The 57671-nt window shown below is 40.7% G+C and carries 52 protein-coding genes, 2 pseudogenes and 1 riboswitch (2 of these 55 cut by a window edge); of the genes and pseudogenes, 37 read left to right on the top strand and 17 right to left on the bottom strand.

Translation table 11 applies throughout. From position 1 onward, the window contains the following. From sat to BN6556_RS06630, 5 genes are all read right to left on the bottom strand, one after another. On the bottom strand, window positions 1-548 hold the start of the coding sequence (sat, locus tag BN6556_RS06650; RefSeq protein ID WP_392388585.1) for a sulfate adenylyltransferase. It extends 637 nt beyond the left edge of the window; the window shows 548 of its 1185 coding nt (coding positions 1-548); it begins with the start codon at window positions 546-548; its stop codon lies beyond the left edge, outside the window. Window positions 549-562: 14 nt separating this feature from the next. Then, window positions 563-2254, bottom strand: coding sequence for an assimilatory sulfite reductase (NADPH) hemoprotein subunit (cysI, locus tag BN6556_RS06645; protein ID WP_066188678.1), 1692 nt, complete (start codon window positions 2252-2254; stop codon window positions 563-565). 14 nt (window positions 2255-2268) lie between these two features. Next, window positions 2269-4074: an assimilatory sulfite reductase (NADPH) flavoprotein subunit gene (locus BN6556_RS06640; protein ID WP_066188670.1), complete on the bottom strand. Its 1806-nt coding sequence runs from the start codon at window positions 4072-4074 to the stop codon at window positions 2269-2271. A gap of 56 nt (window positions 4075-4130) precedes the next feature. After that, on the bottom strand, window positions 4131-4853 hold the full coding sequence (locus tag BN6556_RS06635) for a phosphoadenylyl-sulfate reductase (protein ID WP_066188668.1): 723 nt from the start codon (window positions 4851-4853) through the stop codon (window positions 4131-4133). 76 nt (window positions 4854-4929) lie between these two features. Then, window positions 4930-5051, bottom strand: a riboswitch (SAM riboswitch). Between the two features lie 265 nt (window positions 5052-5316). Next, the gene (locus BN6556_RS06630; protein ID WP_066188663.1) at window positions 5317-6270 is read right to left on the bottom strand and encodes an aldo/keto reductase family protein; all 954 of its coding nucleotides are present in this window, start codon (window positions 6268-6270) and stop codon (window positions 5317-5319) included. Between the two features lie 154 nt (window positions 6271-6424). Here BN6556_RS06630 and BN6556_RS06625 point away from each other — a divergent pair, with 154 nt between their 5' ends. From BN6556_RS06625 to BN6556_RS06605, 5 genes are all read left to right on the top strand, one after another. Further along, complete coding sequence (locus tag BN6556_RS06625; protein WP_066188659.1) at window positions 6425-7531, top strand: sensor histidine kinase; 1107 nt, start codon at window positions 6425-6427, stop codon at window positions 7529-7531. Then, window positions 7528-8166: a response regulator transcription factor gene (locus BN6556_RS06620; protein ID WP_066188653.1), complete on the top strand. Its 639-nt coding sequence runs from the start codon at window positions 7528-7530 to the stop codon at window positions 8164-8166. The genes BN6556_RS06625 and BN6556_RS06620 overlap by 4 nt, the downstream gene beginning before the upstream one ends. Before the next feature lie 158 nt (window positions 8167-8324). Next, the gene (locus BN6556_RS06615) at window positions 8325-9257 is read left to right on the top strand and encodes an ABC transporter ATP-binding protein (RefSeq protein WP_066188651.1); all 933 of its coding nucleotides are present in this window, start codon (window positions 8325-8327) and stop codon (window positions 9255-9257) included. Window positions 9258-9268: 11 nt separating this feature from the next. Then, window positions 9269-10516, top strand: a complete 1248-nt coding sequence (locus tag BN6556_RS06610) for an ABC transporter permease (protein ID WP_066188648.1) — start codon at window positions 9269-9271, stop codon at window positions 10514-10516. After that, window positions 10513-11598: an ABC transporter permease gene (locus BN6556_RS06605; RefSeq protein ID WP_066188645.1), complete on the top strand. Its 1086-nt coding sequence runs from the start codon at window positions 10513-10515 to the stop codon at window positions 11596-11598. The genes BN6556_RS06610 and BN6556_RS06605 overlap by 4 nt, the downstream gene beginning before the upstream one ends. 224 nt (window positions 11599-11822) lie before the next feature. Here the strand turns inward: BN6556_RS06605 and gdhA are convergent, their stop codons facing one another. Together gdhA and BN6556_RS06595 are read right to left on the bottom strand one after the other, a co-directional pair. Further along, a complete protein-coding gene (gdhA, locus tag BN6556_RS06600) occupies window positions 11823-13178 on the bottom strand; it encodes an NADP-specific glutamate dehydrogenase (protein ID WP_066188642.1) in 1356 nt (451 codons plus the stop codon). Window positions 13179-13339: 161 nt separating this feature from the next. Beyond that, entirely contained in the window at window positions 13340-14602 is a 1263-nt protein-coding gene (locus BN6556_RS06595; protein ID WP_066188639.1) for an MFS transporter, read from the bottom strand. Window positions 14603-14725: 123 nt separating this feature from the next. Here BN6556_RS06595 and BN6556_RS06590 point away from each other — a divergent pair, with 123 nt between their 5' ends. Then, on the top strand, window positions 14726-15094 hold the full coding sequence (locus BN6556_RS06590; RefSeq protein ID WP_130859412.1) for a hypothetical protein: 369 nt from the start codon (window positions 14726-14728) through the stop codon (window positions 15092-15094). Window positions 15095-15173: 79 nt separating this feature from the next. On the opposite strand, the gene BN6556_RS06585 is transcribed toward BN6556_RS06590, so the two are convergent. Further along, on the bottom strand, window positions 15174-15437 hold the full coding sequence (locus BN6556_RS06585) for a hypothetical protein (protein ID WP_066188631.1): 264 nt from the start codon (window positions 15435-15437) through the stop codon (window positions 15174-15176). A 111-nt stretch (window positions 15438-15548) separates the two neighbouring features. Beyond that, complete coding sequence (locus BN6556_RS06580) at window positions 15549-16364, bottom strand: DUF2268 domain-containing protein (RefSeq protein ID WP_066188629.1); 816 nt, start codon at window positions 16362-16364, stop codon at window positions 15549-15551. 142 nt (window positions 16365-16506) lie between these two features. Here BN6556_RS06580 and BN6556_RS06575 point away from each other — a divergent pair, with 142 nt between their 5' ends. Continuing rightward, the gene (locus tag BN6556_RS06575) at window positions 16507-17004 is read left to right on the top strand and encodes an Lrp/AsnC family transcriptional regulator (protein ID WP_187374473.1); all 498 of its coding nucleotides are present in this window, start codon (window positions 16507-16509) and stop codon (window positions 17002-17004) included. After that, window positions 17001-18167: an aminotransferase gene (locus BN6556_RS06570; RefSeq protein WP_066188624.1), complete on the top strand. Its 1167-nt coding sequence runs from the start codon at window positions 17001-17003 to the stop codon at window positions 18165-18167. The genes BN6556_RS06575 and BN6556_RS06570 overlap by 4 nt, the downstream gene beginning before the upstream one ends. Window positions 18168-18485: 318 nt before the next feature. On the opposite strand, the gene BN6556_RS06565 is transcribed toward BN6556_RS06570, so the two are convergent. Next, window positions 18486-18773, bottom strand: a complete 288-nt coding sequence (locus BN6556_RS06565) for a HesB/YadR/YfhF family protein (RefSeq protein WP_066188621.1) — start codon at window positions 18771-18773, stop codon at window positions 18486-18488. A 166-nt stretch (window positions 18774-18939) separates the two neighbouring features. On the opposite strand from BN6556_RS06565, the gene BN6556_RS06560 reads away from it, so the two are divergent. Beyond that, window positions 18940-19257: a MerR family transcriptional regulator gene (locus BN6556_RS06560; protein ID WP_066188619.1), complete on the top strand. Its 318-nt coding sequence runs from the start codon at window positions 18940-18942 to the stop codon at window positions 19255-19257. Window positions 19258-19892: 635 nt separating this feature from the next. Here BN6556_RS06560 and fbpA read toward each other — a convergent pair. Further along, entirely contained in the window at window positions 19893-20117 is a 225-nt protein-coding gene (gene fbpA / locus BN6556_RS06555; protein ID WP_066188610.1) for a Fur-regulated basic protein FbpA, read from the bottom strand. A gap of 497 nt (window positions 20118-20614) precedes the next feature. On the opposite strand from fbpA, the gene BN6556_RS06550 reads away from it, so the two are divergent. From BN6556_RS06550 to BN6556_RS06540, 3 genes are all read left to right on the top strand, one after another. Further along, the gene (locus BN6556_RS06550) at window positions 20615-21949 is read left to right on the top strand and encodes an MATE family efflux transporter (protein ID WP_078059954.1); all 1335 of its coding nucleotides are present in this window, start codon (window positions 20615-20617) and stop codon (window positions 21947-21949) included. An 88-nt stretch (window positions 21950-22037) separates the two neighbouring features. Then, complete coding sequence (locus BN6556_RS06545) at window positions 22038-23021, top strand: Gfo/Idh/MocA family protein (protein WP_066188607.1); 984 nt, start codon at window positions 22038-22040, stop codon at window positions 23019-23021. Between the two features lie 55 nt (window positions 23022-23076). Continuing rightward, window positions 23077-23685 carry a CAP domain-containing protein gene (locus BN6556_RS06540; RefSeq protein WP_066188601.1) on the top strand — a complete coding sequence of 203 codons (609 nt, stop codon included), beginning with the start codon at window positions 23077-23079 and terminating at the stop codon, window positions 23683-23685. Window positions 23686-24128: 443 nt separating this feature from the next. On the opposite strand, the gene BN6556_RS06535 is transcribed toward BN6556_RS06540, so the two are convergent. Continuing rightward, entirely contained in the window at window positions 24129-24317 is a 189-nt protein-coding gene (locus BN6556_RS06535) for a hypothetical protein (RefSeq protein WP_066188598.1), read from the bottom strand. A 479-nt stretch (window positions 24318-24796) separates the two neighbouring features. Between BN6556_RS06535 and BN6556_RS06530 the strand changes: the two genes are divergently transcribed. After that, window positions 24797-26479 carry a glycoside hydrolase family 2 protein gene (locus BN6556_RS06530; protein WP_066188595.1) on the top strand — a complete coding sequence of 561 codons (1683 nt, stop codon included), beginning with the start codon at window positions 24797-24799 and terminating at the stop codon, window positions 26477-26479. An 88-nt stretch (window positions 26480-26567) separates the two neighbouring features. On the opposite strand, the gene BN6556_RS06525 is transcribed toward BN6556_RS06530, so the two are convergent. Next, entirely contained in the window at window positions 26568-27413 is an 846-nt protein-coding gene (locus tag BN6556_RS06525; RefSeq protein WP_235817462.1) for an AraC family transcriptional regulator, read from the bottom strand. A gap of 198 nt (window positions 27414-27611) precedes the next feature. On the opposite strand from BN6556_RS06525, the gene BN6556_RS06520 reads away from it, so the two are divergent. From BN6556_RS06520 to BN6556_RS06510, 3 genes are all read left to right on the top strand, one after another. Next, the gene (locus tag BN6556_RS06520; protein ID WP_066188589.1) at window positions 27612-28763 is read left to right on the top strand and encodes an MFS transporter; all 1152 of its coding nucleotides are present in this window, start codon (window positions 27612-27614) and stop codon (window positions 28761-28763) included. A gap of 93 nt (window positions 28764-28856) precedes the next feature. After that, entirely contained in the window at window positions 28857-29777 is a 921-nt protein-coding gene (locus tag BN6556_RS06515) for a fumarylacetoacetate hydrolase family protein (RefSeq protein WP_066188586.1), read from the top strand. Window positions 29778-29992: 215 nt separating this feature from the next. Next, on the top strand, window positions 29993-31681 hold the full coding sequence (locus tag BN6556_RS06510) for a methyl-accepting chemotaxis protein (protein WP_078059952.1): 1689 nt from the start codon (window positions 29993-29995) through the stop codon (window positions 31679-31681). A 37-nt stretch (window positions 31682-31718) separates the two neighbouring features. On the opposite strand, the gene BN6556_RS06505 is transcribed toward BN6556_RS06510, so the two are convergent. Next, entirely contained in the window at window positions 31719-32720 is a 1002-nt protein-coding gene (locus BN6556_RS06505; RefSeq protein WP_066188580.1) for a FecCD family ABC transporter permease, read from the bottom strand. Then, on the bottom strand, window positions 32717-33736 hold the full coding sequence (locus BN6556_RS06500; protein ID WP_066188577.1) for a FecCD family ABC transporter permease: 1020 nt from the start codon (window positions 33734-33736) through the stop codon (window positions 32717-32719). The genes BN6556_RS06505 and BN6556_RS06500 overlap by 4 nt, the downstream gene beginning before the upstream one ends. Window positions 33737-33907: 171 nt before the next feature. Here BN6556_RS06500 and BN6556_RS06495 point away from each other — a divergent pair, with 171 nt between their 5' ends. From BN6556_RS06495 to BN6556_RS06465, 7 genes and pseudogenes are all read left to right on the top strand, one after another. Further along, the gene (locus tag BN6556_RS06495; RefSeq protein ID WP_066188574.1) at window positions 33908-34864 is read left to right on the top strand and encodes an ABC transporter substrate-binding protein; all 957 of its coding nucleotides are present in this window, start codon (window positions 33908-33910) and stop codon (window positions 34862-34864) included. Window positions 34865-35274: 410 nt separating this feature from the next. After that, a complete protein-coding gene (argC, locus tag BN6556_RS06490; RefSeq protein ID WP_066188571.1) occupies window positions 35275-36312 on the top strand; it encodes an N-acetyl-gamma-glutamyl-phosphate reductase in 1038 nt (345 codons plus the stop codon). Window positions 36313-36328: 16 nt separating this feature from the next. Then, on the top strand, window positions 36329-37552 hold the full coding sequence (argJ, locus tag BN6556_RS06485) for a bifunctional ornithine acetyltransferase/N-acetylglutamate synthase (protein ID WP_066188567.1): 1224 nt from the start codon (window positions 36329-36331) through the stop codon (window positions 37550-37552). A 12-nt stretch (window positions 37553-37564) separates the two neighbouring features. Continuing rightward, on the top strand, window positions 37565-38380 hold the full coding sequence (argB, locus tag BN6556_RS06480) for an acetylglutamate kinase (RefSeq protein WP_066188564.1): 816 nt from the start codon (window positions 37565-37567) through the stop codon (window positions 38378-38380). After that, the gene (locus BN6556_RS06475; protein ID WP_066188558.1) at window positions 38361-39530 is read left to right on the top strand and encodes an acetylornithine transaminase; all 1170 of its coding nucleotides are present in this window, start codon (window positions 38361-38363) and stop codon (window positions 39528-39530) included. Before argB ends, BN6556_RS06475 begins: the two co-directional genes overlap by 20 nt. A gap of 70 nt (window positions 39531-39600) precedes the next feature. After that, complete coding sequence (gene purU / locus BN6556_RS06470) at window positions 39601-40500, top strand: formyltetrahydrofolate deformylase (protein ID WP_066188555.1); 900 nt, start codon at window positions 39601-39603, stop codon at window positions 40498-40500. 117 nt (window positions 40501-40617) lie between these two features. Beyond that, window positions 40618-40848, top strand: a pseudogene (locus BN6556_RS06465) (IS91 family transposase); the annotation flags it as partial. A 542-nt stretch (window positions 40849-41390) separates the two neighbouring features. On the opposite strand, the gene BN6556_RS06460 reads toward BN6556_RS06465, so the two are convergent. Next, a complete protein-coding gene (locus BN6556_RS06460; RefSeq protein WP_148436680.1) occupies window positions 41391-41780 on the bottom strand; it encodes a hypothetical protein in 390 nt (129 codons plus the stop codon). 385 nt (window positions 41781-42165) lie between these two features. On the opposite strand from BN6556_RS06460, the gene BN6556_RS06455 reads away from it, so the two are divergent. The 6 genes and pseudogenes from BN6556_RS06455 to BN6556_RS06430 all read left to right on the top strand — a co-directional run. Beyond that, a complete protein-coding gene (locus BN6556_RS06455; RefSeq protein ID WP_066188547.1) occupies window positions 42166-42495 on the top strand; it encodes a metallophosphoesterase in 330 nt (109 codons plus the stop codon). Window positions 42496-43144: 649 nt separating this feature from the next. Next, complete coding sequence (gene tnpA, locus BN6556_RS06450; protein ID WP_066188382.1) at window positions 43145-43615, top strand: IS200/IS605 family transposase; 471 nt, start codon at window positions 43145-43147, stop codon at window positions 43613-43615. Between the two features lie 166 nt (window positions 43616-43781). Continuing rightward, window positions 43782-43997: a hypothetical protein gene (locus BN6556_RS06445; protein ID WP_066188543.1), complete on the top strand. Its 216-nt coding sequence runs from the start codon at window positions 43782-43784 to the stop codon at window positions 43995-43997. Then, window positions 43987-44271: a hypothetical protein gene (locus tag BN6556_RS06440; protein ID WP_066188541.1), complete on the top strand. Its 285-nt coding sequence runs from the start codon at window positions 43987-43989 to the stop codon at window positions 44269-44271. The genes BN6556_RS06445 and BN6556_RS06440 overlap by 11 nt, the downstream gene beginning before the upstream one ends. Before the next feature lie 62 nt (window positions 44272-44333). Continuing rightward, on the top strand, window positions 44334-44579 hold the full coding sequence (locus BN6556_RS06435) for a reverse transcriptase domain-containing protein (RefSeq protein WP_286171794.1): 246 nt from the start codon (window positions 44334-44336) through the stop codon (window positions 44577-44579). A gap of 50 nt (window positions 44580-44629) precedes the next feature. After that, a pseudogene (locus BN6556_RS06430) lies at window positions 44630-44941 on the top strand (retropepsin-like aspartic protease); the annotation flags it as partial. Window positions 44942-45003: 62 nt separating this feature from the next. Here BN6556_RS06430 and BN6556_RS06425 read toward each other — a convergent pair. Next, a complete protein-coding gene (locus BN6556_RS06425) occupies window positions 45004-45600 on the bottom strand; it encodes a TetR/AcrR family transcriptional regulator (RefSeq protein ID WP_066188532.1) in 597 nt (198 codons plus the stop codon). Window positions 45601-45866: 266 nt separating this feature from the next. Here BN6556_RS06425 and BN6556_RS06420 point away from each other — a divergent pair, with 266 nt between their 5' ends. The 8 genes from BN6556_RS06420 to BN6556_RS06385 form a co-directional block, all read left to right on the top strand. Beyond that, the gene (locus BN6556_RS06420; protein WP_066188529.1) at window positions 45867-46748 is read left to right on the top strand and encodes an ABC transporter ATP-binding protein; all 882 of its coding nucleotides are present in this window, start codon (window positions 45867-45869) and stop codon (window positions 46746-46748) included. A 24-nt stretch (window positions 46749-46772) separates the two neighbouring features. Continuing rightward, a complete protein-coding gene (locus tag BN6556_RS06415; protein ID WP_066188526.1) occupies window positions 46773-48386 on the top strand; it encodes an ABC transporter permease in 1614 nt (537 codons plus the stop codon). 260 nt (window positions 48387-48646) lie between these two features. Next, window positions 48647-49339: an L-ribulose-5-phosphate 4-epimerase gene (gene araD, locus BN6556_RS06410; RefSeq protein WP_066188524.1), complete on the top strand. Its 693-nt coding sequence runs from the start codon at window positions 48647-48649 to the stop codon at window positions 49337-49339. A 15-nt stretch (window positions 49340-49354) separates the two neighbouring features. After that, entirely contained in the window at window positions 49355-50845 is a 1491-nt protein-coding gene (gene araA, locus BN6556_RS06405; protein WP_066188521.1) for an L-arabinose isomerase, read from the top strand. Between the two features lie 155 nt (window positions 50846-51000). Continuing rightward, on the top strand, window positions 51001-52113 hold the full coding sequence (locus BN6556_RS06400) for a GntR family transcriptional regulator (protein WP_066188513.1): 1113 nt from the start codon (window positions 51001-51003) through the stop codon (window positions 52111-52113). 63 nt (window positions 52114-52176) lie between these two features. Next, window positions 52177-53253: an alcohol dehydrogenase catalytic domain-containing protein gene (locus tag BN6556_RS06395; protein WP_066188511.1), complete on the top strand. Its 1077-nt coding sequence runs from the start codon at window positions 52177-52179 to the stop codon at window positions 53251-53253. Window positions 53254-54322: 1069 nt separating this feature from the next. Continuing rightward, window positions 54323-55681 carry an MFS transporter gene (locus BN6556_RS06390; RefSeq protein ID WP_066188509.1) on the top strand — a complete coding sequence of 453 codons (1359 nt, stop codon included), beginning with the start codon at window positions 54323-54325 and terminating at the stop codon, window positions 55679-55681. Window positions 55682-56060: 379 nt separating this feature from the next. Next, window positions 56061-57671 carry the 5' portion of a LamG-like jellyroll fold domain-containing protein gene (locus tag BN6556_RS06385; RefSeq protein ID WP_066188504.1) on the top strand. It continues 1254 nt past the right edge of the window, so the window shows 1611 of its 2865 coding nt (coding positions 1-1611); its start codon is at window positions 56061-56063; its stop codon lies beyond the right edge, outside the window.

The raw sequence follows: 57671 nt of genomic DNA, 5'->3' as shown, positions 1-57671 counted from the left end.
TCTAAATAGAATTCCTCAAACTGACTGTGATCTGGTCTATTTAATAGGGTGATCGGTCCTGCTAAATAGACATTACCCTTTTCATATAACTTCTTTACACCTGGGTGGTCGTCCTCGGTCGTACCGTAGACCGCTTGTGCTTCTTTTAATTTATCATAATAATATTTCTCTTCTAGCTGTAAGGTGCCATATAAGACATTGTCCTTGCCGTATAGTGCCACTTGATCACCAATGGTTAGGTTATTGGCCTCTGCTTCTGTCACGGCTAAGTTAATCGGAATACTCCAAATCGTTCCATCTACCAAATGTAAATCATTGACGACGGCGTGGTAATCTTCCTCGCCTAAAAAGCCAGTTAAGGGACTAAAACCACCAATCCCAATCAATTCTAAATCGGATACGCTCCAATCATCAATCGTTAGTTTAGGAAAAAAGGCTGCCTTTTCCAATTGGGTGGTACGCTCTTCTCCTGTGAGTTCCTGATTAATGAGTACACCGCCATGTGCGGCGATCGACTCTCGTCTTTTCTCTTGAATAGTGGTCATCATCTATCCCCTTCCTCTTATTTATGGAATTTCCTTCCGTCGTATACTTCATCGATATAACCTTTTCGAACGACAAAATCGCCAAATTTTTCTGTTTCTTCACGATGACTGGCATAGTCATGCAGAATTTCTTTTAAATGGGCAAGGATATCTGCTTCACCAATGTTCTCGCGGTATAGTTGGTTGAGACGATCCCCTGTAAAGCTGCCACCTAAATAGAAGTTGTATTTACCGGGTGCTTTCCCGATAAAGGCAATCTCTGCTAAGGCTGGTCGGGCACAGCCGTTGGGGCAGCCGGTCATACGGATAACGATTTCTTCTTCACTTAATCCTTCTGCCTCTAACAGTTCTTCGATTTTATCAATTAATGATGGAAGGTAGCGTTCGGATTCTGCCATGGCCAAGCCACAAGTTGGAAAGGCAACGCATGCCATCGAGTTGCGGCGTAAACCAGAGTAATGCTTCCCGTCTGTTAAACCATACGACGTAATGATTTCGTCGATTTTTTTCTTCTTTTGGGCGGTAACATTAGCGATGACTAGGTTCTGATTAGGCGTCAAACGGAAATCACCGGTATGGATCTGGGCAACCTCACGCAAGGCCGTCATTAGTTGATAGTCCTCCGTATCTCGTACACGGCCATTTTGAACAAATAGGGTAAAGTGCCATCTTCGGTTTCCTTTTGTCCAGCCGTAGCGATCGCCATTATGATCAAAGTGATAAGGCTTTACCTCATCTAAAGAGTATCCAAGTCGGCTGGCGAGCTCTTCTTTGAACCAGTCTAAGCCGTGGCGATCAATGGTATATTTAAAGCGTGCATTTTTCCGATTCGACCGATTTCCATAATCACGCTGAATCGTGACGATTTTTTCCACGGTGTCAACAATATGTTCTTTTGACATATATCCTGCTATTCTACCTAACTGCGGATAGGTGTTAGTATCGCCATGTGTCGATCCCATTCCGCCACCGACTACGACATTAAAGCCTTGTAATTCCTCGTCTTCTACGATTGCAATCAATCCGATATCCTGGGAAAAGATATCGACATCATTCGATGGTGGAACAGCGATACCGATCTTGAATTTTCGTGGTAAATAGGTTTTACCGTAAATCGGTTCGGTGTCTTCTTTGGAATCAATCACCTTCTCACCATCTAACCAAAGCTCATGGTAGGCGCTTGTTTTTGGGGAAAGGTGATCACTGATTTGCTGTGCCCAATCCTGTACTTCCTGATGAATATCGGATTGGTAAGGGTTAGGATTGCACATCACATTACGGTTCACATCACCACAGGCTGCGATCGTGGTCATGGCTTCTTCATTAATCGTTTGGATCGTGTCTTTCAAGTTCCATTTTAGTACACCATGAAGCTGGTAAGCCTGACGAGTGGTTAGCTTGATCGTGTTGTCGCCGTATTTTCGAGACAACTCATCGACTGCGAGCCATTGTTTGGCGGTAGAAACACCACCAGGGATGGCGATACGGAGCATAAATTGATAGGCAGGCTCCAATTTCTGTTTGCGTCGCTCATCTCGAATATCGCGATCATCTTGCTGGTAGCTGCCATGAAATTTTAATAGTTTTGTATCATCCTCGGAGATAGAGGCGGTGATTGGGTCGGATAACCCTTCTTTAATCGTCCCGCGTAAATAATTGCTGTTTTCTTTCAGTTTCTCCGTTGGATCGAGTTTGGGCTGATCTGCCATGATATATTTCCCCCTTAGTAAACATCGCGCTGATATCTTTTCTCTTTTTTTAGCTGGTTAACATAAGCCTTTGCTTCTTCTTCTGTTTTATTTCCCTCTTGAGCGACAATCGTTTCTAGTGTTTGATGGACATCTTTAGCCATGTATTTTTCATCACCACAGACGAAAATATGGGCACCTTCTTCCAGCCATGTATACAATTCTTTGGCCTTTTCCTGCATGCGCTGTTGGACATATATCTTCTCTGCTTGATCACGAGAAAAGGCAACATCCATATTGGTTAGATAGCCTTGTTTCAACCATTTTTGCCAATCCACCTGGTAAAGGAAATCGGAGCGGAAGTGCTGATCACCGAAGAACAGCCAGGTCTTTCCTTTGAGTTCCAGTTCTTCTCGTTCCTCAATATAGCCTCTAAATGGAGCAACTCCTGTTCCAGGTCCGATCATAATTACGGGTGTTTGTTCATCAAATGGGAACTTGAAGTTCGGGTTTTTATGAACATAAATACTTAATTGATCACCGGGCTCAATACGGTCTGCGATTTCCCCGGAGCAAACCCCGTTACGTTCGCGCCCCCATGTCTGGTATCTTACGGTAGTAATGGTTAAATGAACTTCGTCAGGATTCGCCTTATAGCTGCTGGCAATCGAGTATTGCCGGGCAGGTATTTTGCGCAATATATGCATAATATTGGCTGGATCCAGTGCGTTCGGCGGATAATCGATGATGAGATCGAGTAAGTCACGTCCGTCGAGATAGGCTTTCACTTTTTCTTTGTCAGTAATAAGCTGCTGTAATGCTTCGTTGTCAAAATGGTTTGCTGCTTTTTCTAACAGTCCTTTTGTCAGTCTAGAAATCTCAAAGATCGATGATAATGCCTCTTGGATCGAGCGGATTTCTCCTTGCTTATTGATCGGAATTGTTTGTTCCGGATTCCATTCTAAAGTCTCGATCACTTGCTTGACTAGCAGTGGTTCGTTTTTCGGAAAAATGGCCAAGCAGTCTCCTGGTTCAAATTGAAGATTGGATCCCTCTAAGGAAACTTCGATATGACGAGTCTCCTTCTTGGATGTGTTGCCACTTAACACGATGTTATCAAGCACCTCTGCGCTGTAAGGGTTGCTTTTAGAAAAAATCGGCTGCTCTGCAGGGGTAGGGACGGCTGCATTCGTTTTTACACTTTTCTCCGTTTGTTCCTCTAATACACCTAATAGACCAGTGATCCATTCCTCTGCCAATTCCTCAAAATCGACATCGCAATCCACTCGAGGATGAATGCGTTCCGCGCCTAATTCTTCTAAGCGCTTATCGAAATCTAGCCCTGTCTGACAAAAATGTTCATATGATTCATCGCCCAATGACAGGACAGAGAACTTAGCGCCTTGTAATTTCGGTGCTTTGCGACTGTGAAGAAATTCATGGAATTCAATCGCATTATCGGGTGGATCTCCCTCTCCATGTGTGGCGGTGATAATAAATAAATCTTCTACTTCTTTGAGTTTCTTAGCCTTAAAGTCATCCATACTTGAAACATGTACCTCACGCTGCATCCCTTTCAATTTGTCGGATAGCTGTTCAGCTAGTGTCTGGCTATTGCCAGTTTCAGAACCGTAAAGAATAGTAGCGGTTCGTGTGGCAATGACTTCTTCCTGTGTCGCCTCCGGTGTGGAAGCGGCAGCCGGTGCAGGTTCGCTGCCTTGAGAAGCTGCTAGGTAACCAGAAAGCCAAGTTTTTTGAGATTCAGTTAAGCTTGGTAAGAGCTGGTTTAAGATTTCTGTTTGCTTTTGATCAAATGGGGAATTTGCCACTTGTAAAGTCAATGTCGTCACCTCATTTTTATTAATACGATCGATTTACTGGGGTATGCCGAAAAAAATTAAGACGATGGAGCGATGTGTAAGCCGCATTCCGTCTTTTGAGAATTACTCCATCTTCCTGAACGTTCATCGCCTTCGCCAGTTACTGGTGAGGTACAAGGGATACAACCGATACTCGGATAATTTTGATCATGCAAGGCATTATAGGGTAGCTGATGTTCTTCAATATATCCCCAAACATCATCCCAAGTCCAATGAATCAAAGGACATACTTTTACGGATTGAAACCGTTCATCCTTGTTGATGTAATTCGTGTTCGCCCTTGTAGGCGATTGCTCTCTTCTTAGACCGGATATCCAAGCAGTGGCACCACTTAGTACTTCTTCTAATGGCTTCACTTTGCGGATATAACAGCATTGATCAGGGTTTCGGGACCATAAGGCCGCTCCGTGCTTCTCTCGTTGCTCATCCACCGTTAACTCTGGCTTTTTAAAGGTGATCTGAAGCGATGGGTAACGCTGTTTGACTTCCTCAATCAAATCATAGGTTTCTTGAAAATGCAGTCCTGTATCTAGAAAAGCGAGTTTAGCATCAGGCTTCGTTTGGGCAATAAGATCAATCAAAACCATGCTTTCGGCACCGAAGCTGCAGGCATAAACAAGCGAATCATCATATGTCTGGTACGCCCATTCTAAAAGACTTTGAGCACCTTTAGTCGAATCATTATCGTCGTAAGTTTCATGATGGAAATCACTGTCGTGAAAGTTATCAAACGTAATCATGTAAACTCCTCCTCATATAATAAAAACCTTCTCAATCATGATCGATTAAGAAGGTAGATAGTCTTGTTATCATTCCTTCTTATCTCTCGGGTTCCATTACTAAAATATATGCTGTCCCGCAGGAATTGGCACAGTGTATATGGTTAACCTGTTGCCGAGGTTTCGCTGGGCCTGCCCCTCCACCTCTCTTGATAAGAAAATTAGTGTAATAATTGTTATTCTATATCTTATACACATTAACCCTTAATGTCAATAGGTTTTGTCGGATTTATGTTAATTTCATACATAATGACTAGTGTATCACTTGGTTTAATGGGGATCAGACTAACATATCCCCTGATAGAGTTCAACAGTAATATATAATAAAAGTGTAGGTGAAAGTCTACAGCTAGTTGCATGGTGAAATGGTTCTCTCCACCAATTAAAAAAGCCAATGAAGAAGTACATTGGCTTTTAAACGGAATTAGTGATAAGGATTACTCAAAATCCCTTCCACCTTGGCCATGGTTTCTGGTGACAATTTGGCACCGGAAGCTTGAACATTTTCTTCGATTTGTTCGGGCTTACTCGCCCCAATTAATGCGCTAGACACATTGGATTGGCGCAGGATCCAGGCAAGGGCAAGCTGGGACAAGGAGATCCCTTCATTGGCCGCTTCATTATTTAACGCCTCGACGCGGTCCAGATTTTTAGCTGTTAGTAATTTGGATAAATCTAAATTGTCTTGAGCTGCTCGACTGTCAGCAGGGATATCTTGCCCTTTTTTATACTTGCCAGTGAGCACCCCTTGCGCTAATGGTGAGTAAACTACTTGGCCGATTCCATGTTTTTCACTAATAGGGATAATCTCATCCTCAATCTGTCGGTGAAGCATACTGTAATTGGGCTGATGGACGACAATGCGATCCAATAATCGCTTGTCGGCAATATGTACTGCCTCGGCGATTTGTGCGGCGGACCATTCACTTACCCCGATGTATAGCACCTTACCTTGTCTGACTAAATCATCTAAAGCACGTAAAGTTTCTTCTAATGGCGTATCTGCATGATAACGATGACAGTAATAGATATCGACATAATCAAGTCCTAGTCGAGTTAGACTGGCTTCACATTGTTCCATAATATGCTTGCGCGAAAGACCTTGATCATTAGGACCATCCCCCATTTTGCCGAAAACCTTAGTGGCTAGGACATAAGAATGTCGCGGATAGTTACGAAGTGCCTTGCCAACAATCTTCTCTGCCTCCCCACGCATATAGACATTGGCTGTATCAAAAAAATTGATGCCTAGATCATATGCCGTATCAATCGCTTTCTGTGCCTGTTGCTGTTCAACATATCCTCCATAGGTAAGCCAGCTTCCTAAGCTAATCTCACTTACTTTCAATCCTGTATTTCCTAAACGACGATATTTCATCTATTTATCCTCCTTGTTTGACGAATGAAATCAAACGCTTTCATCAAGTATAAAAGATTTATAGTAGAGAAGCGAGTGATCTGTTCCGATGTTTTTTCGTAATAGCAGCGATATATGGTATATTATAGGTAGGAGTGAAGAGGGGGGGAGAAGGATGCATTTCTGGATTTGGTTAGGGTTGTGGCTGTTTGCTTGGACTGGTGCTATTTGGTATGAGATACAGCTGCAGATGTTGGATGTAACTTATTTGTTACTGATGGCTGCGATCTTTTTCGCTACCTTCTTTTTTACCTCTATTGCGAGAAAAAGCTATCCGTTTCTATGGTTGCTTTTAATTATTATTATTACTTTTAGTGCTGGCTGGCCCAGAGAAGCGGTCATGAATCCATTCGCATTGATGATGTATACATACACCTTTATTGCTATTATTGAACGGATAAGTTCCAAGATGGTTTATCTGCTGATTAGCTTGCTGCTATTATCCTTTATCGTCACGACGATCGGTTCTATGCCCATCCCTGTATGCCTATTGATTGTCCTATCTGCTTATTTGGGTACCTATTATTATCGTCGTAACAGCACGCGATTGGAAGATATAGAAGTGAGATATCAAGCTTTATTACAACGGTACCGCAGTATCAAACGTGAATCGGTGACGCGAGATCAGCATGCCCGCCAAGAAGAACGTGTGTCGATAGGCAGAGAAATCCATGATCGGGTGGGGCATACCTTAACGAACTTATTAATGAAGATTGAAATCTTGCGTATGCAGGGTGATAGTAAGGAGATGGGTGATCTAAAAAGCCTGGCCCAGGAAAGTTTATCAGAAACAAGAAGAGCGGTCAGGGCATTGCGGGAGGATAACACTACAGGTCTCGCTGCCATTATTCATTTGATTCGTAAATTAGAGGCGGAGCAATATATGTCTATTCAGTTTTCATTGAGAAAAAATGCATTATCTGTTCTATTAACGCCGGAGCAAGCGAGCATCACCTACCGGGCTATTCAAGAGGCAATGACGAATGTGATGCGCCATAGTCCGGGAAAGGAAGCGATGATCGTGCTAGAAGCCCCTGGACAGACACATTTTCGCTTTGAAGTGAGTAATCCCATCGAACAACAAATGGAGGTAAAAGAAGGGTTTGGCTTGCAGTCGATGCGCGAGCGATTAGTTCAGTTGAGTGGCTATTTAGAGGTGCAAACCTATCAGCAGCAATTTATTGTTAGAGGATCGTTTCCACTAAAGGAGGATACAGCATGACGGATATTCTGATTGCCGAGGATCAAGCAATTGTACGACAAGGGATCCAATTAATGCTGGAGACAGAATCCAGTTTTCATGTAAAAGGGGAAGCGCGAAATGGTAAAGAGGCCCTTCAACTACGGGAGTCCGCCCATTTTGACGTAGCCCTATTAGATATTCGTATGCCGGAGATGGATGGCTTACAAGCGGCCAAGGAAATGCTGCGACGTTTTCCAGCAACAAAAGTGTTAATGTTGACGACATTTAATGATGAAGAGTATGCGATCGAGGCCTTGCAGATTGGTGTGAGTGGTTATTTGTTGAAAGATGCCGAAGCGCATCAGTTGATTCAATCGATTAAAGGCTGTCTGGCAGGAGGCCTGCAATTACCAGGTGATGTAGCAAGCAAGGTAGTCCCTCACTTGCTGGAAAAGAAAAAACCGAAACAACAGAAGGATTTCATTCATTTAACCAAGCGTGAAGCCGACATTTTGTGTTTGCTGGGCGAAGGCAAAAGCAATAAAGAAATCGCTGATACACTGGCACTTTCTGTGGGCACAGTGAAGAATCATATTAGTCAGTTACTTGATAAATTAGATCTGCGTGATCGGACGCAGCTGGCGATTTATGCAATTCATCAAGGATATGTCTAAAAGCATTTCGCGTTCGATAGGCAGAATAGGTAACGACTCTATTTAAAATATGACGGAGGTCATGGTTTTTTCCAAAAGTAATGACGAAGGGCAGTGTTCGCACTGTCCTTTTTCGCTTATACTAAAAAAAGAATGGTTAAGAAAAGGAGGGCGCAGCGATGTTAGAAACTGCTTCATTGCGTAAGGTATATAAGAAAAATACGGCGGTGGATGATGTCCATTTTTATTTGAAAGAAGGGGAATCAGTAGGTTTGCTTGGTCCGAACGGCGCTGGTAAATCGACATTGATTTCGATGATTTCGACCTTGCTTAAACCGACATCGGGCACGGTGATGTGGAATGGGGAAGATATACTGAAGTCACCGAACATTATCCGCCCGATACTTGGCGTCGTACCGCAAGAGATTGCCTTATACAAGGAATTATCAGCCTATGAAAATGTGAAATTCTTTGGGAAGATCTATGGTATTCGCGGAAAAAAACTAGAGACGCGTGCCCAAGAAGTATTGGAATTAGTTGGTCTGGCCAGCCGGCAGAAAGAACAAGTGAAAAATTACTCAGGCGGGATGCAGCGACGGATTAACATTGCAGTTGCGTTGCTACATGAACCGGAGATTATCATTATGGATGAGCCAACTGTTGGCATTGATCCTCAGTCCAGAAGCTATATCCTGGAAATGGTGAAAAAGTTAAAAGAAGAGCGAGGTATGACGGTGCTCTATACCTCTCATTACATGGAAGAGGTAGAGCGACTCTGTGATCGTATTTATATTATGGATCATGGCAAAGTGATTGCTACTGGTTCTAAGCAGGAATTGGTGAGTATATTGGCAACGGAGGAAACCATTCAATTAGAGATGGAACAGTTATCCGAACCATTCATCAAACAGTTAGAGGCACATGAACCTATTTTAAAGGTAACAAAAACAGAGAAAGGTCTTACCTTAATTGTTACAAAAAATAGCAGGCCGTTAGCAGCTATTTTCCGAATGGCAGAAGAACAACAAGTCGTTGTTAATGGGGTGAATATCGCAGTACCTTCATTAGAAGACGTTTTTCTTCATTTAACAGGACGCAAGCTGCGGGACTAGGAGGGATAGACATGTTTGATTTTTTCTGGAAAGATGTCAAGTTAATGTGGCGAGATCCCACGGAACTGCTTGTGTTATTAGCGATGCCGTTTGTGTTAATTGTGATTTTAGGGTTTGCTTTAGGAGGAGTAATGAATAATCCATCCATTGAACTGAATGTCGCTGTGGTAGATCAAGATGATGAAGCGGCAGGTATGGAGCGATTTCAACATGACATCGAATCGGCATCTTTGCCCGAGGAACTAGGTGAAATAGCGAAAACCATTGCACCGAAGTCGATTTTGCAACAAACATTGGAAGAGGATTTAAGTGATGTATTGACGATAAAAGCTATGACAGAGGAAGAAGCAGTCCGTGCCCTGGAAGAGGGCGAGGTGGAAGCGGTTTTGACTATCCCTGAGGCATTCAGCTATGATAACTTACGCAATATGATATTAGGCGAATCGGTTCAAACCACCCTTTCTATTACGAAGGCAGCCGAAAGTCAGTTGTCGGGTGATATTTTTCAAAATATGCTGGAACAATTTACGCATACGATGAATTTGCAATCGTCTTACGCTAACGTTGCGATGGGAGAAGAGCCTGAGTTGACCATGGAAGAGGTGAGCAGACAAGAGACGGTGACAGAACGGGATCCGATATCCTCTATGGAATACTATGCGATTGGGATGGCTGTAATGTTTGGTTTTTTTGTTGCTTCAACCATGTCAGCAAAGAGTAAAAATGAGTTGGAAGAAAAGGTAATTAATCGGATTTTACTAACCGGACAACATCCTTTATCTTATTTGATGGGAAAGGTAATGGCAATGATCGTGATGGCGTTTGTCCAGGTCAGTTTAATTATTTCGCTATCATCCCTGGGTCTCCAAGCATTTCGACCATATGAGGGAGATATTATAATGAAAATGGTGTTGATCTTATTATTGTATGCCTTAACAGTAGGCGCGCTAGGCAGTCTGATGATTGCCTTAACAGTCCGATTTGAGGCACAGTCGTTACAAGACATATTTTCTATCGGTGTAGTAACGATCTTGGCTATGTTAGGGGGGAGCTTCTTTCCAACGGCTGGTTTACCCGATTTTGTGAAGATGATAGGGAGTTGGACACCAAATGGTGCTGCGATGAAGGCGTTTATGCTAACGAATCAAGGGTTGCCAATGGATGAAATAGTCCCTTATTTAGGAAGGTTATGTTTATTTGCTCTCATTATCTTCCTCGTCAGCGTTATGATCTTTCCGAAAAGGAGGGTGCAGGCATGATAGATATCTTTTTATTGCAATGGCAGCGTTTAAGGCGACGTCCTTTTATGGTGCTTGCTATGATTGCGATGACCGCTTTCTTCATCTTTTTTATCGGGGGCTCAAATACAGGAGATACGCAGTCATCCATACCCGTTTATTTCAGTGAAGAAGTTGACGACTCCACCCGAGAGACATTAATGGAGGAAGTGCAGACGCTAGAGGGATTTGATTTTTATTTAGACGAGTGGACCAATATGAAAGAAGAGGTTGCATTGGGGGATGTGGCCTTTGGTGTTCAATTAGCTGAGAATCATTATACCTTCCTGGTTAGTGCAGAAAATGAGTTGCAGAGCTTAGTAGACAATCATTTGCGCACGATCTATCAAGAGAAATTACTAATGGATCAGCTGCCAGATGAAGCAGACCAAGAGGCGTTTGCTGTTGAACTGGAGAACCCACCAATAGAGGTGATCAGTGAGACAGAGGGACAACCAGGTTTGTCTTTGAATAATCAATTGCACGTGTTATTTGGGATGACCCTTTTCTTTGCCATTTATACGATCGTCTTTAGCCTAGGCGAAGTGGCAGAGGAAAAACAGCGCGGTAGCTGGGATCGCCTGATTCTATCTCCTGTGCGTAAATGGCAATTATATTTAGGTCATTTAAGCTTTGCGTTTATCATCGGTTACCTGCAAATTTGCTCAGTGTTTCTGATGTTTGAATTTGTCTTTGATTTTACAATTGGTACGTCCTGGCCAGCTGTACTGTTGATTGCAGCTTGTTATACCTTGGCGATTGTGTCATTAGGTATGCTGCTGATTGGACTTGTACAAAAGTCTTCACAATTAGGTGCGGTAGTCCCCGTTGTGGCTGTTAGTATGGCAATGCTTGGTGGAGCTTATTGGCCATTAGAAGTAGTTAACAATCACATCGTGCTGGTTATTGCCGAGTTGATTCCTGTGAAGCATGCGATGGAGGCGCTCAAGGGTGTTGCCATGTATGGAGAGCACTTGTGGGATGTTACACAGCCTTTGGCGATTTTATTGTTAATGAGTGCTTTGTTTATGGGGGTTGGGATCAACTTGATGGAGAGAAGATAAAGTGTGAAGAAAGTCCGCCTGGCCCATTATCAAAACAAAGCTGGATAGGGCGTTGCCGAAAGGATGAATGATGATAAGGTAGCTGGTCCAACTATTTCCGCAGTGCTTATTAAACGCAAAATAACAGTCAAACTCATCACTTATAAAAGTAGCTGCTTCACATCATTTTTTTAGCATAAAAAGAACACCAAATCCATTTTGGTGTTCTTTACCTTTACATTAGATTAAATGACCCCTTGAGCAACCATAGCGTCAGCTACTTTGCGGAAGCCAGCAATATTGGCACCTACTACGAGGTTTCCTGTATGACCATATGTCTCTGCTGCTTCAGCACTGTTTTTGTAGATATCCGTCATGATTTCTTGTAATTTTGTGTCCACTTCCTCAAAAGTCCAAGAAAGACGGGCGCTGTTTTGTGCCATTTCTAACGCAGAAACGGCGACACCACCTGCATTAGCTGCCTTGGCTGGACCGAATAGGACGCTGTTTTCTAAGAAGACATCAATCGCTTCTAGGGTAGAAGGCATGTTAGCCCCCTCACCAACGGCTTTTACGCCATTTGCTACTAATGTCTTAGCGGCGTCTGTGTCAATCTCATTTTGGGTGGCACATGGTAAGGCAATATCACAAGGGATATTCCAAATGCCGCCAAAGTCTTCTTTGTATTCTGCATGAGGATGTTCATTGAGATATTCCTTGATACGTTTACGCTCCACTTCTTTTAATCGCTTCACGGTTTCTATGTTGATGCCTTTTTCATCATAGATATAGCCATTGGAATCACTGCAGGCAACCACTTTTGCTCCAAGTTCAGCAGCCTTGGCCATTGCATAGATAGACACGTTGCCGGAACCAGAGACTACAACTGTTTTATCTGAAAAGCTGTCATTATCCGCTTTTAGCATTTCGTTGACAAAGTATACGGTGCCGTAACCTGTTGCTTCTGTACGAGCTAAACTGCCGCCAAAGTCAACGCCTTTTCCAGTTAAAATACCAGCCTGATAACCGCCGCGCATTTTCTTGTATTGACCAAATAAGTAGCCTACCTCACGTCCACCTACACCGATATCTCCGGCAGGAACGTCGGTGTCAGGGCCGATATGTTTAGAAAGCTCGCTCATAAAACTTTGACAAAATCGCATAATTTCATTATCTGATTTCTCTTTCGGATCAAAGTCAGAACCACCTTTACCGCCGCCAATCGGCTGTCCTGTAAGTGAGTTTTTGAAAATCTGTTCGAATCCTAAAAATTTGATAATGCTGGCATTAACAGATGGATGGAAACGCAGACCACCTTTGTAAGGACCGATGGCACTATTGAATTGCACACGGAAACCACGATTCACTTGGACGTTTCCTTGATCATCTACCCAAGGAACACGGAAGGAAACCATTCTTTCTGGCTCTACGATTCTTGCCAGGATATTTTGTTCCATATAAATGGGATCTTGTTCAAATACCGGTACTAATGAGTCGAAAATTTCTTTTACGGCTTGATGAAATTCATTTTCGCCGGGATTACGTTGTTTGACTATTTCAAATACATTGTCTACATATTGTTTCGCTGTTTGGTTTGTCATATTGTCATTTTTCTCCCCTTGTAGTATTATTTTAGGTATAGCCTATACGTGACACAAAAAATATAAATTTCTGAAAATAACCCGCTATTTTTAATGGTAAAGCATTTAATTGATCGTAACAATGCTTATATTAGATACTATTGATCTATAATCGAGATAGGTTATGAGGTTTCTGGCAGCTGTTTGTCAGAGGGAACATAACGAAGAATCACGATACCTACGATAAATAATACGAGCAAGCTCAGGATCCCTGCGTTAGATTGCCCTGTAATTTGTGCAGTGACAGCTAAAAGAAGTGGGCCACTAACCGAAGCAAACTTTCCAAAAATATTATAAAAACCAAAGAATTCATTGGATTTCTGTTTAGGTATCAATTTGGCAAAATAGGATCTGCTTAGTGCTTGTATCCCTCCTTGAGAAGAAGCGACCATCATGGCAAGAATCCAAAAATCAAGGGCTGTTTCCAGAAAATAGCCATAGATGCAGACCAGCATATAAACGACAATCCCGATATTTAACATCGCTTTTGCTGAATAACGTTCCGCTAATTTTCCATAGAGCACAGCAAAAGGAGCGGCCACGACCTGGGTGACCAGCAAAACTACTAAGAGTACAGTGGAGCTTAATCCGACGTCGGTACCGTAGGCGGTAGACATGGAAATAATCGTTCCAACCCCATCGATATAAAAGAAATAGGCGAGTAGAAAAATGCTTACATATTTATACTGTTTGATATGTTTAATGGTATACCATAAACGTTGAAAGCTTTGGCGAATGGGTTTTGGATCGCGCGCAATATAATGAACCTGTTTGACATGACGAAGCATCGGTATAGCAAAGATTCCCCACCATAAACACGTAATCAGAAAGGCAATTTTACTAGCTGTTGTACTGCTGATGGAGAGGATTTCCTGTTGTGACAATAGGATAACGGAAATACCTAATACAAAAGGGATAGCACTCCCGATATAACCTAGCCCAAAGCCTCTGGAAGATACCTCGTTCATACGGTCATTACTGGCTACATCAACAAGAAAGGCGTCATAAAACAAGTTGGAACCCGTTGAGCCTAGAGAAGCCAATGTGTAGAAGACGAGTAGTAACAGCCATTCTCCTTCTGGTACAAAGACAAGGGCAAAAGTAGAAAAGAGTCCCAATCCCATAAAGCTGATAAAAAATTTCTTCTTTAATCCTTGGTAATCAGCGATTGTCCCTAAGATAGGGCCGAGTAATGCCAAGATAAAGGTGAAAATGGCAATCGTATAGCCGAGGTAAGCGGTGGAGTCAGCCCCGGCTATCCCAGCTTCTGTAGCCTGTGCCTTATAATAAATGGGAAAGATGGCAGTCGTAATAATGACAGAGAATGCAGAACTCCCCCAATCATAAAACATCCAGCTTTTTTCGAGTTTGGTAAATGATTTCATCGTCTCCTCCTCCTCTTTATACCCCTATTTTACTAGAAACAGCAGAAAAAAATAGATAAAGTTTATTTTTTTTGAAATCGGGTACATTAGAGTTAAATAAATCCTTTGTAAGGAGGGTGAGAAGTGATGTATAAACCAATTCAAGCATTTTTTAAAACAGAAAATGATGCAGAGAGAGTGAAAGCAGAATTAAACAGACTTAAGGTAAATGATATTCGAGTAGATAAGTTGGAAGATGCCCATCAAACACTTTTTTTAAGTCCACTGGGATATGGTGGTGGTTCCGCTGGAGGGATGGGAGCTTCTAGTGCAGGATCAAGTGGTGGAGGTATTTTCCCTATATTTGCCCGATCTAGTGAAGGCCAGGAAAGAGATGATACACAGAGAGATCATACGGTGGAGTGCGAAGTAGATGAGGAAGATTACCAAACAGCCTTAAAAATCATGATGGATAATGATGGTTATGTAGATAAGGATACATTTGAAGAATAAAAGTGTAATGACAGTCGTTTCTTTGAACGAAAGAGACGACTGTCATTACTTTTGGGAAGGGGATGTTCTCTCAAACGTACTACCAGAAGAAAAATGGCAAGAAGGCTATCGAAGCAATCGCCCCAAGTGCAATGCCCAAACCTAACCCGCTGCCATAGCCGCCTGAATAGGGTCCGAAAAATCCTATACCATAACCACCTATGCCTGATGGTCTTCTTCGAGAGTCAATAAATACCTGCGATTGGTTGACATGCCTGATAACCCCTCGATGTATCTCACCGTTACGTGTGACTATCTTGACTGGGCTTCCGATATTTCTTTTACAGAAGTCATAATGAGACATGTTAGATAACTCCTTTCATTAACAATAGAAGTCTTGCTATATAAGTATATGTGCATAGAAAAAGATCTGCTTAGTCATTTGTGCTGAGTAAGGTCATAATAGCAAGATGGCCTATTTTAGCTGGGCGGCAGACAAGATGTCTTCCTTTTTCATTTTTAATAATGCTTGACCAGATAACTTCTTTTGCTTCATAAAACGAGCAACGATATTAAACCCAATCAGGTAGCCAATGTTTTTAGGTGTTCCTGGTGCCCCATACATAATGGTGTCATGTCGTGGATGATCTCTAGTAATGGAAATGTATGGTGTCACCCAGCGTTCCCAGAGCTGTTGTAGTTCTGTGTCGGATAGCCAGTTAATCCGCTTGTTTCCCGCCTCCTCACCTACGTGTTTCCGAACAAGCCATTCGGCAGTTCCTTCCAGCATAATAGCGTCCAATACCGTGTATTCATTTTCAGGTTTTGAAAAATGGTGTAAGCGGCAGATGTGGCTATATTCATGAATGACGAGAGCCAGTATTTCTGTGTTGGTGGCCCTTTTTTGTAAGAATAATAACAGCTTATCAGGAAAGCTTAAGCCAGCATTGCTGTTGTACCATCGTTTGAACTCTGGGATATTTTCATTGGATGGCAGAATAAATACATTGGTATCAGGGCCATTCCACATCTCTTGACATTTTTTAAGTGCCTTTCCTGCTTTGCGGTGAAAAGGCTGTGATAACCATTCTTCTATTTGTTTTTCCTCTGTATCTGGATCGAACATGCCATGCTGTAGTAAATGAGACTGGATAGAGGAAGCGGAGAAAGAAGAAAAGTAAGGTGATAGCTTGTTACCTATTGTATTTTTGGATGATGAAGACACCTGATTGGAGGTTTGGCGTTGATCTAGCCATTCCCTTAGCCACTTATCTGTCGGATGAATCAACATAATTATTTCCCTCTTTTCGTTAGAAGGCGTGAATAATAGTGGTTTAAATTATTGACAAATTGTAGTATTATTGAATATTAGCAAGTAAAGTTTTTAATCGTTGTATTTAAGGTATACACATCAGCTAAAGAAGGTGAGTAAATTGAAAGAAAAAGAGATTGAGTTATTGAAGTTATTAGAGAAAAATGGACGAATTGATAATGATACGATCAGTAAAATGCTTGATATCGAAGTTTCCGAAGTGGAGGAGATAATTGAGCGATTAGAAAAAGAAAACGTGATTGTAGGATACTCTACCCTTGTTGATTGGTCTAACGTTTATGATGACGAAGGAGTGGCTGCCTTGATTGATGTGAAGGTCACGCCAGTGCGCGGGTTGGGTTTTGATAAAATTGCCTCGCGTATTTATCGTTTCCCTGAAGTGAAGGCTGTGTACTTGATGTCAGGTGCTTATGATTTAAGCGTCTCCGTTGAAGGGAAAACAATGATGGAAGTGAGCCGGTTTGTTTCTGATAAATTATCCACCCTAGATACGGTATTATCCACTACCACTCATTTTATTTTGAAGAAATATAAACATGATGGAATTATTTTCGATGATGGGGAAGATACGGATAAACGAATCATGGTGAGCCCATGAGTTCCCAATTTTTAGCCGATCATGTGGAGTCGTTAAAGCCATCAGGTATTCGTAAATTCTTTGACCTTGCTTCGAAAATGGAGAATGTGATTTCTTTAGGGGTAGGGGAACCAGATTTTGTCACACCTTGGAATGTGATTGAGGCAAGTTATCATTCTTTAGAACAAGGATACACTGCTTACACCGCAAATGCTGGGTTAATTGAATTAAGAGAAGAGATCAGCAAGTATCTGCAGGAGACCTTTTCTATCCAGTATGATCCAGAGAACCAGCTTTTGGTGACGGTTGGGGCAAGCCAGGCGATTGATTTGGCCTTGCGGGCTATTTTAAACCCAGGTGAAGAAGTGATTGTCGTCGAACCATGCTTTGTATCGTATGGCCCAGCTGTATCCTTAGCTGGCGGCGTGCCGATTACGGTTAGTGCCTTACCGGAAAATGAATTCAAGGTTACTCCAGAGCAGATCGAAGCGGCTATTACACCGCAAACAAAGGCGGTTATTCTCTGTAGTCCTAATAATCCTACAGGTGCCGTTTTAAGCAAAGAGGAGTTACAAGGCATTGCAGGAGTTGTAAAGGAACATAACATCATGGTGTTATCTGATGAAATTTATGCGGAATTATCCTATGATGAGCAGGCGGCCAGTATTGCATCTGTAGATGGAATGGAAGCACATTCGATTGTTATCTCAGGTTTTTCCAAATCATTTGCGATGACGGGCTGGCGGCTAGGTTATGTAGCGGCACCTGCTGATTTGATTGCTGCGATGACGAAAATTCATCAGTATACGATCATGTCAGCGCCAACGATGTCACAATATGGTGCTCTTGAAGCGCTGCGAAGCGGAAACGATAGTGTATTGGAAATGCGGGAAAGTTATCGCCAGCGTCGTAATTTCGTAGTAAAAGAATTGAATGAAATGGGGCTTGATTGCCATTTGCCGGGAGGAGCATTCTATGTCTTCCCATCGATTAAATCGACGGGACTGCATTCTGAAGAATTTGCCCAAAAACTCTTGGAAGAACAACGTGTAGCCGTGGTCCCAGGGCATGTATTTGGAGAGAGTGGTGAAGGTCATATTCGTTGTTCCTATGCTGCTTCTATCAAACAATTACGCGAAGCAATGGGACGTATGAAACGATTTGTGGAGCAATATCAGGGATAATAGCTAAAGAAAACATGCTTTCTAAAGGGCGTGTTTTCTTAGTGAGTGAGCAAGACATAAGAGCTGCCTAATCATTGGTAGCTCTTATTTACGTTAAGCATTATCTTGTTAACTCCGATGGTGAATAGTTTTGACATCATCCCACTAGAGTATCTGCCCCTAATATTGTTATGGTTTGTACTTTCTTTGAGTGTTGTTGGTGCCGTACTCACGTATATCAATAAAAACAGAACAAATTATTAAGCACGTTAAAAGACTTGGGATGCCGTTAGTGACAAGGACAACGCATTATCTAACGGCATCTCACGTTTTGAATGTTTACTCGATAACATATTCGATCTCATCGAATTTTCGTGAGTATTTGATATGGAAATCCATCTGATCAAAATACCAGAGATCGGAATCCTCCACGAAGAATAAGATACCTTCCTCCGTTATTTCTGCTCCAATATTATGCGGGCTCGCCTTATCAAGGGCAAGCGAAAAACCTTTATGGACACCACCAAACCCACCATAACGGGCAAAGAAACGCACGGCTTCTCCTTCTTCTAGGTTTAATTCTCTAATAAACCATTTTGCTGCTGGTTTCGTGATTGACATCTTCATGATTATAAATCCTCCTTATACTAATAATATTAACGAAATAATGATTGGAAAGCTACCTATAGAAATAATGTAAGGAAACTTGACATATAATTAGGAATATAAGCAGAGGTGTTATATAATGTATGGAAAGTTACCTAACATTTCATGATATCAGGTGGTGCTAGTAATGGCTGAAAGTCCTTCATATAAACATCGAAAGGTAATAACAATAGGGATTGTGAGTGAGTTAACGGGTTTATCGGAAAGACAAATCCGTTACTATGAGGAAAGGAAGCTAGTATTCCCCGAGCGTTCGCCAAAAGGAAACCGTAAATACTCGTTTGCAGATGTGGAATTATTGATTGATATTGCCAATAAACGCGAAGAGGGTGTGCAGACCTTCGAAATTCGTCAGGATATGATCCGGGCCAAGAAAAAACAAGAAAGGAAGGCGCTGCTCAGAGGAGAAATAAATGCGCGTTTTGGTATTCAAAAGGACAGGTAAAAAGAAAATATCCATAAATAACAAAACGCCCAGTTCTATAGACCATTCAAAGAAGTCACTGAACTGCCGATAAGTTGGATTATGTTAAGTAACGAGTCCATCTAATTCATATAGTAAAGTTGATTGTTTGTCTGTGCTAGATGGCGCTTCGAAAATAGGTTCCACTTTCCTCTTTTCTTACAGGATTCTCCGCCTATTTCCTCCGCTGGATAGTGGCACTACAATCGAATGACTGCGAGGATGTAGAATTCTAGGCACCATCATCATGCTAGATAAACTTGTTCAGAGAATGATTCGGTCATACATTATGACTTTTATAAATGAAAGAACCATTTTGTAGCATGATCCATGACACAGCCAAAAAAATCAGTAGACGATTTTCTTCTTTTGTTACCATACCGTCTATGTACGTAGAACGCTTCCTCCTTTACAGTGATAAGCATTGTTGTACTTTTACCTAGCGTAGCATATTCCCGGAGCGGCTTGCCCAGCACAAAAAAACAGTCAAAGTCAACTGCCTACAAAAGTGGACTACTTAACATAATCCAACCACCATTCGTTCAAGGTCAAAATCATTCCAAGTCCTATTATACTAAGTATTATGCTTTCCTTGCTTATAAGAAAAGACGAGAAGCTTATTGGAAACTAAGCTTCTCGTCTTTTTGACTGGGGTCATATCGCAAGAGTTTGAGTGTAAGGTCCTTATCGAACTCTAAACAAAATCGTTCATAGTCATGTACAATCTCACTAATGGATTTGTGATACAAATCGTTGTTATTTTGTTCAACAATACCATTTGCCATTAATTGTTCAATCAGGTACAGTTTCTGCATTTCTACTGCTTCTCGCAAAAAAGCCACTGCATTCACCTCCTGTTTTGTCTCATAAATAATCATTGTATGTGGAAACGACGGTTTATATTACTGTTTATTTTGCTTCTCTAAGAAAAGTATTTCCTTCTTTGATAAATGTTATACCCCTCATATTACTAAATATACCCTAAAATTGTGTATATGGTATTACCAGGAGATTAAGATTCTGTGAAAAAAAGAAGAAAGTAAAAAATCACGGGATGGAGATCTGGTAAAGGGTCTTCTAGGCTGTTTTTGCAACACCGAGCAAAAGTGTGTAGCAAGTGCTGGGGTTTATTGTATACTGGAAATTGTTATGCAGAAAAGATCCATTATTACTATATGTGACGGTTCATGTAATGACATAGTGAACATAACTGAAAACGATAAATCTGATATAAATAAATGGATCAACTGAAAAATTCTTCTGGCAGAGGAGCATAACATATTTCAGCTAATGGTGTCTATTGCTTAGGCTCAGGTTGTATAAACAGGAGGGGAATTGTTTGAGTAAGCAGCGGGATTTTACACAAGGAAATCTTATGGGAGCTTTGATTTATTTTTCGGGACCGATTATATTAGCCCAGCTGCTGCAGGTTTCTTATCAGTTAGTAGACAGCTTATGGATTGGCAATTTAATCGGCGCAAATGCCCTAGGTGCGGTTAATATAGCTGGAGTAGTCATTTTTACCGTGCTTTCCTTTGTGATTGGTATTAATAATTCAACCTTGACGATTCTTTCCCAGCAAAAAGGAAAGGGTAATGAAGCAGGAGTGGCTAGGTATATCAATGCCTTTGTCGTAACCTTAACCTGCATTGGTGTATTGATGGGATTAGTAGGTGTTATTTTTGCTGAACCTATTTTACAGCTTTTAGGCACACCAAGTGCCATGCTGGATGATTCAACTACTTATTTACAGATCAATGCAGTCGGTATTTTGTTTTTGGTTGGTTACAATTTTATTAGTACAGTGTTACGAGCGGTGGGTGACAGTAAGACACCGCTGCGCATCGTTGGTCTGGCGGTGCTATTAAATATTGTGCTAGATCCACTTTTTATTGCTGGTTTTGATTGGGGAGTGCAAGGGGCAGCGGTGGCTACGATTATGTCACAAGGTTTTTCGATGATCTATGGTGGATGGTATGTGATAAGACACCAGCTGATCGAATGGCAGCGACCGCACTTACCTGCTTGGACAGAAGTGAAGCTTATTCTGAATTTAGGTATCCCATCTGGTTTACAAATGGCGATTATTTCGGCAGGGGCAGCTGCCATTATGAGTGTGGTCACCTCACATGGTGAAGCGGCTGTTGCTGGTTATAGCGCGGCGCAACGTTTAGACAGTGTGATCTTGCTTCCTGCTCAAGCCTTAGGGGCGACGGTCAACAGTATGGCTGGTCAGAATATCGGTGTGGGAAAATGGGATCGTGTAAGGAAGATCGCCTTATTGGGAGTGGCTTATAATACAGTGATTATGCTGGTGTTTGCCGGTTTATTGGTGCTATTTGCAGACCAGGCCATTCGCATGTTTATTCAAGAAATAGGAGCCGTACAATTCGGTACTCATTATTTAATGGTGATTGCCTTCTTTTATCCATTCCTTGGCGTGAATTTTGTCTTGAATGGTATTGTAAGGGCTTCTGGCGCCATGTACCAAGTGATGATTTTGAATCTGTTATCCTTCTGGATCTTGCGTTATCCACTTTCTTATCTGATGTCCGAGTGGTTAGGGGAAACAGGGATTGCCTATGGGATTGGTATGAGTTTTGTGATTAGCAGCTTATTGGCGTTTCTTTATTATCGATTCGGGAAATGGAAGAATAAGCAGATTTTCTCGTAGCGCTTGTCGACGAGAAAACTTGTCTTTGTAATCGCTTTAGTGTAGGATTTGTGTAACGTATATCATAAGTAAAGGGGAGTGAAATGCGATGATTAGAGTTGGTTTTGTTGGTACAGGTGGATTTACGAGACATCATATTTCTTTTTTGAAGGAGTTTGAAAATGTAAAAGTTGTCGGTTTTGTCGGTTCTTCTGAGGAAAAGGCAGCTAATTTCGCTGCTCGATATGATGATACGACTGGTTATGCCACACTGGAGTCGATGATTGCACAGGAGCAACTGGATGCTGTGTATATCTGTGTACCGCCGATGGGGCACGAAAATTATGAAGAATTACTGATTGACCACGGTATTCCCTTTTTAGTGGAAAAGCCTTTGGGAGTGGAAGAGGCGCAAGTAAGGAAGGTAAGAGACAGGGTTAAGGAAACGAATCATCTCACCTCGGTAGGCTATCATTTTCGTTATATGGATACGATCCAATTATTCCGAGATATGCTCCCCGGTGTACAGGTGGGTACGGTTACCGGTAAATGGATGGGCTCCATGCCTGATGTATACTGGTGGAAGAACCAAGCGCAATCAGGTGGACAATTCAATGAACAGACGACACATATTGTAGACTTGATTCGCTTCTTGTTTGGTGAGGTGAAATCGATTTATGCCCAAGAGGCTAATGCGGTCACAAAAGAAAAGGATGCATCGGTTACGGTGGCTGATGTGGGCTTATTTACATTAACGATGGAAAATGGAGTAATCGTTCAAATAAGTAATACGGCGGTGTTGCCAGATGGTGTAGGCGAAGTAGGGGTGAAGGCATATACCGACCAAGGGATTATCGATTGGCAAACAGGTCATTTGGAAAAGCGAACGTCAAATAAATTAGAAAAATATCTCACCAAACAAAATCCGTATCGCAGGGAAAGTGAGGCTTTTTTACATGCAGTAGCTACCGGTGATCGTTCGAAAATCTTGTCCTCCTATGAGGATGGCTGGCATAGCTTTGCCGTTGCCTTGGCAGCAAGAAAATCTTTATTAGAAAAACGAGCAATAGAATTAGCAGAATGGCATGAATAAGATGGGATGCTCACGCACATAGTAAACCTGTAGGAAATTCCTAGAGGTGATGATAATGAAAAGAACCATTTTATTCGTTTTGATGTTGTTGGCTGTCGCTGTGATAACGATGGGATGTGGTGAGTCTTCACTAGGTCCGGAAGACGAAGGTGTTCAGCCTCAACATATTAGCTATCAACAAGACAGGCAACCTGATCGAGGAGAAATTCCCGTGCAACCGGGGCGAGAGCAAAATATTTTTGATGAATCAAATCAGCCATCCACGAGTCCAATGGGGGATGCCAGAGAGAATGATCAGGCTGCAAAAGTTTTGCAACTGACCAACCAAGCCAGAGAAGAGCATGGGATTTCTCCTTTACAAATGGATTCGTCTTTAGCCAGTGTAGCGCAAGAAAAGGCAGATGATATGGCAGCTCACCAATATTTTTCCCATACTTCTCCAACGTACGGCTCGGCGCAGGATATGCTGGAACAATTTGGTGTGCCGGCTGTGAAGTCAGCAGAAAACATTGCAGCTGGCCAAACATCGGCGGAAGAAGTAGTAGAGAGCTGGCTAAACAGTGAAGGACACCGCCGTCATATCCTAGACGCAGAGCTCACGCATTTGGGTGTTGGATACCAATCGGATGGGAATTATTGGACGCAATGGTTTATCCAGCGATAGTATTTTTTGTTTGATGTACAAGCGATTCATTTTACAATGAAGATGAATCGCTTAGTTTTGTTGAAAATAGAGGAGTTGCTGCTTTTACTTGAGTTTTCTTTGTATTTGTTAACTTTGTTGCAGATTAACCAAACTACATTTTTTAGGGAAGGTTATGTAATATTAATATCCCCGTGCGAACCTTTGCCTTTTATATGCGAACTGTTTAATCTGAATCATTAGTAATTAATTTGTAATGCTGATTGGGGTCGTTAATGGAAGATCTCACTAATTTTAATATTCCCTTATTTGTTAAATTATCAAGAATCTTCTTTGAATAATTTGGACTTCTTTCAATTTTATTTGAAAGTGTTTTGGTTGTTAACAGACCTCTGCCATAGATATATTCAACAGCCGTTTGCTCTTCCTTTGTCAAACTGTTCCATTCATTTGTAATTAATGTATTATTCTTGTTTTACTATATTCATTTCTGTTCCAACTTCTTCTTTACTTCCCTCAAATCTTAAAAAACGAATCCTTGAACTGGGGAAATAACGTATAGGATACTTAGTAAATAACAAAACACCTGCAACAGTAAATTCGGGACTATCAGTTGTACCATTGATAAACCCTCGTGCGTATAAAGGTAACATCAAATTCTCCCCTGTGTAACAAAACCCTCCTTAAATGAAATCCGGTAGTTATTCAAATTGGACAAGTGTTTGTGGACAATTGACTATTTCTAATTATTATACCATCTATTGGGAATAGTATATACTGTTACTACTGAAAGAGAAGGTAATCGGTTAGCACCAAGTGTATGTTATTTGAACGCTGCGTTAAGACAGAGCTAAGAAGAAAGAAGAAAATGTTTTACAGGGGATAACTTACATTAAATGTACAATAAATGAGTAACATCAAACAATACTAGTGATTTTGGTAGTTTATCTCCCTTCATTCAAACTATTTGACATGTTAATCAAACTTATTGGCATGTTGATGTGTGAAAAACGCTTGTATAATCGTTGATATATCCTTTGATTGGAAAAAGCTATTTAAATGGCAGGAGAACATAAGCATCCTAATAGTTATCAAAGGTGTATGACTAGCAGCAATAAAGCGGAGGGGAAATATGAATACGAGATTATTTCAAGATCATGTGGTACGTAAAGAAATCCAACTTGACCCTATATGGGATTTCCACACTTTGAATGCGGATGAGGAAAAACAAGAAGCGTGTCAAATGCTTGTTCCTAGTTGTTGGGAAAGTAACCCCAACCTGTCTTCTTACAAAGGGAAGGCTCTGTATTCGAAGAAAATAACCTTTGGTGGTAATGTACGTTTGGTATGTAAAGGGATTAGTCACACCGCACATATTTATTTAGATCAGGAAGAGGTTGCCTACCATTATAATGCGTATACGGAATTTAGCGTTAATTTACAGGATATACCTTACGGAGAGCATACACTGGAGATAAAAGTAGATAATTCTTTTCACGAGGAGTCTGCTTTACATGTAAGTAACGATTATTATTCATATGGGGGAATCACCCGACCAATCGTGTTGGAAGCGTTAGACGAGCTATTTATTAAACATGTTCATTTCATTCCATATTGGAAGGATGATCAGTGGCATGCAACGATAAGTGCGACCGTATCTAATCTTTCTAAGGAACAAAAGGAGGGTACATTAAACGTAAAGATTGGTGATGAACAGCTTTCCTTTGTCGATCAAGTGTTTCGCTCTAATGTTGACACATTGTTAGAAAGGGATGTTGTTTTTCCTCGTGCCCTTTCTTACACGTTAGAAGACCCTAAGTTGTATGCAATGGTTGCGGAGCTTTCCTATAATGATCAGGTGATCGACGATAAAATCGACCGAGTCGGCTTTCGAGAAATAACCGTAAGCGGAAAAGATATTCTATTTAACGGTGAAAAAGTGGTCATCAAAGGAGTAAACCGCCACGAAGATTATGCAGAATTTGGGAATGCAGTACCTATGGAAGCCATGTATCGAGATATCGAATTAATTAAGTCATTAGGTGCCAATTGTATTCGCACGAGCCATTATCCAAATGACGAACGATTCCTGGATTTGTGTGATGAGAACGGGATATTAGTGTGGGAGGAAGCGCATGCAAGAGGTTTAAATGAAGAACAAATGAGACACAAAAACTTCGAAAGGCAAAGTTTGGATTGTATTCATGAAATGATTGAACATCACATCAACCATCCCTCGATCTATGTGTGGGGAATTTTAAACGAATGTGTGAGCAATACAGAGTTTGGTAGATATTGTTATAAAAAGCAATTTGAATGTATTAAAAGTCTTGATTCCAGCCGTCCGGTATCTTTTGCTAGTTTGGAAGGTCACATTGGTTCTGATTTATGTCTGGATCTTGTTGATATTGTATCTTTTAACATATACCCACGCTGGTATCACGATACGCCAGTCACTGAAGCATTAGCCCATTTGAAACGTTTTGTGGACAGTTCGGATGGGGCTGGTAAACCACTATTGATTAGTGAAATCGGAGCTGGTGCCATCTATGGGAATCGGAGTAATCATCAAGAGAAATGGACAGAAGAATACCAGCAATATGCACTGACAGAACAATTGAATGCCATTTTGTCGGATGCAGACATGAGCGGTGTGATTATGTGGCAATATGCAGACTGCAGAGTGGATCCGGGTTGGTTTCATGTAAGGCCAAAATCGCAAAATAATAAAGGGTTAGTGGATACGTACCGGAGAGAAAAGCTTGCATATCATACGGTAAAAGATATATTCCATGCCTATCCAGATTCGTTTTAATAAATGAGAGAAGGCCCCCCAATCGTTTGATAACTGACCGAACGATTGGGGGTTTTGGTTGATCAAATAGACTACTAAAATAGTTAGGCTAAACAAACTCTGATGGTGGCACATTATAATATTTTTTAAAAGCTTTAGAGAAGCTATATGGATCAGGATATCCGAGCATATTTGCAATTTGTTGAATAGAATAACACTTAGTATATAGCAACTCTCTGGCACGGTTCATTTTCAATTGATAAATGTAGTGTCCCGGTGTTACACCAAGTGTTTGTTTAAAATAAATAATAAAGTATTTTTCCGACATTCCTGCAATGGCCGCTAATTCTTTCACTCTGATTGGCAGATGAAGGTGTTTATGAACAAAGTGAAATACGGATTGAAGCTTATCCAAATATTTGGTTTGCTTCTGATGGGCAGTCTGTTGTATAAAATTACCTTGATAGTTCTGACGGGCGTGTTGTTCCATCATTTTGGAGAGTAGTATGGTTAAACACCCTTTTAATCGCATTTCGGACATAGGTATATGTTGTTTATATTGATTGTATGTCTCTGTAAAAAGACGGATTTCCTCCACAGCAAGGCTATGATCAAAAATACCTGCTAATTGAAAATGGTCTAATATTTGTTGTTGGTTGCCTAAGCTAAGGTGAAAGTGCGTATAGATAAATCGGCACTGGTTGCTTTGGGTGGTGGCTGTATAGGCTATTTTAGGACTAAAAAGAATCACGTCTCCTGCAGAAGCGGTATATACGTTTTCGTGAATATTTATTTCTACCTGACCTTCTTGAATACACCATAAGTCGTAATCTTTATGTTGTCTTCGTTCGATCCAGCTGTTCGGCTGTACGACTTCGTTACAAGAATTTATTTGAAGTATGACAAGTTCTGAAAGTTCATCGAATATACTTAACTTATCCATTAATTTAATCAACCCCATACCTGCATATTGATATCTATAAGTATATCACAAGCGAGTTTTTTAGTTGAAGAATGGGATAAAAATAAGCCATTCCAAACTCCCGCGTTCACACGATTGTTCGCTCTTTTTAGCTATTCCCCCTTCCCTTTATCCATAATAAACCCTATAATAGAAAGTTATTAGTACATATTAAAGAAAGGGGCGGATTACTTGGCGCATGGAGAGTCAACCATACCTTTGAGAATGCTATTATTTTGCTTTCATGGTGCCAATACGATTATCGTGAGTTTCTTGCCCTTGTATTTGCAAGCAGAGGGGCTTTCCGGTACAGAAATTGGCTGGGTCATGGCGATTGGACCCTTAGCCGCTATATTTTCACAGCCTTATTGGGGCTATATGAGTGATAAACATCAAACGGTTAAGAAGATTTTAATGCTTTGCTTAATCGGGGTATTAGTTAGCAGCTTTTTCTTTTTACAGATGAATGCGTTATCATTACTCTTGCCTTTAGCGGCAGTTTTCTTCTTCTTTTCGTCACCAGTTGGAGCCTTAAGTGACAGTTTGGCTCAACGGCGTGCGGATCAGTTGGGTGTTTCTTTTGGTTCGATACGAACATGGGGATCGATTGGTTTTGCTACTTCCTCGCTGGTGGTAGGAGAGGTGTTAGCAAGGACAGGTATTCAGTACATTGTATGGCCATATTTGATTGTGGCAGCGGCAGCTTTTATCGTTAGTACACGTATTGTGGATGTAAAAGTAGAGACACCACCTATCCAGCTTAAAGATGTCGGCCTATTATTGAAAACCAAACCATATGTGATTTTTCTCCTCTTGATTATGTTTATTACCATCTCCCATCGGACGAACGATAGCTTTATTGGTATTTATATTGCCTCATTAGGTGGTTCAGAAGATATGGTGGGGTTCGCTTGGTTTGCTGGTGTGACCAGTGAGGCGATTGTTTTTGCTACAGCAGGGTGGTGGTTTAGGAAGTATCATCCATTAGTTTTCATTATCGGTGCAGCGATGCTCTTTTCCTTGCGCTGGTATGTATATGGTCTGGTAGAGGATCCTTTATGGATTGTCTCCTTACAATTTTTACATGGGTTTACTTTCGGCGTGTTTTATGTGACGGCGTTTTATTATATTACTCGTTTGATTCCAGCTATGCTTCAAGGAACTGGTCATCTAATTTTCGCATCGGTATTTATTGGAGTATCTGGCATTATTGGCTCATTGGCAGGAGGCTGGGTTATCGATCACCTTGGCGGGAGTACGTTATATCTATTAATGGGCGGTCTAACAACCATAGGGGTAGTGTTGCTTATCATCTATCATGGGCTTAGGACTCGTCGGTCTTGACCTGCTCGTCATCCAGATGGAGGTATAGGGCGATAGTATTCATAGTAATGCGAACCTTGTCGTGTTAATATAAGGAAAAGGAGGAATATCGTTATGAAAATAGTGCATTATTGCTTAAAGCATCCGTTTGCAACCAGTCGAATGGGCGTGATGACAGGTGGACAAGTTGCTGACCTGGCTACTGCTCAAGCTGAACTAAAAGAGTTAGGTGTCATTGATTCGAATACCTTTCCGATTGCCGCAGAACCAGATGTGTTTTATGCAAATGCAGCTCTGCATATTACATTGGCGCAAGAGATCATTGCACAACTTGAACACCATAAAACGCCGTGCATGTTTAATCGCTCCGAAGTGAAGCTAATGACTCCAGTCCCTAATCCTGGCAAGGTCATTTGTGTTGGGGTTAATTATGCAGATCATGTGGCAGAAATGGGAAGAGAACTTCCGAGTCATCCCGTGCTTTTCTCCAAATTTACTAATGCTATCATTGGGCCGGAAGACTCCATTCATAAGTCGTCAGAAACGAAGCAGCTAGACTATGAAGTAGAATTAACTGTCGTAATGGGGAAAAAGGCGAGCAAGGTTTCCAAAGAAGAAGCATTAGAACATATTGCTGGATACACAATCGGTAATGATGTGACGGCAAGAGATTTACAGAAACGAACACCGCAATGGTTACAAGGAAAATCTTTGGATCATACGACTCCCTTTGGGCCGTGGCTGGTTACGAAAGATGACGTGCCCGACCCATGCAATGTTAAGATCGAATCGTTTGTCAACGGGGTGAAGCGGCAATCTTCGAATACGAAGCACTTTATTTTCGATATACCTTATTTAATTGAATTTATCAGTCATTTGATCACGTTGGAGCCGGGGGATATGATTATGACCGGTACGCCAGATGGGGTAGGGCTGGCCATGGATCCACCGAAGTTATTAGAAGATGGTGACGTGGTAACGATGGAGATTGAAGGAATTGGCCAATTGGAGAATATTGTAGTAGATAAACCATAGTAACGATAGAACCAGCAGTTGGCGGACTGTTGGTTTTCTTATCTATTATGAAAATATAGTCATTTATTATCAAAAAAGATAGAAAATAAGCAAAAAAAGTGTTACTATATAGCTACCTTTTACTAGCAATGAACGATGATTTCACATATTCCTCCATGAGAGTGAAATAGGTAGGTCTTGGTGGTGAAGGATCTATCGATGGATAAAGAGGGATAATGATGAAAATCACTGGTAAATTAATGGTTTCATACATAGCGATTTTAGCTATATTAATAATAGCGGGTGTTAGTTCCTATTTGGCGTTGACTACGATTAATAACAATGCAACAGATATGTATAATGAACAAGTGGTCCCGCTAAATGACTTAAACCGAATCGTCAAATTGACAGAGAATACCAGAGTGAATATGCTAACATCGGTATTGAATGAGGACCCGGCTGCAACAGAAGTAGCGGAAGAGAATTTGCAAGAAATTGATCAATTACTAGAAGGATTTGAACAGATTGCGTTTAGTAATCAATCAAGCGAGTATTATCAAAATTTTGACGAGAATTGGAGCCGTTTTGCCGAAATCGTACGAAATAATATCACGCTAGTTGGTAATGGACAGTACGAAGAGGCACAAGAGGGGCTGCAAGCGGGCGGGCAATATTTTCATCCTGCCAGTGAAGATTTAACGGCTTTATCCGATCAAATGAGGGTGGAAGTAGAAGCAGCAAATCAAGAAAACAATGACCATTTTACAACTAGTAGAAATCAATTATCAGTGGTGCTGATTGCTGCTGAGGTCATAGCAATTGTGATTGGTATATTGATGGGACGCCATATTGGACTCCCTTTAAAACGTATTACCACAAGCTTAAATCAATTCGCTGAGGGCGACTTAACCGGCCAGGACTTACAAACGAAGCGAAAAGATGAGATCGGTCAATTAACAAAGAGCACTAATCAAATGAAACAAAGACTGGGTTCCTTGTTGCAAAATGCACAGTCGGTTACCTCACAAGTTAGCAAACAAAGTGCTGGACTTGATCAATCGGCTAATGAAGTAAGAGAGGGAAGCAGTCAAATCGCCACAACGATGGAAGAGCTTGCCGATGGTGCGGAGGCGCAAGCTAATAGTGCAAGTGAGCTTTCGGAAAAAATGGAAACCTTTCTGCAGACGATTCAGCATTCGGAGGATAGTTCGGATGAGGCAGTGCAATTATCAGAACAAGTATTAGATTATGCTGAAGAGGGACAGACATCGATGAAAAATTCGCTAGATCAAATGAACATGATTCATTTGATGGTGAAAGAAGCCGTCGATCAGGTTCGTGAACTGGATAAAGACTCTAAGGAAATTACTTCGTTAGTTGGAGTGATTGAAGGAGTTGCTGAACAGACCAATTTGTTGGCGCTCAATGCGGCAATAGAAGCTGCCAGAGCTGGTGAAGAAGGCAGGGGCTTTGCTGTAGTTGCTGATGAGGTTCGTAAACTTGCCGAGCAGGTTACCCGATCAATTGAGAAGGTAACGACGATTACAAAACGAATCCAAGCAGGCTCTAACAGGGTAGCCGATGCCTTGGAAATCGGTTATCAAGAAGTGGAAAAAGGATCCAAACAGGTGGAAGAAACGAATCAATCGTTTGAGGCCATTAACCAATCGATTAAAGATATGGTCACACAGATACAACAAGTTGCTGTCGATTTAAAACAAATGATTGATCAAAGTGGGACCATGAACGGTGCGATCCAGGAAATTGCTTCTGTCTCGGAGGAATCTGCGGCTGGGGTCGAGGAGACGGCTGCTTCTGCGGAACAATCGCTTGGTACAATGGAGGAAATATCTAATAGCGCTGATCATTTGTCCAAATTAGCAAACCAATTAGAGGTAGAGATGAAGAAGTTTAAACTATCCTAATCAAACAGCCCCCTCCTTTTTAGGAGGAGGCTATTTATTATGTTTTCAACAGTAAATAGATAAAATAAGGCGCACTCATCAATGCGATAATAATTCCCACAGGTAAAGCAGTCGGTGCAAATAGATTCTGAGCGAGGATATCTGCAGTGACTACAATAAATGCTCCCAGTAAGGCAGAAACGGGAATCATAAACTGATGTAACGGGCCAACCAACTTACGAGCAATGTGTGGTGCGATTAATCCAAGAAAGGCAATACCTCCTCCTGCAGCCACCGACGCGCCGGCAAGGCCGACAGCAAGTAATAATAGCAATAATCGTTCTCGTTCTACACTTGTACCTAAGCTAGAGGCAACAGGATCCGTTAAGTTCATTACATTGAGTGTGCGTGATTTCCAAATAACAATTGGAATCAATAGTAATATCCAGGGAATTAAGGCATAGACAAAGGTCCAATTTGCACTCCAGATATCCCCAGTTAGCCAAACAGTTACCTGTCTAAAATCCTGTGGATTCATCTTTAATTGAAAAATAATTAAAGCGGCATGAAATCCAGCGTTAACCCCAATTCCAACCAGTATCAGACGGATTGGACTAATCCCGTTACGCCATGATAATAAATAAATGATCAAAGCAGCAATAAAGGCCCCAATTAACGCGGAGGCAGGCATGATAAATATCGAAAGACTTGATTCCAAGCTAATATTTTGTTGGAAAAAGAAGATGAATAGGACAATCGATAACCCAGCTCCAGCATTGATGCCAATAATTCCAGGTTCGGCTAGCTCATTTTGGGTAATAGATTGCAATACTGCTCCAGAAACGGCTAGCCCCATGCCGATCAAAACAGCCAAGATAATCCCAGGTAAGCGAAAACGGAAGAGCACTAGCTCCTGCTGGCTGGTGCCATGACCAGTGATCGTGTTCCATACTTCCAGTGGAGAAATCGAAATAACGCCTAGGTTTAAGCTGACTAACCCACTAGCGATAATAGCAATAATTAGACCGATAATCAGCAGCATGTATTTATTTCTTGTCATAGCTGTTTCCCTCCTTTGCCTCTGGCTAAATAGAGGAAGAATGGTACCCCGATAATCGAGGTGATCGCTCCAACTGGCGTCTCGAATGGCGCATTTACCATTCGTGCCAGGATATCAGCGACAACAAGCAACACGGCACCAAAAATAGCGGAAGCAGGAATAATCCATTTATAAGCTGTACCCACCAAAAAACGGACGATGTGAGGTACGATTAATCCAATGAAACCAACCGCGCCGGCTGTGGTAACCGCAGCTCCTGTTAGCATAAATACAGCAATAATAGCAAATGCTTTAATAAGAATGTTCCGTTGCCCCAGACCCGTAGCGACATCATCTCCCAAACTGAGCAGTGTCAGTGAGTTAGAGATAAAAAAAGCAATAACTAGACCAATCATCCCAGTGCAGATGAGGACAACTACAGAAGACCATGATACATTGGCGAGCCCCCCGGCGATCCAAAAACTAATTTCTTTTTCCAATTGAAAATGCAAAGAAATAATGGAAGAGATCGATTGGACAAACGTTCCTATTGCTACACCAGCTAAGGCTAATTTGACTGGGGTTAAACCTGTTTTGGATAGATTTCCAATTAAAAATACGATAATAACCGTGATTCCTGCACCAACAAAGGCGGCAAAGGTTTGTCCGAGTAAAGAAACAGCAGGAAAAAAGGCCATCACCACTACTAGACCAAGTGCTGCCCCATCGGTCACCCCCATAATAGAAGGCGATGCTAGTGGGTTTCTGGTCATTCCTTGCATAATCGCCCCTGCCACTGCTAGAAAAGCCCCCACGAAAGCGGAGCCGACACTTCTAGGTAAGCGTATGTCACGTATGACGAGATGCTGCGAATTTCCGCTATCAAACTGAATAAGACTTTCCCATACAGTCGTGAAGTGAATATCAGATGCCCCATAGACGGCTGACGCAATCATAGAGGCCATTAAGACCAGCATACCGATAAAAATGAAAGCAATGCTTGTTTTCTTATGTATAATAATCGATTTTGATGTCATGATAGCCCCTTCTTTATATACTATGAAAAATGTTGAATTTACTTGTTTGGATGTCAGGATCCATTCATTAGTATACTAGCGCTTACTCATTATAGCAAAAGGATTGACTTTTTAATTGAAAATGATTATCATGTGCAATGATGACACTTAAATAAAAAAGGGGATAAGAAGATGAAACATACAAAGCTATACTTGCTTGGTTTTATAGTATTTCTATCTGTTGTGCTAGCCGCATGTGGCAGTCAAGACGGTGGAGAGCAATCATCAGAGGAGAGCAACAGTGAAGAACAATCAGGGGATTCGCATACAGTCGAAGGAGAGAATGGCGAAGTTACCATTCCAGAAAACCCTGAAACGATCGTGGCACCATACTTAGAAGATTCATTGCTGGCATTAGGTGTGACACCGTCGGCACAATGGTCCATTGGGGATTCCGTTCTGGATTATCTACAGGATGACTTACAGGACGTGGAGAAAGTTGAATGGAATATGCCATTAGAACAAGTCTTAAGTTTTGAACCAGATTTGTTAATGTTGAACTCGATTGATTCTATGGAAGGACAATTGGAAGATTACGAAGGCATTGCGCCGACTTATTTATTTAAACAGGAGGATTTTGAAGATACCAGAAAGCAACTAACCAAGGTAGGTGAGATCCTAGGTAAGAGCCAAGAAGCGGAAGATCGGTTAGCGGCGTACGATCAGAAGGCAGAAGAAGCGAAACAAACACTGGCAGATAGTGTAGGGGATGAGACTGTCGCTATCCTTTGGATCATAGGTGATGAGTATTTCATGTTTGAACAAGATCGCCATGCTGGCAGAGTGGTATACGAAGATTTGGGATTAACACCGTCTGCTTTGACAGAAGAACTAGGGGAGGCAGGCGAAGCTTGGAATGCTATCTCGTTGGAAAAGCTTTCTGAACTGGAAACAGATCATTTATTTTTAATATCTAAAGAGGATACAACCGGATTAGCAACACTGCAGGATAGTTCTGTTTATCAAAACCTGGATGTTGTCCAAAATGATCAAGTTTACCATATAACTGACCCAAGTAATTGGACAAACAAAGGAATTATTGCCTTTGAGCAGACAATTGATGAGGTGCTCGAAGCATTAGCTGAATAAATCGAAAACCCAACGTTCACCTATCGGACGTTGGGTTTTTTATAGATAAGTACGTGACATAATAGAATTTCGAACGATTTTGAACTTAAACGAATCGGAGTAGCGATAAGATGGATTATGTACAGTATTCGGTTCACTTATTTCATGGCCATTGTTCGTAAGTTCCCACTTCAAGATTTCATAATATAAATCGAGCTAAGTAGGGGAGGTGGGCGCTAGATTTTCTGATAAGTCCCGCATTATATGCAATGCCACGTTAGTCATTTAATGAATAAAACAAAAAGAAAACCAGACCTTCTTCTGCCTAAAATTCAGATTGGACTCATTTTTATTGATAACACTATTGCATGAAAATACAAAATGAAGTATAATTATAAATTATCAAGATACGGAATGTAGGGGGAAGAATTGTGGAGGTAGCTATTATAGGAGGAACGGGGTATGGTGCAGTAGAATTATTACGTTTTTTGCATAACCACCCTCATGTACAGGTAAAAAGAATCATATCACATTCAAATAGCGGCACAGCATTGGCAGGTTTTTATCCGCACCTTACGGAAGTGATCGATATGGAGATGTCTACATTGGATACCGATCGATTAGCTCAAGAGGTAGAGCTCGTCTTTTTTGCTACACCATCCAATGTGAGTAAACATCATATTCCTAGTTTAGTAGATAAAGGTGTACGATGTATCGATTTATCGGGAGACTTTCGTTTGCGCGATGGCGAGCAGTATTACAGCTATTATGGAGAAGAAATAGCATCAGCGGATTATATCGAAAAGGCCGTATATGGATTAGCTGAAATAAACAGGAGTCAAATAAAAGATGCTGATATCCTCGCCAATCCAGGTTGTTATCCAACAGCGACAACATTAGGTTTGATTCCAGCGATGGAGAAGGACTTAGTCGACCGTTCATCGATTATTATTGATGCCAAAACAGGAGTGTCTGGTGCAGGTCGCGGGTTATCACAAAATGTCCACTTTTCGGAAATGAATGAGAACTTTAGGGCCTACAAAATCGGTGAACACAAGCATATTCCTGAAATGGAACAGACGTTGACAGAAACAGCAAATGAACCGGTGCAAATAGTGTTCACACCGCATATTGTGCCGATGACCAGAGGGATTATGAGTACGATTTATGTTGATTTAAAGGACAGCTATACGACCAAATACGTGGTGGATATGTATCAAGCCTACTATCAGGAGGACCGTTTTGTCCGTGTGCGTAAAGAGGGTGTGTTCCCGTCGACAAAAGAAGTCTATGGTAGCAATTATTGTGATATTGGACTGTATGCAGATGAACGAACAGGCAAGCTGATTATCGTGTCGGTTATTGATAATCTAGTAAAAGGAGCTGCTGGGCAGGCGATTCAAAATATGAATATCATGTACGGTTGGGAAGAAAAAACAGGATTGGATCAGTTACCTATTTATCCATAAGGAGTGAAACATAGTTATGCAAGGTCAAGAAGGATCGTTTACCATCATCAAGGATGGAAATATAGCATCTGCCAAAGGGTTTCAAGCAGGCGGATTACATTGTGGTTTAAGAAAAAAGAAGTTGGATTTAGGTTGGTTTTATTCGGATGTTCCGGCGCAAGCGGCTGGCGTATATACCACCAACATTTTTCAAGCGGCCCCATTAAAAGTAACACAGGAAAGTGTCGCAGCAGCACAGCAATTACAAGGGGTAGTAGTTAATTCGGCGATTGCCAATGCCTGCACAGGTGAACAAGGGCTTCAAGATGCTTATGATATGCGTAAACTATTTGCAGAGACCATTGGTGTAGAAGAGCATTTGGCTGCTGTTGCTTCCACCGGAGTGATTGGTGATTTACTCCCAATGGATAAATTGAGTAAAGGGATTAGTCAGATAGCTGATGGCAATCACTTAGGGGCAGATAAATTCGAAACAGCGATCCTCACTACAGATACCAAAGAAAAAGGAATTGCCGTTGAATTGGAAATAGATGGACAGAAGATAACGATTGGCGGGGCAGCAAAAGGATCGGGAATGATCCATCCAAATATGGCAACGATGTTAAGCTTTATTACAACCGATGCTCATGTTGAAGCGTCTCATTTATCGGGAGCTTTAAAGGCCATTACCAACCAATCGTTTAATATGATTACCGTAGATGGAGATACCAGTACTAACGATATGGTGCTAGTCTTGGCGAATGGTCGAGCTGGTAATCAATCTTTAACGCCCCATCATTCAGAGTGGCAGGTTTTCTTTGAGGCATTGACCTTTGTCTGCGAATATCTAGCCAAGGAAATTGCCCGTGATGGAGAGGGTGCTACCAGATTAGTAGAGGTACAAGTGCAAGGTGCATCTTCCGATGATGCTGCAGCAAAGATTGCGAAGTCGATTATTTCTTCCAACCTTGTAAAAACAGCTATACACGGTGCAGACGCTAATTGGGGACGTATTGTTACGGCTATTGGTTATAGCGGTGAATCCCTCGATCCTGATCAGGTTAGTGTTTATCTAGGCGAGATTTTAGTAGTGGAGAACGGAGTTCCTCACGTGTTTGATGAAGATAAGGCAAAGGAATATTTGCTCGAAGAAGAAATCATTATCCATGCCCAAGTTGGAAACGGAGATGGTAGTTCGGTTGCCTGGGGCTGCGATTTATCCTATGAATATGTAAGAATTAATGCTTCTTATCGGACCTAAGGGGGTCATCGAATGAATTATGTCGTAATCAAATGTGGCGGCAGTGTTTTTGAACAATTGCCTCCTTCTTTTTATCAAGATATTGTGACACTAAAAAAACAAGGGGATTACCAGCCAATTATTGTGCATGGCGGTGGTCCTCTTATTTCCCAGTTGTTAGACCAAACAGGAGTGAAAACCGAATTTGTTCATGGTTTGCGAGTCACCACTAATGAGGTATTAGATGTAGTAGAGATGGCGCTCAGTGGTTCGATTAATAAAGGAGTAGTAAGGGAATTAACTGAGGCAGGCGGGCAATCCGTTGGAGTGAGCGGTGTAGATGGAAGCCTGCTTAAAGCCGAGCCGATCGACGAGCAGATGACCTTGGGCTATGTAGGAAAAGTGACCGAAGTAAACACGGATTTATTGGAACTGTTCAGCGAACAAGAATTAATTCCGGTTGTTTCACCAATTGGTATTGATGAGAATGGCCAGCGTTATAATATTAATGCCGATATGGCGGCTTCTGCTGTTGCTCAGGCATTAAAGGCGAAGTTATGCTTTATTAGTGATATACCGGGGATCTATCAAGAAATAGAGGGAGAACAACAAGTCTTCCACCAGTTAGATGAACAAAAGATTAAGACATTAATTGCAGATGAAGTGATTGTTGGTGGCATGATTCCCAAAGTAGAATCAGCCATTGCTGCCTTAAAACAAGAGGTTGTCGAGGTCTCGATTGTGGATGGAACTGCCGATCACGGATTAATTGAATTTATGCAAGGAAAACCAATTGGTACAAGGATCGCATTAACAGAGGAGGTGCCCTATGTCGAGTCAAACAAGTAATGCGGTCATGTCTACTTATGGCCGTTTTCCGATTTCGATTGTGGAAGGAAAAGGGAGTTATGTATGGGATGACCAAGGGACGAAGTATTTAGATTATAGCTCGGGACTAGCTACCTGTAACCTGGGACATGTTCCGGAGGCAGTTGAGCAAGCTGTACAGCAACAGTTAACCAAGCTATGGCATTGTACGAATCTTTATCACATTCCTGCCCAAGAGCAATTGGCGGAGGCGATCGTGGCTCACTCATGTGGGGATCAGGTTTTTTTCTGTAACAGTGGGGCTGAGGCGAATGAAGCGGCTATTAAACTTGCCAAAAAGTATGGTCATGATGTACAAGAACAGGATGAACCCCTTATTGTTACCTTTCAAAACTCGTTTCATGGACGAACGATGGCCACTTTATCAGCAACTGCGCAAGAGAAGATTCAGCAAGGCTTTGCGCCTTTAACTCCGGGCTTTGCTTACTTACCTTTTAACGATTCGGGCGCGTTAGAACAATTGAAGGAATGGCAGCCCGTAGCCGTGATGTTGGAATTAGTGCAAGGCGAAGGCGGTGTCTTACCTGCAGATAAGGTCTGGGTGCAGCAGCTGGTAGATGTATGTGAGGAACTAGGTATCCTAGTTATCGTCGATGAAATTCAAACAGGAATGGGACGAACGGGCAAACTGTTTGCTTATGAGCATTATCAAATTGAACCAGATGTAATTACCGTAGCCAAAGGGTTAGGTTCAGGCATTCCGATTGGTGCCATGATTGCCAAGGAAAAAGTGGCGAAAGTGTTCACACCGGGTACACATGGCAGTACGTTCGGAGGAAATCCGATCGCCGCCACTGCCGGGTTAGCGACCATCCAACAGCTGACCAAACCAGATGTACTGGCACATGCCCAAGAGGTGGCGGATTATATTTGGCAAGGCTTGAAACAGCTTGTCCAAGCGAAAGAGACCATTTTATCTATTAGGGGAAAAGGGTTATTAATCGGCTTGGAGGTAACTGGTTCAGCGATGGATTATGTCCATAAAGCACGGGAAGAAGAACAATTGCTGATTGTTGTGGCAGGTCCGCAGATTGTGAGAATTTTACCACCTCTTACTACGTCAAAAGCAGAAGTTGATCTATTTTTGGCAAAAATGGATCAGATTTTTTAGCAATGACTTGATGCTCTCAGAGAACGTGGTATCCTATTAGAGAATGATTTTATGTGAAGAGGGATGGAAAATGAAGAATTATAATACCGATAAGATCGAAGCCTTCAAACAAGAGCATAAGAATAGGGCGCGTTTGTTAATCAGCTGTCCCGATCAGCCCGGCATTGTTGCGGCTATTTCGCAATTTTTATCGGGTTATCAAGCGAATATTATTGAATCGAATCAGTACTCAACTGATCCTCATGGCGGTGAATTTTTTACTCGAATTGTATTCGAATTGGATGACCTTTCCAACAAGGCGGAGCAGCTAGAAGCGGATTTCCAGCAAGTGAAGGATCAGTTTCAGATGGAGGTCTCTTTTCAATATGTGAATCAGATTAAGAAGATGGCGATCTTTGTCTCCAAAGAACCACATTGTTTACTCGAATTGCTTTGGGAATGGCAAAGTGGTGATTTGGTTGCCGATATTAGCATGGTGATCAGTAATCATGAGACTTCTCGTGAATTTGTGGAACGCTTAGGAATCCCTTTTTATTATATCCCGGCAAATAAGGATGTCCGTAAGCAAGTAGAAGAACAGCAAATCAAGCTGCTGAAGGAACATGATATTGATGTGATCGTATTAGCACGATATATGCAAATACTGACGCCAACTTTTGTAGGTGCCTTTAATCAACAAATCATTAATATTCACCATTCCTTTTTACCGGCATTTATTGGTGCCAAGCCGTATGAGCGCGCCTATCATCGCGGCGTGAAATTAATCGGAGCGACTTCTCATTATGTGACGAATGATTTAGATGAAGGACCGATTATTGAACAGGATATCAGTCGCGTGGACCATCGCGACAATGCTGCTGCGATGAAAAAGATTGGTCAATCCGTCGAAAGAAGCGTGTTAGCTCGGGCGGTTAAATGGCATTTAGAAGATCGTATATTGGTGTACGGTAATAAGACGATTGTGTTTTAATAGGGGTTTAGAGAAGTTCGGCCATGGATGTGATGGTCGGGCTTTTTTATAAGTAAAGAAAGGATGTAATACTTGGTACAATCGTATTTTGAACGATGTTAAACTAAAAATAGGAAGATGAATACATTAAAAGAAATTTTGTTTGATCATCACCAACATTGGGAAACTTTCAAACGAACCTATGGAGAAAGAATCCGCCCCAACGTGATCAAGGAGGTAGAAAAATTCAGAGAGAGTGAAGAGTGGAGCAGTCTGTTGAGCGAAGATATGCGCCAAGTAAACCATCGGCATGTTCTTTTGACGATCGATGAAGATTTACGAGCTATTTTTTTAAACCATCAGAAAATATAGAATCGACGCTACTATAAGTAATAGAACGGCTTCCATCCAGAGATGGGGGGGAGGATAAACAAAGTTGCGCAATAATCCCCCGATGTTGCCCGACATTTTTGATATGACGCCCAAAAATCCGCGAAATTCGTGAAAAATGGTCGTCATTCCGTTCCATGGAGAATTACTACATTTGAAAAGAAACGATCTACTCTTGGTTTCGTGCTAAAGGACCGGGTGGTTTTTGCCCGTTTTTTCTAAATTTATATCGTAACGATGATGAAAATACATCCGATCTTATCATAATTACAATATAAGTATAGCCGTATATATGTATTATTGTATATAATCCTGGATCCCCGGAAGAAAACACTATTTTATAACAAGAAACACTGATACAATAGAAATTTCGAGTTTATAAGCTCATTGTATATATTCTAGGAACGCAGGATATAATACAACTTCTTAAAATTATAAATTAAAGGAGTGGTCGTGAAATAACTATATTTAACCACCCCTTCATTTATCATTTCAAAATTCTTGATAGACATTATTAATTATTAATCAGTAAATATCAGGGGATGAGCTGTATAAAAAACATGAGCTTCTTTAGATAAACTAGGTTCCACCCCACTAGCATATAATGCTACCCAATGCATGTCTAAACCATCATAATAAGCTTCTCTTAAATGGGAAATATCACCAACTAAATCCGCTGCTATTGAATTAGCAACTCCCGCTGGTGCCGTTATGCCCGCAAATAAGATGGCATTCGCAATACTCAACCATGTTGAACCTCGTTCATATTCTTCTATCATTTGACCTAACTTATAATTTGATACATACTGGGTATATGCAATAGGTTTATCAAATTCAATCGTAACGGCCATTGGCTGAACTTCAGACACGTTATTTTTGGCTTCTTCATCTGACTTTGCATTAATAGACAACGCACTCACATTAAAAATTAAAATGACAGTTAACAATGATAAAAAACACTTTTTTAAGTTTCAACTCAACATCTCCTCTCTAAAATATGATTCAATATTATTGTAACAAAAAGGAAAGGGTTTCAAATGAAAAATCTAAATTTTTTAAAAAAATCATTTTTTACAATATTCATTTGTTGTACTATAGTACTAGGTTTTAGGACTGTTAGTATTATTTATTATAATAAAGCATTGTTTGTTTTCGAAAATACGGATCTATTGATTATATTTATTATATTCATAATTAGTCTATCAGCCTATTTAGCAAGTAATAAGTTTTCAAAATAACTTTCTATAATTTTTGTAACATTTTTAATAAAAGGTGGGAAAAAGGGAGGAGACATGCATGTTTTATATCTTGAGTGACATTCATGGCTGCCATCGAGAAATGATGGTAGCTCTTTCTCATTGGAATAAAAAAACAGAAATGTTAATTGTTTTAGGAGGTTTAATTGACCGTGGACCGGATTCTTTACACGTGATTCATACTCTGATGGATCTACAAACCCATTATCCAGACCGTGTCATCATCTTAAAAGGAAATCACGATGAATCGTCCAAACGATTGTTATTCCAGCTGATCAAAAAAACGATTCGTAAAGAAGAAACGAGTGGGATATATGGGTACATCATCCACTATACCCCTTCTGAATACCGAACGGAACGTGACGTTTAGACACACCTCCCAAGCGATCGAATGAAAACGGTAATAAAAAAGGAGAGAGACACATGACATTCACCTACAACGGTTTAATCGAAACCATTAAACAAGGCTTAACGAACAGCAGTATCCCAATTTAGCTTCTTATATCGATCAAGTATCTTACCAAGAAAAACGAGAACTGTTCGAATCCCTTGGTTTCTCGGTACTTTATTTAACCTTGTCCGGTATAAAACTAAAACATTTCACAGAAGGAAAAAACGATCGGGTTCCTCAAAACCCTTCGATTCATGACGCCTTTTTGAACCATCAACGTAATGTGTTTTTTATCGAAATAGGGGACGGCTTGAAGAACCTTTATTTTGTCATCGAATATCCCAATGATGATCCTCTGGCGGCGTATACGGTCGATCAAGAAAGATGAGGAATTAGAAGCAGCAGCGAAAAAATTTATGGATAGCGTTCGGAAAAAACGCAAATAAAGCGTATGAGACAGAGACCTTCATCCGATGATGAGGGTCTTTTATTATGGTCTTTGAAAACCCCTGGCTATGCCGGGGGTTCCATAGAGCTTCTAGCGCGGGGGCAAAAAAAGCCTCTCTTCATGATAAGATAAGGTTGGTTTCCCGACCACCAAATCTCATCAAAGAAGGAGGCATGTCCAATGCAGGACAAGAATAGTTTAGCACATACACAATGGAGATGTAAGTTCCACATCGTTTTTGCACCAAAATATAGAAGACAAATTATTTATGGGAAATATAAAAAAAGCATCGGAGAAATAGTAAGAGAGCTTTGTGAAAGGAAAGGGATTGAGATACACGAGGCAAATGCATGTAAAGATCACATTCATATGTTAGTAAGTATTCCACCAAAACTAAGTGTATCTCAGTTCATGGGCTACCTAAAGGGCAAAAGTAGTTTAATGATATTCGATCGCCACGCTAATTTAAAGTACAGATATGGTAATCGTAAATTTTGGTGTCGAGGCTACTTTGTAGATACAGTGGGCAGAAATAAAAATCAAATTCAAGAATATATTAGAAATCAGCTTAAAGAGGACTACATGAGTGATCAGTTAACATTATTTGAAGAATTTGATCCGTTCACTGGAGAGAAAAATAAGAGGAAATAAGAGATTCTTTTAGAATCAGTGAGTGAGTGTGGTGCAAAAGGGAAACCATTCAGTGGGCCTTTTAGGCCGAGGCCGGTAACATAGGCTTTCAGCCGCAGAGCAAACCACCAGTTCACACTGGTGGTTTTGATTGTGTTCATACATTCATCAAAGGGGAGCGATTTTTATGAATCATGAAATCAAACACATGGTGACAAACCAAGAACCGAAAATAAAAAATATAAATCCAGAAGAGACTAATCTATACAAGATCGGTCTTCAATTGTTTTCTACGTTTGCTCGAGAGGATTTTTTGGACATCTCACAATTACCAAAAGATACACACAGTACCGATGGAGTGTTCTATTCTACCGTACTTGCACGAGAAAACCTTGTACCATAACGGCCGATCTCAAACGCTACTTGTGGTCTATCAAATTGCAAAAAGCGCTCTAAGCTGTCCATTGCGTATTGATTTTGAAGTGATCGATTATGAGGCTCATGAGTTTAAAATTTATCTTATTGATCAATCAGGAGAGCGTACGTATACGCATATCTTTGCGGAAAAGAAACAAGGTGCGTTTTACACGGCCGATTCGGTCTATATGAATAAAACCCTATCTGAACTCATCGCTCATTTTGCTTCTCAAGTAAGTGACAATAGAGAATGCATGTAATAAATAATGGCGTATCTTATTGTTAACCAATACCTCACGCAGGTGTTGGTTCTTTTTCGCGAGTGGCAGCACATACCACTAAAGGGTGGAAGTCCCGAATGCGCCGAACAGCCGGTAAGCAAGGAGCGCCACAAGGTGGTGTCATCAGTCCATTAATTTCTAATATTTATCTTCACCAATTAGATGAGTTGATGGTAGCTCGAGGCCATCGAATCGTTCGCTTTGCGGATGATTTTATCATCTTGTGTAAAAGTCAGAAGGGTGCGGAAAGAGTAAGAAGAAATGTCACAAGATTGCTGGGATCGTGAAAAAAAAGATGTATTTGTTGCTTACAGATATGGATTGAACATTTAACGGGCAATTGCCTCATTTACCACGTGTGTTAATTGATACTGGCTCAGGAAGTACCGTTGTATCAGCAGACCTAGCTAAGTCAATAGGAATAGTAGCAGGGATCTATCGTATTAGTGGTGTTGGAGGATCTGTGTTTGTATATTCAAAAACGGTTGGTTCAGTTACTATTGGAGATATGCAGGTCAAAACGTTTGATTTAGAAATTGGTGCAATGAATGATGGTTTTGATTTGGATGGTATCATCGGACTTGATTTGTTACAGCAATTAAAAACGACTCTAAATATAGAACAATTATTATTATATTATAATAGCTAATGGGTGTGTGTACTTATAGATAAAAAACACTAAAAGCCAAGTAGTACACTTGACTTTTTATATTATTTATTCGGCGCCAACCCTTTAATAAATATCTCCGTCCATTCTGCGGTGTACGGAGCAATTTTTTCATATATTTGTCGATTGGACATCCCTTCTACAATGGTCTGGAAATAAAGTATTAAAAACTCATCAGAATACTTCAAGTCAATTTTGCCTTCCTTCCGTCCTCGGTGAAAAACATCTAATAACATGTGGAGGCCGTCCTGAGCGAATTCTTGCATCATCGGTGAAGCTCCACCTTCCTCTTTATCCGTGAGATAAGCCATCATGTCCAAATAAAAGGCATGCGTCATTTCATTCAGAAAACGGATTTTATTTTGACTCATCGCCAGCAGGGTTTTCTCAAATGATTTATCTTCTTCCATAATCGTCTTCGCTGATTCCTTCATCGTATGCATCACATGCTGATAAACCTCCTGGAATAGCTTTTCTTTTGTACCGAAATATTTAAAAATGGTGGTTTTGGCAACGCCGGCATGGGCAGCGATTTCCTCCATCGTTACATTTCTTTTCTGATCGTCTGTATTCATCAATTCAAAGGCGGCTTTTAATACTTGAGTCCGCTTTTCCTTGGTTCGCTTAGTAAAACCGTCCATTTTATATACCTGCTTTCTATCGGGAAATTATTTTCATAACGAAAGTTTTAGTTCATATCTTTATTATATATGAATATTTATGAACTATCAAAGATAATACAGTGTTAATTTCGCCTATATTATATTGACTTTTACAAATATCAGGTATATTATTGAACTATGTTAATAGTTATAGTTTAAAATTAGGAATGAATCAGCTGTGATTCGAATGATGAAAAAGTGAATAGTTTAATTAATGGAGGTAACGAGAAGGGAGTTTGGTTGTAATGACAGAGATTGTGAAAGTACAAGGGCTGCAAAAAAACTTTGGTAAATTTCAGGCCTTGCGTGATGTGACTTTTGATGTAAAATCCGGCGAAGTTGTTGGTTTTATTGGTCCCAATGGAGCTGGCAAGTCTACCACCATCCGTGCCTTGTTGGGGATTATTAAACGAGATGGCGGAAATGCCACTATTTTTGGCAAGGATGTGTGGGCAGACAGTCTGGAGATCCATAAACGCATTTCTTATGTACCTGGTGATGTGGCGTTATGGGGAAGCCTTACGGGTGGCGAGATTATTGATCTATTTATGAAACTGCACGGCGGTGGCAGTCGACAAAAACGTGACGACTTAATCCGACGTTTTGAACTGGATCCGAAGAAAAAAGCCAAAGGTTATTCCAAAGGGAACCGGCAAAAGGTTGGATTAATTGCGGCTTTATCGGTGGAATCGGATTTATATATATTTGATGAGCCAACTTCTGGACTGGATCCTTTGATGGAAGCCGTTTTTCAAGATGAAGTAGAAAAAATCAAGAAAGCTGGCAAGTCCATTTTACTATCCTCCCATATATTGAGTGAAGTGGAGCGACTGGCGGATAAGGTCGTGATTATACGTCAAGGGGAGATTGTAGAAGAGGGAAGTCTTGATGAATTACGCCATTTAACGCGCTCAACGGTCACGATAGCGACAGAAGCAGATGTGACAGCCATGGCTAATGTGGATGGGGTGCATGACTTTAACCAAGAAGGAGAGCAGGCAACATTTTCTGCTGATCATCAACATCTGAATGATATCTTGGTAGAAGCAACCAAGTTAGGTGTGAAAAAGTTTGAGGCTACACCACCAACTCTAGAAGACTTATTTATGCGTCATTATGAAGGCTAAGCGTGGAAACGGAGGAAATAAACGATGAAGGAAAAATTCTCACACTGGGGTGTGCTGTGTGTACAATATGGGAAAAGAGACTGGAAAAAAATCTTGTTTTGGGTATTGGGAATCGGATTGTTCGCTTCCGCCTTCATCCCTTTTTTTGAAGAAATTGCAGAAGATGATGGCGCAGCTGGCATGTATGAGACTTTGCAAAACCCAGCGATGATCTCAATGGTAGGGCCTACCCCTGTTGAAACAGGTGCAGACTATACCGTGGGTGCGATGTATGGTCATGAGATGTTGTTATTTACGGGACTGTTTGCGATGGTCATGAGTATTTTACATGTCGTTGGTCATACACGAAAAGAAGAGGATCTTGGTTTGACGGAAATCGTTCGTTCTTTTCGTATTGGGCGCCAAGCTAATTCTCTTGCAACAATGGTAGAGATTGTGTTTATTCATGCGCTGTTAGTGCTCTTTATTACTGTGGTGATGACGAGTTTTGGAGTCGATACGATTACATGGGAAGGATCCTTGTTGTTCGCTGCTTCCGTTGGTCTTGCAGGGATTATCGGTGCGGGTATTGCCCTTGTCGCGGCACAAGTCATGCCGAATTCTTCTGCGGCGACAGGATCATCACTTAGTATCGTCGGTCTGCTTTATATTATCCGGGCTGGGACAGATGTTTCTAATGTGGATTTATCGATGTTCAATCCGATGGGGTGGACGTATTTAACTTATCCTTTCACGGAAAATAATGTATTGCCGCTTCTGTTCGGTTTACTTTTTACCGTTATCTTGGTAATTGTCGCCTTTACGTTAGAAGGAGGACGTGATATGGGAGCGGGATATCTACCAGAACGTGGAGGCAGAGCACATGCTAAAAAGTCCTTATTATCCGTGCGGGGCTTACTGGTTAAGATTAACAAAGGGGTTATCATCAGTTGGTTGATTGCTTTTGTAATTATGGGCGCAGCTTATGGATCGATATATGGTGATATGCAATCCTTTATAGAGACTAACGAGATGGTGCAGCAAATGTTTACACAGACGGGTATTTCCATTGAAGAATCCTTTACAAGTACGATTATGATGGTCATGATTGGCTTGGTGTCGATTTTGCCTATTGCACTTGTAAATAAGTTATTTACAGAGGAGAGTCGCCTTCACCTCAGTCAGATTTACGCAACCAAAGTGACACGAGGTAAACTGTATTGGACTAGTATTGGCCTAGCTATTTTTGCTAGTGTAGCAGGGATTCTGGTGGCCGTAGCAGGACTAGGCGGTACGGCTATAGCAGCGATGGGAGATAGCGCAACGATGGAAATGATGGATTTCTTTGCTGCTGGATATAATTTCTTCCCATCGGTATTATTCTTTACCGGCTTGTCCGCTTTAGCTCTCGGTTGGGCGCCCAAACTTGGTAAAGTGGCCTATGCCTACCTGGCTTATTCTTTTCTATTAAATTATTTTGGTGGTATTTTGGATTTGCCGGACTGGTTTGCCAAGACTGCCGTTCAAAGTTGGATACCGCAAATGCCAATGGAAGAATTTGATGGGGTGGTGTTTACGACTGTTACTGTTATCAGCGTGGCCTTGTTAGTTCTTGGTTTTCTTGGTTATAAGCGGAGAGATATGGTGGAAGGAGCTTAAGCCCACAGGTGAAGAGAATGGTAGGGATTATAAAAGAGACAACTTTATAATTTTACTAAAAAAGGAAAAGGCAAAACTGCTTTTTCCTTTTTCTATACCTTGAAAATGATCTGCAAAAATCCTCTCTTTTTACAGATCTACATTTTAAAATTAACTCATATTCTAATCACTTTCCATTGATTGTACGTACAATTTGTATTATTATAGGGTTATGAGCATTATATATGCGTACAAGATGAATGAAGAAAGGTGGATTAGGAATGCTGGAAAAATTGAAGCAACAAGTACTTGAGGCAAATGCGGCATTGCCAAAGCATGGTTTAGTCACCTTCACGTGGGGGAATGTAAGCGGTTTTGACCCTGAGTCAGGACTAATGGCAATCAAACCAAGCGGAGTGGACTATGACGAACTGAAAGCATCCGATTTAGTTGTCCTTGATTTAGACGGTAATATTGTCGAAGGGGACCTGCGACCTTCCTCTGATACACCAACGCATCGGTTGTTATACCAACGTTTTCCTGGTATTGGAGGCGTTGTACATACCCATTCACCATGGGCTACCAGCTGGGCTCAGGCTGGTAAAGGAATTCCTGCATTGGGTACTACCCAAGCCGATTATTTTTATGGAGAAATTCCTTGTACGAGAAGAATGACCGAAGCAGAGGTTCAAGGGGAATATGAATGGGAGACGGGTGAAGTGATTGCGGAGACCTTCCAAGAACGTGATCCTTTACAAATTCCTGGGGTATTAGTTCATAGCCATGCCCCGTTCACATGGGGGAAAGATCCGCATGAAGCCATTCATAATGCCGTCGTGCTGGAAGAAGTAGCAAAAATGGCCTTGCACACCTATCAAATCAATCCAGACACAGAAGTAATGGATTCCTTTTTGCTTGATAAACACTATTTAAGAAAACATGGAAAAAATGCCTATTATGGGCAGGATAAATAACAAGGAGGAGTAAATATGTTAACAGTTAAGCCTTATACTTTTTGGTTTGTGGCAGGAAGTCAGCCACTTTATGGAGAAGAGACATTAAGAGGAGTTGCAGATCATTCGAAGGAGATCGTAGCTGGACTGAATCAACAAGGCCACCTTCCATTTGAAGTTGTATTCAAAGAAGTGGTCACCACCTCCACAAATATCCATGATTTAGTACAAGCGGCGAATACAGATGAGAATTGTGCCGGTATTATTACTTGGATGCATACCTTTTCCCCAGCAAAAAATTGGATTGCTGGTCTAAAGGCTCTGCAAAAGCCATTGCTGCATTTCCATACGCAATATAATCGCGATATCCCATGGGATTCGATTGACATGGATTTTATGAATCTGAATCAATCAGCGCATGGGGATAGAGAGTACGGATTTATGGTGACTCGAATGGATATTCCTCGTAAAGTAATCGTAGGGCATTGGCAAAGTGAAGACGTAACCAATAAGCTGGCAGATTGGATGCAAACGGCGATAGCTGTGGCAGAAGGTCGTCAAATTCGTGTAGCTCGCTTTGGTGATAATATGCGCCACGTAGCCGTTACCGATGGAGATAAGATTGAGGCGCAAATGAAGTTTGGCTGGACCGTGGATTATTACGGTATTGGTGATTTGGTAGAGGAAATGGACAAAGTTACGGAACAAGAACTAGCAGACCTCTATGCAGAATACGAGCAATTATACGATCTACCAGCAGAAGCGAGTGAACCTGGAGCGGTTCGAGATTCCATTCTATATCAAGGGCGCATCGAGTTAGGCTTGAAATCCTTCTTGGAAAAAGGCAATTATACGGCCTTTACCACCAATTTCGAAGACTTGCATGGCATGAAACAATTGCCTGGCCTTGCAGCTCAGCGATTAATGGCGGAAGGCTATGGTTTTGCTGGGGAAGGAGACTGGCGTACCGCTGCCTTGACTCGTCTGATGAAAATCATGGCGAACAATCAAAGAACTTCTTTTATGGAAGACTATACGTACCATTTAGAACCAGACAATGAAATGATTTTAGGTTCTCATATGTTGGAGGTTTGTCCAACGGTTTCCGCTACTAAGCCTAGAATCGAAGTTCATCCATTAGGTATAGGCGGTAAAGAAGATCCTGCTCGACTTGTGTTTGATGGAGACGGCGGTGATGCGGTCAATGCCTCTCTTGTAGAAATGGGTGGCCGTTATCGTTTGATTATTAATGAGGTGAAGGCAGAACAGCCAGAAAAAGAAACGCCAAACCTTCCAGTAGCCAAGGTATTATGGAAGCCACAGCCAAACTTGAGCGAAGCAACTGAGGCGTGGATTTATGCTGGTGGTGCGCATCATACCGTTTTCTCATTGGAAGTAAGTACGGAGCAATTGTATGATTTCGCTGATATGACCGATATCGAGTGTGTCATCATTGACGAGGATTTACAACTGCGCCAATTCCGCAATGAGTTGAAATGGAATGACCTATTTTATCGGAATCGTTAAAAATGGCTAGAGAGTCTGCCTCTATCATTATAAGTAAATAATCTCAATCATGCGGCAGAAGTCTCTTTTATGGAAGGCTTCTGCTACATGGTTATATACAAGTGATCCGGCTAATGTTATCTTGTAAGTATATGAGGAAAAAATGAGGTGTAAATATGCAGACAAAATATAGCATTGTAAAAGATTCTATAAAATCGCAAATATTAGACGGAACCTTTCAAGCCCATCAAAAAATCCACTCCGAAAGCGAATTAATGAAGCAGTTTGGTGTAAGCAGGCACACCGTACGATTAGCGATTGGCGATTTGGTCAGCCAGGGCTGGTTGTATCGAGAACAAGGCGCTGGCACTTTTTGTGCAGATCGTTCGAGAGAGCAGAACCAAACAAGTGGTAGTCAGAAACGGATTGCCCTGATCACAACGTATGTATCGGATTATATTTTTCCATCGATTATTAGAGGTGCGGAATCCTATTTGAGTCAGAATGGATACCAAGTCAGCCTGTTCAGTACGAATAATGATCATGAGAAGGAGCGGATGTTTTTAGAAAATATTCTTTCTCAGCAATTCGATGGGGTGATTATTGAACCTACCAAGAGTGCGATCAGCAATCCGAACATTAATTATTACTTGAATTTAGAGCGTCAGCATATCCCATATTTAATGATTAATTCCTATTATGATGAGCTAGAGCCTTTTCATTTAGTAGTGGATGATGAAAAAGGTGGATTTATCCAAACAGAGCATTTGATAGAGTTGGGACACCGTAATATTTTGGGGTTGTTTAAAACCGATGATAATCAAGGAACGAAGCGGATGAAAGGTTATTTGAAGGCACATCGTAAACATCAAATTGAGATACAGCCAAATAATATGGTGACATATAGTACAGAAGAGAAAGCTACTAAACCGCTGCAGGCGTTGGAAGAGGTGTTGCAGGAACCGCTGGATACCAGACCAACGGCTATTGTCTGTTATAATGATGAACTGGCGGTTAAGCTGTTAGATATATTGCGTCAAGCTTCTTTGCGTGTGCCAGAGGATATATCCATGGTCGGCTTTGATGATTCCTTTATGGCGGAATTAACCGAGGTAAAGTTAACCACTGTTTCCCATCCTAAAAGTGAAATGGGTGAGATGGCAGCAAAAGTAATGTTGGATATGATTAAACAAATGAATGGATCGAAAAGACAATCTTATATGGAAAATGATATGATTCGCTTTGAACCGAAGCTGGTGGAGCGATCTTCGACGGCGAAGGTGAATTAAGCAATAAGCATCCTCCGTAATGCATGTTAAAATTCTAATTTCTAACAGGAAGGAATGTGTAAGATGAATGCAGTTCCTAAGACAATGAATGCAGTAGTTTGTTATGGACCGGAAGATTATAGAGTAGAGGAAGTAGTTACTCCCTTACCAGGTGCAGGGGAAGTTATTATTAAAGTAGAAGCATGTGGGATATGTGGAAGTGATATCAAAGTAGCTCATGGAGCAGATATGTATTGGGCAGGAGATGATCCTTGGCTGAAGGCACCGGTAATCCCTGGGCACGAATTTTATGGAACAGTTGTTCAGTTAGGAGAAGGAGCGGGAGAACTTCATGGAATAGAAATAGGCGATAAAGTAACAACCGACCAAATTAATCCATGCGGTAAGTGCTGGTATTGCAGAACCGGAAAGTATTGGATGTGCCAAGTGCATAATATGTATGGTTTTCAGCAGGGCGTCGCAGAAGGCGCGATGGCTGAATACATGAAGTTCAGCAATCAATCGACTATTTATAAAGTGACCGAAGGAGTGACAGACACAGAGGCAAGCCTGATCGAACCTATGGCTTGCGCAGTCCATGCTGTACAAAGAGCAACGATTGAGTTTGAAGATTTTGTTGTCTTGGCAGGTGCAGGAACACTTGGGTTATGCATGCTTCAATTTATAAAATTAAAGACACCAAAGAAATTGGTTGTACTGGATGCCAATGATAAGAGGCTTGAGCTGGCCAAACAATTTGGTGCGGACATATGTATTAATCCAGCCAAAGAAGATGCTATCGAGAAGGTTAAATCACTAACAAATGGCTACGGCTGTGATGTTTATATTGAAGCGACTGGAAATCCTAAAGGCGTTACACAAGGTTTAGAAATGACACGTAAACTTGGTAGATTTGTAGAATTCAGTGTGTTTGGTCAAGAAACGACTACTGATTGGAGTGTCATTGGAGATAAGAAAGAGTTAGATATCAGAGGCTCTCACCTTGGCCCATACACCTATCCGATTGTCATTGATCATTTTGAACGAGGATTGATAACGGCAGAAGGTATTGTGACTCACACGTATAAACTGGAAGATTTCCATGAGGCGATGGAAATGGCTCAAAATGCAGAGGCGATTAAGGTTTCGGTAAGACCGTAATATCGCTCGAGAAATAATATATGCTTAAGAAAAATCCGAACTATGGTTTGAAGTTCTTTTTTGAGAATTTCGCTGGAGTTCGGATTTTTTATTGTGTATAAACAAGTATATAGAGGACGACAATTGTCATGTTATTTCAAGTAACTTGATAGCAACAGAATGATAGCATGTGCTCATTTTATGTTTTAATATATTAATTATATTAGTATAAATTCCCTATTGATTAACTAATTAATTTATAAAATGATATTATTGTTATTCATAGTAAACATTAATATGTTGAAAATTTTGAAATCATTCGTTATAATAAATGTAAATTAACTTATTCGTATAAGATGGAAATTAATTAATAGATGTATGTATGAGTTGAGGGGGTGAAAGGAAAATTATTATTTATTGAAAGATAAAATAGGTCCAAGTAGAAAAGATCAAATCGTATAGAGAGTTAGTTTGGAGAGCTATGAAAGCGAATCAAATAGGAATGAGCGAATGTATAGAATGGTCAAGTAAAGTAATGACTAACGTTGTGATAGTTACCAGTTTAGATACAAAATGATAGCGTTGTAATTAGGATGAAAACAAGAACCCAACTGTATTTTAGAATATAAACGTTTAACCAATAATATTACTTTAATATTACTTTGACTAGTAATCCAAGAAACAAAGTAAGCGTTGTAAATGCGACAATTTATTAACCAGTTAAACTACATAATTATAGTGAAAACGTAATTAACAAAGACATTTTAAATACTGATTTATCAAATTTGTAGGAATATAATATGACGGTGTTTGGAATGATTGTAACCACTCAACCAAAAAAGAAGAAAGTATTCTTGGATTTATGTTAAAGATCTATCGTGTCCAGTCCAGCATAATCTATGATGTAAATAACTCTAAGGCTATTTGTATAGGTTTGTTATAGAAAAGACAACCGTTTTGTATATAATGACCTTTCTGCTTGTTCCACAGGATAATAACAGCGAGCTTCAGGTAAAAGGATGTATTCAGCACCTAAGATAAGTATATTCTCTAAGAATAAATCTAATTATTCACGAAAGCAGGGATCATCATGAATGCGCATACAAAAGGTAATGAAAAAATAAGTTTTAAAGAGAAAATGGGATTTGGTTTTGGAGATTTAGCAGTTAATTTTTCCTGGGCATCTTTAGGGATGTTTATTGTCTACTTCTATACAGATGTAATAGGATTAGGAGCGGGCATTGTAGGTACTATTATGCTTTTCTCGCGGTTTTTAGATGGATTTTCAGATATTGCTATGGGTGCTGTTGTTGATAAAACCAACACTAAATATGGAAAAGCTCGACCATGGATTTTATGGTTAGCCATCCCATTTTCTGTGTTAACAGTAGCTTTATTCGCAGTACCAGATATCAGTTATACGTGGAAAATTGTTTATGTGATTGTATCTTATAACTTATTAGTACTATCATTTACTTCCGTGGTCATTCCTTATGGAACATTAAACACACTCATTACACAGGATAAACCGCAGCGTGAAGTGTTAAACCTTTACAGAATGTTTTTTGCGCAAATTGGGGTATTGATTGTCACTAATTTAACAATGCCTCTGGTAGATCAATTCGGTGGTGGACAATCTGGCTGGGTTTTAACTTATGCCATTTTTGCTACTATTGCTGCATTGTTATTCTTTACGACCTTTAAAACAACAAAAGAAAGAGTCAAACCTGTAAAAGTAGAGCAAAATAAAAAAATAAAACTAAAAGATAGTTTAAAAACATTATCGAAGAATAAGTATTGGGTTATTGTATTTGGTTATTTTATCGTTTTCAGTATAGGCGATGGCTTACGTCAAGGAAGTACGGTTTACTATGCTGATAATATTCTTGATATGCCTGGTTTAGTTGGGGCGTTAACGATAGCTTTCACAGTGCCAGTAATTGTAGGTTTTTTTGCACTTCCCGTTATTTTTAGTAAATTTGGGAAACGGAATGCAATCATTGCTGGTTCCTTTATTAGTATATTAGGATGTTTATTTGTGTTAATTGAACCAGGCAGTGTTTGGGTAGTGGTTATTTCGCAAATAATCAGAGGAATTGGAAGCGTACCACTAATCGGTGCTTTATGGGCTCTATTGCCGGATACTATTGAATATGGTGAATGGAAAACCGGGATTCGAAATGAAGGAGTTTTATACAGTGGTGGAAGCATGGGTCAAAAAATTGGTATAGGTATAGGGACAGCCAGTGTGGGCTGGGTGCTAGCTATTGGAGGATATAATGGTGTGCTAGATGTACAACCAGATTCAGCAATTGATTCTATATACGCTGTTTTTGTCTATTTACCAATTGTGGTTTATTTGCTTCAAATTATCCTAATGTATTTTTATAAACTTGATAAATTTTATCATAAAGTTGCTAGCGATTTGGAAGTGCGTAAACAGTCTTAAGGTCAATTGTTCAGGCCCCTTTCTTCAGGGGAGGTTGTTGTTTTATTCGCGCAAATCATATGCCTGTTGGGTAGGTATTCAATGGGATCATCAAAGTTTATCATGGCTTTGATGATTTTTTTTGTGAAACGACGCGAATTGAATTAACAAAAAAGATAATTAATTCAGAAATAACACCCATTATTAATTTAAATATTAACTATTATGAAAAAATATTGATTAAAATATACTTTTATAGTAATCTTGTGAAGAAGGTGTTGGAAGCGTTTAATATTATCCGTTTCCTAAAAGGTAGATTGTGTATCTTGTAAGGGTATTTTACGTGTTTTTGTTAAAGAATGATAGCGCCTTCAATAAAAGCGAGAGGAGAAATAAATCAATGATTCATTTAATGAAGAAAGTCTCGGTGATTGGCTTTCTGTTGGTTTTAGCCATACCAGTGAGTACAGTACTTGGAGAAGAGAAGAACAGTGAAGAAAAAATAGCGTTTGAACGAGCTTCTGTACATGATCCGTCCATCATTAAAATGGATGACGGTTCTTATTATGTATTTGGAACTCATATAGCGGCAGCCAAATCTTCTGATTTAATTAATTGGCATTCTATTGTGGAAGGAGAGTATCAAACCCCAGAGAACAATCCGATATATGGTAATTTGTCTGAAAATCTTGCCGAATCTTTTGAATGGGCAGGCGAAGACGATGCAGACAGTACCGGAGGATTTGCCGTGTGGGCACCAGATATTTTCTGGAATAAAGACTATCAATGGGAAGATGGATCAACAGGTGCTTATATGCAGTACTACAGTGTCTCATCAACTTATATACGTTCTGCCATAGGCATTGCAGTATCAAAAGATATCGAGGGACCGTATGGATATACGGACACCATTATGTACTCTTTTTTTACAAATTATGAAATTTATGACAATAACAGTGACGTAAACAAGCATTGGGAGAACACCAAGATTCCAGATCTTATAGATGATGGTGTGTTTGATGAGCCTAACCCGGATTGGTTTACAAGTGAAGGGAACTTTAATAATGCGCAATACACTAACGCGATTGACCCAAATATTCTTTATGATGAGAATGGGGATTTATGGATGACATATGGCTCTTGGTCCGGTGGAACATTTATTTTACCGTTAGATAAAGAGACAGGTATTCCCATTTATCCCGGTGAAGACGGAGAAACCTCTGACGGCAGAATGATTGATCGGTATTACGGTACAAAAATTGCAGGCGGTTATGGACGATCAGGCGAAGGAACATATGCAGTTTATGATGATGATACTGGTTATTATTATCTTTATATAACGTATGGCGGTCTAGCCTCTGATGGAGGTTACCAAATGCGACAGTTTCGATCGGAAAGTATCGAAGGCCCTTATGTTGATGCGGCTGGAAATGAAGCTGTTTTTCCTGAAAACTTTGATATGGGGGTAGGTAATTTTCCAGGTAATGATGACCATAAAGAAATTGGTAATAAAATGATGGGCAACTTCCTGTTTAAAAGAGATTTAGGAGAAGCAGGTTTAGGAATAGGTACAGGTTATATGGCGCCAGGTCATAATTCCTATTTAATAGATGATGAGCTTGATAAGGAGTTCATTGTGACGCATACACGTTTTCCTCAACAAGGAGAAATGCATGAACTTCGTGTACATCAAACATTTCAAAATAGGAATCAATGGCCAGTGCCAACACCATATCATTATGCCGGAGAAACTATTGAAACAGTGGAAAAAGATAATGTATCTGGAAATTATAAGTATATTAATCATGGACAAGAGATCACGGGTGACATAACAGAATCTACCTGGATTCAGTTACATGAAGACAACACGGTTTCTGGGGCAGTTTCAGGAAGTTGGGAGTTATCAGAGGATTACCGAGTTGAACTGACTGTTGATGATGAAATCTATGACGGTGTTTTCATTCGTCAATATGATCCTGCAACAAACAAATGGGTTATGACATTTAGTGCA

It is taken from the genome of Gracilibacillus timonensis (assembly GCF_900086715.1).
GTDB lineage: Bacteria > Bacillota > Bacilli > Bacillales > Amphibacillaceae > Gracilibacillus > Gracilibacillus timonensis.
Note: the sequence above shows the minus strand (reverse complement) of the source record. Positions and strands in the feature narration are given on the sequence as shown.

What these genes read in the sequence shown, in the direction of transcription:
- cysI (WP_066188678.1), bottom strand. Translation starts at nt 2,254, where the DNA reads ATGGCAGATCAGCCCAAACTCGATCCAACGGAGAAACTGAAAGAAAAC.
- BN6556_RS06635 (WP_066188668.1), bottom strand. Translation starts at nt 4,853, where the DNA reads ATGATTACGTTTGATAACTTTCACGACAGTGATTTCCATCATGAAACT.
- BN6556_RS06630 (WP_066188663.1), bottom strand. Translation starts at nt 6,270, where the DNA reads ATGAAATATCGTCGTTTAGGAAATACAGGATTGAAAGTAAGTGAGATT.
- BN6556_RS06625 (WP_066188659.1), top strand. Translation starts at nt 6,425, where the DNA reads ATGCATTTCTGGATTTGGTTAGGGTTGTGGCTGTTTGCTTGGACTGGT.
- BN6556_RS06620 (WP_066188653.1), top strand. Translation starts at nt 7,528, where the DNA reads ATGACGGATATTCTGATTGCCGAGGATCAAGCAATTGTACGACAAGGG.
- BN6556_RS06615 (WP_066188651.1), top strand. Translation starts at nt 8,325, where the DNA reads ATGTTAGAAACTGCTTCATTGCGTAAGGTATATAAGAAAAATACGGCG.
- BN6556_RS06610 (WP_066188648.1), top strand. Translation starts at nt 9,269, where the DNA reads ATGTTTGATTTTTTCTGGAAAGATGTCAAGTTAATGTGGCGAGATCCC.
- BN6556_RS06605 (WP_066188645.1), top strand. Translation starts at nt 10,513, where the DNA reads ATGATAGATATCTTTTTATTGCAATGGCAGCGTTTAAGGCGACGTCCT.
- gdhA (WP_066188642.1), bottom strand. Translation starts at nt 13,178, where the DNA reads ATGACAAACCAAACAGCGAAACAATATGTAGACAATGTATTTGAAATA.
- BN6556_RS06595 (WP_066188639.1), bottom strand. Translation starts at nt 14,602, where the DNA reads ATGAAATCATTTACCAAACTCGAAAAAAGCTGGATGTTTTATGATTGG.
- BN6556_RS06585 (WP_066188631.1), bottom strand. Translation starts at nt 15,437, where the DNA reads ATGTCTCATTATGACTTCTGTAAAAGAAATATCGGAAGCCCAGTCAAG.
- BN6556_RS06580 (WP_066188629.1), bottom strand. Translation starts at nt 16,364, where the DNA reads ATGTTGATTCATCCGACAGATAAGTGGCTAAGGGAATGGCTAGATCAA.
- BN6556_RS06570 (WP_066188624.1), top strand. Translation starts at nt 17,001, where the DNA reads ATGAGTTCCCAATTTTTAGCCGATCATGTGGAGTCGTTAAAGCCATCA.
- BN6556_RS06565 (WP_066188621.1), bottom strand. Translation starts at nt 18,773, where the DNA reads ATGAAGATGTCAATCACGAAACCAGCAGCAAAATGGTTTATTAGAGAA.
- BN6556_RS06560 (WP_066188619.1), top strand. Translation starts at nt 18,940, where the DNA reads ATGGCTGAAAGTCCTTCATATAAACATCGAAAGGTAATAACAATAGGG.
- BN6556_RS06545 (WP_066188607.1), top strand. Translation starts at nt 22,038, where the DNA reads ATGATTAGAGTTGGTTTTGTTGGTACAGGTGGATTTACGAGACATCAT.
- BN6556_RS06540 (WP_066188601.1), top strand. Translation starts at nt 23,077, where the DNA reads ATGAAAAGAACCATTTTATTCGTTTTGATGTTGTTGGCTGTCGCTGTG.
- BN6556_RS06535 (WP_066188598.1), bottom strand. Translation starts at nt 24,317, where the DNA reads ATGTTACCTTTATACGCACGAGGGTTTATCAATGGTACAACTGATAGT.
- BN6556_RS06530 (WP_066188595.1), top strand. Translation starts at nt 24,797, where the DNA reads ATGAATACGAGATTATTTCAAGATCATGTGGTACGTAAAGAAATCCAA.
- BN6556_RS06515 (WP_066188586.1), top strand. Translation starts at nt 28,857, where the DNA reads ATGAAAATAGTGCATTATTGCTTAAAGCATCCGTTTGCAACCAGTCGA.
- BN6556_RS06510 (WP_078059952.1), top strand. Translation starts at nt 29,993, where the DNA reads ATGATGAAAATCACTGGTAAATTAATGGTTTCATACATAGCGATTTTA.
- BN6556_RS06505 (WP_066188580.1), bottom strand. Translation starts at nt 32,720, where the DNA reads ATGACAAGAAATAAATACATGCTGCTGATTATCGGTCTAATTATTGCT.
- BN6556_RS06500 (WP_066188577.1), bottom strand. Translation starts at nt 33,736, where the DNA reads ATGACATCAAAATCGATTATTATACATAAGAAAACAAGCATTGCTTTC.
- BN6556_RS06495 (WP_066188574.1), top strand. Translation starts at nt 33,908, where the DNA reads ATGAAACATACAAAGCTATACTTGCTTGGTTTTATAGTATTTCTATCT.
- argJ (WP_066188567.1), top strand. Translation starts at nt 36,329, where the DNA reads ATGCAAGGTCAAGAAGGATCGTTTACCATCATCAAGGATGGAAATATA.
- argB (WP_066188564.1), top strand. Translation starts at nt 37,565, where the DNA reads ATGAATTATGTCGTAATCAAATGTGGCGGCAGTGTTTTTGAACAATTG.
- BN6556_RS06475 (WP_066188558.1), top strand. Translation starts at nt 38,361, where the DNA reads ATGTCGAGTCAAACAAGTAATGCGGTCATGTCTACTTATGGCCGTTTT.
- purU (WP_066188555.1), top strand. Translation starts at nt 39,601, where the DNA reads ATGAAGAATTATAATACCGATAAGATCGAAGCCTTCAAACAAGAGCAT.
- BN6556_RS06455 (WP_066188547.1), top strand. Translation starts at nt 42,166, where the DNA reads ATGTTTTATATCTTGAGTGACATTCATGGCTGCCATCGAGAAATGATG.
- tnpA (WP_066188382.1), top strand. Translation starts at nt 43,145, where the DNA reads ATGCAGGACAAGAATAGTTTAGCACATACACAATGGAGATGTAAGTTC.
- BN6556_RS06445 (WP_066188543.1), top strand. Translation starts at nt 43,782, where the DNA reads ATGAATCATGAAATCAAACACATGGTGACAAACCAAGAACCGAAAATA.
- BN6556_RS06425 (WP_066188532.1), bottom strand. Translation starts at nt 45,600, where the DNA reads ATGGACGGTTTTACTAAGCGAACCAAGGAAAAGCGGACTCAAGTATTA.
- BN6556_RS06420 (WP_066188529.1), top strand. Translation starts at nt 45,867, where the DNA reads ATGACAGAGATTGTGAAAGTACAAGGGCTGCAAAAAAACTTTGGTAAA.
- BN6556_RS06415 (WP_066188526.1), top strand. Translation starts at nt 46,773, where the DNA reads ATGAAGGAAAAATTCTCACACTGGGGTGTGCTGTGTGTACAATATGGG.
- araD (WP_066188524.1), top strand. Translation starts at nt 48,647, where the DNA reads ATGCTGGAAAAATTGAAGCAACAAGTACTTGAGGCAAATGCGGCATTG.
- araA (WP_066188521.1), top strand. Translation starts at nt 49,355, where the DNA reads ATGTTAACAGTTAAGCCTTATACTTTTTGGTTTGTGGCAGGAAGTCAG.
- BN6556_RS06400 (WP_066188513.1), top strand. Translation starts at nt 51,001, where the DNA reads ATGCAGACAAAATATAGCATTGTAAAAGATTCTATAAAATCGCAAATA.
- BN6556_RS06395 (WP_066188511.1), top strand. Translation starts at nt 52,177, where the DNA reads ATGAATGCAGTTCCTAAGACAATGAATGCAGTAGTTTGTTATGGACCG.
- BN6556_RS06390 (WP_066188509.1), top strand. Translation starts at nt 54,323, where the DNA reads ATGAATGCGCATACAAAAGGTAATGAAAAAATAAGTTTTAAAGAGAAA.